The 57,130-nt window shown below is 66.1% G+C and carries 56 protein-coding genes, 1 tRNA gene and 1 other RNA gene (1 of these 58 cut by a window edge); 26 read left to right on the top strand and 32 right to left on the bottom strand.

The window, feature by feature from the left end:
• The 9 genes from EO141_RS02055 to EO141_RS02095 form a co-directional block, all read right to left on the bottom strand.
• Nucleotides 1–250, bottom strand: a 250-nt coding sequence (locus EO141_RS02055) for an AMP-binding protein (RefSeq protein WP_164739022.1), incomplete at its 3' end; no start/stop codon positions are given.
• 32 nt (nt 251–282) lie between these two features.
• Nucleotides 283–501, bottom strand: coding sequence for an MbtH family protein (locus EO141_RS02060; RefSeq protein ID WP_127168422.1), 219 nt, complete (start codon nt 499–501; stop codon nt 283–285).
• Between the two features lie 18 nt (nt 502–519).
• On the bottom strand, nt 520–1,353 hold the full coding sequence (locus EO141_RS02065) for an alpha/beta fold hydrolase (protein ID WP_127168423.1): 834 nt from the start codon (nt 1,351–1,353) through the stop codon (nt 520–522).
• 586 nt (nt 1,354–1,939) lie between these two features.
• On the bottom strand, nt 1,940–2,638 hold the full coding sequence (locus tag EO141_RS02070) for a YIP1 family protein (protein WP_164739023.1): 699 nt from the start codon (nt 2,636–2,638) through the stop codon (nt 1,940–1,942).
• A gap of 34 nt (nt 2,639–2,672) precedes the next feature.
• Nucleotides 2,673–3,890: an ABC transporter permease gene (locus EO141_RS02075; RefSeq protein WP_127168455.1), complete on the bottom strand. Its 1,218-nt coding sequence runs from the start codon at nt 3,888–3,890 to the stop codon at nt 2,673–2,675.
• Nucleotides 3,890–4,642 carry an ABC transporter ATP-binding protein gene (locus EO141_RS02080; RefSeq protein WP_241236612.1) on the bottom strand — a complete coding sequence of 251 codons (753 nt, stop codon included), beginning with the start codon at nt 4,640–4,642 and terminating at the stop codon, nt 3,890–3,892. The genes EO141_RS02075 and EO141_RS02080 overlap by 1 nt, the downstream gene beginning before the upstream one ends.
• Nucleotides 4,629–5,819, bottom strand: coding sequence for an efflux RND transporter periplasmic adaptor subunit (locus EO141_RS02085; protein ID WP_164739024.1), 1,191 nt, complete (start codon nt 5,817–5,819; stop codon nt 4,629–4,631). Before EO141_RS02085 ends, EO141_RS02080 begins: the two co-directional genes overlap by 14 nt.
• Nucleotides 5,820–5,958: 139 nt before the next feature.
• Entirely contained in the window at nt 5,959–6,219 is a 261-nt protein-coding gene (locus EO141_RS02090; protein ID WP_127168426.1) for a 2TM domain-containing protein, read from the bottom strand.
• A 912-nt stretch (nt 6,220–7,131) separates the two neighbouring features.
• Nucleotides 7,132–7,491 carry an iron-sulfur cluster assembly accessory protein gene (locus EO141_RS02095; RefSeq protein ID WP_127168427.1) on the bottom strand — a complete coding sequence of 120 codons (360 nt, stop codon included), beginning with the start codon at nt 7,489–7,491 and terminating at the stop codon, nt 7,132–7,134.
• A gap of 218 nt (nt 7,492–7,709) precedes the next feature.
• Between EO141_RS02095 and asnS the strand changes: the two genes are divergently transcribed.
• From asnS to EO141_RS02160, 12 genes are all read left to right on the top strand, one after another.
• Entirely contained in the window at nt 7,710–9,104 is a 1,395-nt protein-coding gene (gene asnS / locus EO141_RS02100) for an asparagine--tRNA ligase (protein WP_104648443.1), read from the top strand.
• A 259-nt stretch (nt 9,105–9,363) separates the two neighbouring features.
• A complete protein-coding gene (locus EO141_RS02110; protein WP_126946205.1) occupies nt 9,364–9,669 on the top strand; it encodes a hypothetical protein in 306 nt (101 codons plus the stop codon).
• A complete protein-coding gene (locus EO141_RS02115; protein WP_119132238.1) occupies nt 9,666–9,992 on the top strand; it encodes a hypothetical protein in 327 nt (108 codons plus the stop codon). The genes EO141_RS02110 and EO141_RS02115 overlap by 4 nt, the downstream gene beginning before the upstream one ends.
• 1 nt (nt 9,993) lies before the next feature.
• Nucleotides 9,994–10,632 (top strand): FMN-binding negative transcriptional regulator, encoded by a 639-nt coding sequence (locus EO141_RS02120; RefSeq protein ID WP_127168428.1) that lies wholly within the window; start codon nt 9,994–9,996, stop codon nt 10,630–10,632.
• Nucleotides 10,633–10,722: 90 nt separating this feature from the next.
• The gene (can, locus tag EO141_RS02125) at nt 10,723–11,385 is read left to right on the top strand and encodes a carbonate dehydratase (protein ID WP_104648440.1); all 663 of its coding nucleotides are present in this window, start codon (nt 10,723–10,725) and stop codon (nt 11,383–11,385) included.
• Nucleotides 11,386–11,470: 85 nt separating this feature from the next.
• Entirely contained in the window at nt 11,471–12,001 is a 531-nt protein-coding gene (locus tag EO141_RS02130; protein WP_126941784.1) for a 3-hydroxyanthranilate 3,4-dioxygenase, read from the top strand.
• A 201-nt stretch (nt 12,002–12,202) separates the two neighbouring features.
• The gene (locus tag EO141_RS02135; RefSeq protein WP_127168429.1) at nt 12,203–14,344 is read left to right on the top strand and encodes an FUSC family protein; all 2,142 of its coding nucleotides are present in this window, start codon (nt 12,203–12,205) and stop codon (nt 14,342–14,344) included.
• 34 nt (nt 14,345–14,378) lie between these two features.
• Nucleotides 14,379–15,650, top strand: a complete 1,272-nt coding sequence (gene kynU / locus EO141_RS02140) for a kynureninase (RefSeq protein ID WP_127168430.1) — start codon at nt 14,379–14,381, stop codon at nt 15,648–15,650.
• 173 nt (nt 15,651–15,823) lie between these two features.
• Nucleotides 15,824–17,191: an NAD(P)/FAD-dependent oxidoreductase gene (locus tag EO141_RS02145; protein ID WP_127168431.1), complete on the top strand. Its 1,368-nt coding sequence runs from the start codon at nt 15,824–15,826 to the stop codon at nt 17,189–17,191.
• A gap of 106 nt (nt 17,192–17,297) precedes the next feature.
• On the top strand, nt 17,298–18,743 hold the full coding sequence (sbcB, locus tag EO141_RS02150) for an exodeoxyribonuclease I (protein ID WP_127168432.1): 1,446 nt from the start codon (nt 17,298–17,300) through the stop codon (nt 18,741–18,743).
• On the top strand, nt 18,740–19,426 hold the full coding sequence (locus EO141_RS02155; protein ID WP_127168433.1) for a DUF2461 domain-containing protein: 687 nt from the start codon (nt 18,740–18,742) through the stop codon (nt 19,424–19,426). Before sbcB ends, EO141_RS02155 begins: the two co-directional genes overlap by 4 nt.
• Before the next feature lie 124 nt (nt 19,427–19,550).
• Nucleotides 19,551–20,114 (top strand): DUF2939 domain-containing protein, encoded by a 564-nt coding sequence (locus EO141_RS02160; RefSeq protein WP_127168434.1) that lies wholly within the window; start codon nt 19,551–19,553, stop codon nt 20,112–20,114.
• A gap of 75 nt (nt 20,115–20,189) precedes the next feature.
• On the opposite strand, the gene EO141_RS02165 is transcribed toward EO141_RS02160, so the two are convergent.
• From EO141_RS02165 to EO141_RS02200, 9 genes are all read right to left on the bottom strand, one after another.
• On the bottom strand, nt 20,190–20,933 hold the full coding sequence (locus tag EO141_RS02165; RefSeq protein ID WP_127168435.1) for a transferase: 744 nt from the start codon (nt 20,931–20,933) through the stop codon (nt 20,190–20,192).
• 4 nt (nt 20,934–20,937) lie between these two features.
• On the bottom strand, nt 20,938–21,903 hold the full coding sequence (locus EO141_RS02170; protein ID WP_104582793.1) for a 5'-nucleotidase: 966 nt from the start codon (nt 21,901–21,903) through the stop codon (nt 20,938–20,940).
• 198 nt (nt 21,904–22,101) lie between these two features.
• A complete protein-coding gene (locus tag EO141_RS02175; RefSeq protein ID WP_104582792.1) occupies nt 22,102–22,878 on the bottom strand; it encodes an NAD kinase in 777 nt (258 codons plus the stop codon).
• 197 nt (nt 22,879–23,075) lie between these two features.
• Complete coding sequence (gene rlmKL, locus EO141_RS02180) at nt 23,076–25,211, bottom strand: bifunctional 23S rRNA (guanine(2069)-N(7))-methyltransferase RlmK/23S rRNA (guanine(2445)-N(2))-methyltransferase RlmL (RefSeq protein ID WP_104648433.1); 2,136 nt, start codon at nt 25,209–25,211, stop codon at nt 23,076–23,078.
• Nucleotides 25,208–25,399 (bottom strand): hypothetical protein, encoded by a 192-nt coding sequence (locus tag EO141_RS21610; RefSeq protein ID WP_119132245.1) that lies wholly within the window; start codon nt 25,397–25,399, stop codon nt 25,208–25,210. The genes rlmKL and EO141_RS21610 overlap by 4 nt, the downstream gene beginning before the upstream one ends.
• Nucleotides 25,378–26,991, bottom strand: coding sequence for an ABC-F family ATP-binding cassette domain-containing protein (locus EO141_RS02185; protein WP_127168436.1), 1,614 nt, complete (start codon nt 26,989–26,991; stop codon nt 25,378–25,380). The genes EO141_RS21610 and EO141_RS02185 overlap by 22 nt, the downstream gene beginning before the upstream one ends.
• A 352-nt stretch (nt 26,992–27,343) precedes the next feature.
• Nucleotides 27,344–27,850: an N-acetyltransferase gene (locus EO141_RS02190; protein ID WP_126971586.1), complete on the bottom strand. Its 507-nt coding sequence runs from the start codon at nt 27,848–27,850 to the stop codon at nt 27,344–27,346.
• 34 nt (nt 27,851–27,884) lie between these two features.
• Entirely contained in the window at nt 27,885–28,412 is a 528-nt protein-coding gene (locus tag EO141_RS02195; RefSeq protein WP_104648430.1) for a YqiA/YcfP family alpha/beta fold hydrolase, read from the bottom strand.
• On the bottom strand, nt 28,409–28,900 hold the full coding sequence (locus EO141_RS02200) for an MOSC domain-containing protein (RefSeq protein ID WP_127168437.1): 492 nt from the start codon (nt 28,898–28,900) through the stop codon (nt 28,409–28,411). The genes EO141_RS02195 and EO141_RS02200 overlap by 4 nt, the downstream gene beginning before the upstream one ends.
• Nucleotides 28,901–28,923: 23 nt before the next feature.
• On the opposite strand from EO141_RS02200, the gene EO141_RS02205 reads away from it, so the two are divergent.
• Complete coding sequence (locus tag EO141_RS02205) at nt 28,924–29,499, top strand: N-acetylmuramoyl-L-alanine amidase (protein WP_104582786.1); 576 nt, start codon at nt 28,924–28,926, stop codon at nt 29,497–29,499.
• Between the two features lie 54 nt (nt 29,500–29,553).
• Here the strand turns inward: EO141_RS02205 and EO141_RS02210 are convergent, their stop codons facing one another.
• From EO141_RS02210 to EO141_RS02225, 4 genes are all read right to left on the bottom strand, one after another.
• Complete coding sequence (locus tag EO141_RS02210; RefSeq protein ID WP_127168438.1) at nt 29,554–30,507, bottom strand: DUF1684 domain-containing protein; 954 nt, start codon at nt 30,505–30,507, stop codon at nt 29,554–29,556.
• Between the two features lie 88 nt (nt 30,508–30,595).
• Entirely contained in the window at nt 30,596–31,468 is an 873-nt protein-coding gene (locus EO141_RS02215) for a sulfurtransferase (RefSeq protein WP_127168439.1), read from the bottom strand.
• Complete coding sequence (locus EO141_RS02220; protein ID WP_104582783.1) at nt 31,465–32,262, bottom strand: CoA pyrophosphatase; 798 nt, start codon at nt 32,260–32,262, stop codon at nt 31,465–31,467. The genes EO141_RS02215 and EO141_RS02220 overlap by 4 nt, the downstream gene beginning before the upstream one ends.
• A 120-nt stretch (nt 32,263–32,382) precedes the next feature.
• Nucleotides 32,383–33,081 carry an FKBP-type peptidyl-prolyl cis-trans isomerase N-terminal domain-containing protein gene (locus EO141_RS02225; RefSeq protein WP_016902469.1) on the bottom strand — a complete coding sequence of 233 codons (699 nt, stop codon included), beginning with the start codon at nt 33,079–33,081 and terminating at the stop codon, nt 32,383–32,385.
• Nucleotides 33,082–33,244: 163 nt separating this feature from the next.
• On the opposite strand from EO141_RS02225, the gene EO141_RS02230 reads away from it, so the two are divergent.
• Genes EO141_RS02230 through nth form a run of 3 tightly spaced genes read left to right on the top strand, consistent with a single transcriptional unit; the run spans nt 33,245 to nt 35,125 of the window.
• Complete coding sequence (locus EO141_RS02230; RefSeq protein ID WP_127168440.1) at nt 33,245–34,027, top strand: enoyl-CoA hydratase-related protein; 783 nt, start codon at nt 33,245–33,247, stop codon at nt 34,025–34,027.
• Nucleotides 34,028–34,037: 10 nt separating this feature from the next.
• Nucleotides 34,038–34,418 carry a hypothetical protein gene (locus tag EO141_RS02235; protein ID WP_104582781.1) on the top strand — a complete coding sequence of 127 codons (381 nt, stop codon included), beginning with the start codon at nt 34,038–34,040 and terminating at the stop codon, nt 34,416–34,418.
• Complete coding sequence (gene nth, locus EO141_RS02240) at nt 34,415–35,125, top strand: endonuclease III (protein ID WP_127168441.1); 711 nt, start codon at nt 34,415–34,417, stop codon at nt 35,123–35,125. The genes EO141_RS02235 and nth overlap by 4 nt, the downstream gene beginning before the upstream one ends.
• Before the next feature lie 247 nt (nt 35,126–35,372).
• Here nth and EO141_RS02245 read toward each other — a convergent pair whose 3' ends face one another.
• The 3 genes from EO141_RS02245 to EO141_RS02255 form a co-directional block, all read right to left on the bottom strand.
• The gene (locus EO141_RS02245) at nt 35,373–36,941 is read right to left on the bottom strand and encodes a SulP family inorganic anion transporter (RefSeq protein ID WP_104582779.1); all 1,569 of its coding nucleotides are present in this window, start codon (nt 36,939–36,941) and stop codon (nt 35,373–35,375) included.
• 11 nt (nt 36,942–36,952) lie between these two features.
• Nucleotides 36,953–37,633, bottom strand: coding sequence for a carbonic anhydrase (locus EO141_RS02250; protein WP_016902474.1), 681 nt, complete (start codon nt 37,631–37,633; stop codon nt 36,953–36,955).
• 113 nt (nt 37,634–37,746) lie between these two features.
• The gene (locus tag EO141_RS02255; protein WP_181116173.1) at nt 37,747–38,067 is read right to left on the bottom strand and encodes a hypothetical protein; all 321 of its coding nucleotides are present in this window, start codon (nt 38,065–38,067) and stop codon (nt 37,747–37,749) included.
• A gap of 336 nt (nt 38,068–38,403) precedes the next feature.
• On the opposite strand from EO141_RS02255, the gene EO141_RS02260 reads away from it, so the two are divergent.
• The 9 genes from EO141_RS02260 (at nt 38,404) to rnt (ending at nt 47,101) form a co-directional block, all read left to right on the top strand.
• Nucleotides 38,404–39,654: an OprO/OprP family phosphate-selective porin gene (locus tag EO141_RS02260; RefSeq protein ID WP_126941756.1), complete on the top strand. Its 1,251-nt coding sequence runs from the start codon at nt 38,404–38,406 to the stop codon at nt 39,652–39,654.
• 193 nt (nt 39,655–39,847) lie between these two features.
• Complete coding sequence (gene pstS, locus EO141_RS02265) at nt 39,848–40,867, top strand: phosphate ABC transporter substrate-binding protein PstS (protein ID WP_115676666.1); 1,020 nt, start codon at nt 39,848–39,850, stop codon at nt 40,865–40,867.
• 187 nt (nt 40,868–41,054) lie between these two features.
• Nucleotides 41,055–42,146 (top strand): phosphate ABC transporter substrate-binding protein PstS, encoded by a 1,092-nt coding sequence (gene pstS, locus EO141_RS02270; protein WP_104648424.1) that lies wholly within the window; start codon nt 41,055–41,057, stop codon nt 42,144–42,146.
• A gap of 112 nt (nt 42,147–42,258) precedes the next feature.
• Complete coding sequence (gene pstC / locus EO141_RS02275) at nt 42,259–43,233, top strand: phosphate ABC transporter permease subunit PstC (protein WP_006450306.1); 975 nt, start codon at nt 42,259–42,261, stop codon at nt 43,231–43,233.
• A complete protein-coding gene (gene pstA, locus EO141_RS02280; RefSeq protein WP_039511726.1) occupies nt 43,233–44,096 on the top strand; it encodes a phosphate ABC transporter permease PstA in 864 nt (287 codons plus the stop codon). The genes pstC and pstA overlap by 1 nt, the downstream gene beginning before the upstream one ends.
• Nucleotides 44,097–44,118: 22 nt before the next feature.
• Nucleotides 44,119–44,949: a phosphate ABC transporter ATP-binding protein PstB gene (gene pstB / locus EO141_RS02285; RefSeq protein ID WP_016902480.1), complete on the top strand. Its 831-nt coding sequence runs from the start codon at nt 44,119–44,121 to the stop codon at nt 44,947–44,949.
• A gap of 129 nt (nt 44,950–45,078) precedes the next feature.
• Nucleotides 45,079–45,789: a phosphate signaling complex protein PhoU gene (gene phoU, locus EO141_RS02290; RefSeq protein ID WP_005994733.1), complete on the top strand. Its 711-nt coding sequence runs from the start codon at nt 45,079–45,081 to the stop codon at nt 45,787–45,789.
• Between the two features lie 125 nt (nt 45,790–45,914).
• Nucleotides 45,915–46,313, top strand: a complete 399-nt coding sequence (locus tag EO141_RS02295) for an RcnB family protein (protein WP_119132255.1) — start codon at nt 45,915–45,917, stop codon at nt 46,311–46,313.
• Between the two features lie 140 nt (nt 46,314–46,453).
• The gene (gene rnt / locus EO141_RS02300; protein ID WP_104582773.1) at nt 46,454–47,101 is read left to right on the top strand and encodes a ribonuclease T; all 648 of its coding nucleotides are present in this window, start codon (nt 46,454–46,456) and stop codon (nt 47,099–47,101) included.
• A gap of 196 nt (nt 47,102–47,297) precedes the next feature.
• Here the strand turns inward: rnt and EO141_RS02305 are convergent, their stop codons facing one another.
• From EO141_RS02305 to rnr, 5 genes are all read right to left on the bottom strand, one after another.
• Nucleotides 47,298–50,330 (bottom strand): ligand-binding sensor domain-containing diguanylate cyclase, encoded by a 3,033-nt coding sequence (locus tag EO141_RS02305; RefSeq protein WP_127168442.1) that lies wholly within the window; start codon nt 50,328–50,330, stop codon nt 47,298–47,300.
• Nucleotides 50,331–50,590: 260 nt separating this feature from the next.
• Nucleotides 50,591–50,665, bottom strand: a non-coding RNA gene (locus EO141_RS02310) — sX9 sRNA.
• Between the two features lie 67 nt (nt 50,666–50,732).
• Nucleotides 50,733–51,482, bottom strand: coding sequence for a 23S rRNA (guanosine(2251)-2'-O)-methyltransferase RlmB (gene rlmB / locus EO141_RS02315; RefSeq protein WP_104532424.1), 750 nt, complete (start codon nt 51,480–51,482; stop codon nt 50,733–50,735).
• Between the two features lie 174 nt (nt 51,483–51,656).
• Nucleotides 51,657–52,130 (bottom strand): GFA family protein, encoded by a 474-nt coding sequence (locus EO141_RS02320; protein WP_126941751.1) that lies wholly within the window; start codon nt 52,128–52,130, stop codon nt 51,657–51,659.
• Between the two features lie 138 nt (nt 52,131–52,268).
• Complete coding sequence (gene rnr / locus EO141_RS02325) at nt 52,269–54,815, bottom strand: ribonuclease R (protein ID WP_127168443.1); 2,547 nt, start codon at nt 54,813–54,815, stop codon at nt 52,269–52,271.
• A gap of 121 nt (nt 54,816–54,936) precedes the next feature.
• On the opposite strand from rnr, the gene EO141_RS02330 reads away from it, so the two are divergent.
• A tRNA-Leu gene (locus EO141_RS02330) sits at nt 54,937–55,023 on the top strand.
• 232 nt (nt 55,024–55,255) lie between these two features.
• On the opposite strand, the gene EO141_RS02335 is transcribed toward EO141_RS02330, so the two are convergent.
• Both EO141_RS02335 and EO141_RS21820 read right to left on the bottom strand, forming a co-directional pair.
• Nucleotides 55,256–56,779, bottom strand: a complete 1,524-nt coding sequence (locus EO141_RS02335; protein WP_164739026.1) for a platelet-activating factor acetylhydrolase IB subunit — start codon at nt 56,777–56,779, stop codon at nt 55,256–55,258.
• A 334-nt stretch (nt 56,780–57,113) separates the two neighbouring features.
• On the bottom strand, nt 57,114–57,130 hold the 3' portion of the coding sequence (locus tag EO141_RS21820; protein ID WP_126941743.1) for an acyl-CoA dehydrogenase family protein. It continues 97 nt past the right edge of the window; the window shows 17 of its 114 coding nt (coding positions 98–114); its start codon lies off the right edge, out of view — the gene reads right to left on this strand; its stop codon occupies nt 57,114–57,116.

Genomic DNA, 57,130 nt, shown 5'->3' on the forward strand with positions numbered 1-57,130 from the left:
CGCGCACGATGCCCAGCAAGGTGGCCACCAGCCAGCGCGAACGAGCCAGGCTGACGCCTATGCGCATCCCCGGCTGCACCCCGCTGCGCTGCAGGGCCCAGGCAATCGCCGCACTGGCTGCCTCCAGCTGTGCATAGCTCAGCGCTCCATCTGCGTCTTCCACCGCCACTGCGTCAGGCCATTGCATGGCCGAACGAATGAAGGCCTTGGACAGGGACGTAGCGTTCGAGCTCACGTGCTGGTTCAACATCGGAAGACCTCGGCTGCGACGACAGGAAAGTTTCAGAGCGTCGGCGTGGACTCACGCGCGGCGGCAATGGCTTCACGCACGCTCTTGGGCGTGATGTCTTTCCAGACCTGCTCAATGTGGTCCAGGCATTCCTGTTTGGTCCCGGCCTTTCCTTCCTTGTACCAACCCAGTGGAATTTCACGGAAAACTGGCCAGATCGAATACTGCTCTTCGTCGTTGATCACTACGAAATACTCGACTTCAACGTTCATGTTGCCTCCATGGAAGGACTACGAAAAGGAATCGCGCATGGGCAGAGCTACTTCTGCGCAGTGGCTCAGCCTTGCGCGCGATTGCACTTGGTCACTAAACAGGTATTGCTCTATGACACGGCACATCTGTGTGGCATGGCCGTTGATGAAGAAATGATCGCCGTCGATGGCATTCATGCTGAATCCCGTCGTGGTGTGTCGCGCCCATTCACCGACTGCATCAAGGGAGACGGAAGGGTCATGCGTGCCACCGAAGGCGATGATCGGCAACGGCAAAGGCCGCGGTGGACGCGCTTGATGGTCCTCGCACAGACTGAAATCCGCACGCAGGGTCGGCAACAGCAACTCGTACAGTGCAGGGTTGGCCAGCACGGTTTCGGTGGCCGCATTGATGCGCGTCAAGATGCCACTGAAGCGCGCATCGCTCATTCCGCGCACCGACTCCCAGCCTGCGGGATTTGGAACATGCGGGGCCTGACGACCGGAGACGCCTAATAGCAGAGGCAGTGCAAGGCCCTCGGCACGCAAGCGCTGGGTCAGCTCATGGGCGATCAATGCCCCCATGCTATGCCCGAATAAGGCATACGGCTGGTGGATGTGCGGGCGCAGGACTGCGACGAGCGCGTCCAGCATGAAGCTGAGGGTGTCGATCGGTGCATCCAAAATACGCATCTCGCGCCCCGGCAGGCGCAGCGGCACCGCGCTCACGCGACGGGACAGCAGCCTCGGCCATTGACGGTAGATGGACGCGCCACCGCCAGCATATGGCAGACAGAACAGACGCACGACACCCGGCGCTGCAGGTGCGAGCGCGGGCATCCACTTGTTGTCATCGCCGACGGATCGCTCCATGAGTCCTCTCTTACAAACTTTGCTCCTGGCGAGCACACGCTCCCGTCGCCCCTATTAATGAGAGTTCAGGGCGCCCAGCAACGTAGAACAGCCAATCGAGATCGCGAACGACTACTGCTCGCGGTGGATCGCTTGCAAACAGCGCGACGCCCGCACCCCAACGGGACGGTCGCACACAACGGCAATCATGGATCGCGACAAATCGTAGCTGTGGGGAGGTAGCGCAGGTGGAAAATGCTCCACATGACTGCAGGGTGCACCCAGGCGCCAAGTATTTGAACAGCTTTTGCTGGTATCGATCGCAGAAATCATTAGCCTTCCAGGACTGTGAATTTGCTGCACCGGGATAACCATCTGCACCGCAGCATCCTCGCTGCTACATTAATCCCCGGCATGGAAAAATCGAACTACTGCTACTAACTCAAGTTTGCCTTAACAGAATATGAGGCTTGATCATTGAGATTAGCACAGAAGATTCAGCACGCAATCGCACTTGCCCATCTTTGTCCAACAACACATAACAAAGTCATGATTCAACGCGCATCTTCACGGCATCCGCCGCGTGCATGCGCACGCCACGACAAGTTCAACGGGCGATAAAAACCGCCCAGACCCCATAAACAAGCAGATATGGCACAAGCACGATCACCGCCGATCTGATCAACGATGCCCCTACCCACAACCGATACCCCACGATCATCAGCACGACTGACCAGAGCGTGGTGATAGAAATACTGGAAAGCATGACCTTCCACGGCGACTCCGCAGGCAGGCGAAGCAGCAGACCATCCACGGACAGCAGATTGAGCTCTTCAGTGGCCAGACGATCGCCGCTTGCGGCTACGTAGGCAATCATCGCCAGTAGCGCCAGCACTGTCGGCAGCGAAGTCCAGGAAACGAAAGAGAACCACTGACGGAAGCCCTTATTGTCTCCCTGCATGGCACCCACCGCATTGAAGTACAACGCCTGCAGCACGTACGAGCCCGGTACCAGCACCAGCACGGTCCCGATCGCCATCGTCAGCTGGAAGCCACGCCCCAGCATCCCACGCGCGCTCTCGGCCTCTTCTTCGGTCAGATCTTTACCCATCAGGCTTACCTGATGATCGGCCAGCCATGCGATATCCACACGCAAGTAATAGAACACCCATGCGGCCAGGCTGAGGCCCAGCACGGCAAGAAAGGGCATGGCCCAGGAGTAGCCAGGAGGCAAGGTACGGAAGGCCTCCACGGGTGCCGTGAATATGCGCTCGGCAAGCTTGAGGTTGCTGCTGTCTTCCGTCACGTACGCCTCCAGGTGTTGATGATGAACTTGCCAACTACTCGTAACGCAGCGCCTCGATCGGATCCAGGCGTGCAGCTTTGGTGGCAGGAAGAATGCCGAACAGCACACCCACCGCCACAGAGAACCCCACGGAAACACAGACCACCCACGCCGGCATATAGACCGACGGCATGCCAGGAATGATCGCCGCGATCAGGCTGCCGACGCTATAGCCTATCGCTACACCGATGACGCCGCCGATCAAGCAGATCACGATTGCTTCGATCAGGAACTGCAACAGAATGTCTGCGCGCCGCGCACCAAGTGCCTTGAGAATGCCAATCTCCCGGGTGCGCTCGGTTACCGAGACCAACATGATGTTCATGATGCCGATGCCACCCACCAACAGCGAAATGCCAACGATACCCGCCGCAACAAGCGTCACCGACCCCAGGATCGTGTTGAACGACGCACTCAACTGCTCGGAGGTCTGCACGCGGAAGTCATCCGCCTGAGCTGGCTGCAACTTATGTTGCTCGCGCAACACGCGCTTGATACGGTCGGTTACCACATCGGCACGCTCGGGATCCTCCATTTGCAGCTGCACCTGGATGTCGTACTCGCGCGAGCCACCCAACAACCGCTGCATGGTCGAAAATGGCAGCAGGATGTAGTCGTCCTGGGAGAAGCCGAATAGTTCGCCTCGCTTCTCCATCACTCCGACGACCTTGCACCACTCTTCGCCTACCCTGACAAATTCGCCCAGGCTCGGCTTCGGAAGCTCGAGGTTCTCGATCACCTCGGTACCGACAATGCAGACCAGGCGGCGCCGAGCATCGTCGTCGTGACTGAAGAAGCGTCCCCGCTGCGGGTAGATGCGGTTGACATCGATATAGCTGGCACCGACACCAAACACGCGGGTCATCACGTTACGTGAGCGATAGCCGACCCTGCTGGTGCTGTCGCCAGGATCGAACAACACTGGCGTGATGTGCGAGACGCCGTTGACCTTGTGCCGGATCGCCTGTAGGTCGGCCTCGGTCAGCTTGGCACTGCGCCCCAGCATCTGCTCGCGCAATGGTGTGAATGAGCGAATGGTGATCGAATTGGAGCCCAGGCTTTCGAACTGCATGCTGATCGTGTGCGACAACCCCTGCACGATCGACACGATCGAGATGACGGCCGCCACCCCGATGGCGATGCCCAGCGCTGTCAAAAACGAACGGAAAGCATGCGCCCGCAGCGACATGAGCGCGGAGCGGACGCAATCCATCAGCACGTATGCGGCCTCTGCTGTTGATCGTGCTTGACCAGACCATCGTGCAGAGTGATGACGCGATGGCAGCGCCGTGCGATCTCCGGTTCGTGGGTCACCACCACCACGGTCTGCCCGTCCGCCTGCAACTGGTCGAACAGCGTCATGATCTCCCCGGTGGTAGCTGAATCCAGATTACCGGTAGGCTCGTCAGCCAGCAGGATGCTCGGATTGCCGACCAGTGCGCGCGCAACGGCAACACGCTGGCGCTGCCCGCCGGACAACTCGTTGGGAAGGTGACCCATGCGTTGGGTCAGGCCCACCTTGCGTAGCGCCTCGCTGGCCCACTCGCGTCGCTCGACGTAAGGCATCCGACGATACACCAGAGGCTGCATCACATTGTGCAAAGCATCCATGCGCGGCAGCAGGTTGAAACTCTGGAAGATGAAGCCAATCTCTGTATTGCGCACACCGGCCAATTCGTTGTCGCCCATCTCGGCCACTGCATGCCCATTGAGCAGGTACTGGCCGTGCGTCGGCTTGTCCAGGCATCCGATGATATTCATCAGCGTGGATTTTCCGGAGCCGGAGGCACCGATGATGGCGACATAATCGTTGCGTCTGATATCCAGATCAATGCCGCGCAAGGCCTGTACCACTTGTCCACCCATCACGTACTCGCGATGCACTCCGAGCAGCTTGATTACCGCAGCGGGCGCGACACTCGCCTGATGCTCAGCGACCCCAGTCGAACACTCAGCGACGGACACGACTGCTGTCCCGGTCGGCATCGCCAACCGCATCGCCGTCCTTGAGCAGGCGCAACGTACGGAAGGGCCCCACCACCACACGCTCGGAAGGTTTCAGGCCAGCCTTGACCACCACGTGACTGTCCGACGACAAGCCCAGAGTAAGGTCGCGGCGCACTGCGGTTCCAGCTTCGTCGACGAATACATACGCCTTCTCCTTGCCAGCGCGCGCCGCATCTTCGTACAGTACCGCCTGAAGCGGAACCGCCAGTTCCTTGTCGCTGGACTGGATATAAATCTCCGCGCGGCAACTCGTGCCCGGCTTGATCCGGCTGGCCTCGGCGGCATCCAGACGGATATTAACGGCGAAGGAGAGGTTCTGCTGACCGTCGGCCTTTACCGCCGATGCTGCAATCCGCTCCACCACGCCATGCACGACCTGATCCGGATAGGCCGCCGCGTGGATGGCGGCGCGCTGGCCGATGGCGATGCGGGCGATATCGGTTTCGTCGACCTTCAACTCGGCGATCACCGATGAGGTATCTGATACTTCCGCCAGCACGGTACCAGGAATATTGGTGGTACCTGGAATCACCGACTCCCCCGCTTTCACGTCCAGCCGGGTGATCACACCATCCAGCGGTGAACGGATCTGGGTACGCCTGAGTGTATCGAGCCCCTGCGCCAGAATGGCACTTGACTGAGCCAGCGACTCGCGACGCGACTGCACGTTCAGCCGCGCCACCTTCATCTTGTTTTCTTCGGCCTCGAAAGTGCTGCGGTCTACCAGGCGATCCTGCTGTAACGCCCGCAAGCGCGCCACCTGACGCTCCAGGTTCTGCAATTGCGTCTGCTCCTGCGAAATCGCCACTCGCCGCAGGCGCGCATCGGCTTGCTGCTGCTCCAGGACAGCCTGGTACTGCTCGGCCTCCAACGCGATCAGCAGCTGGCCTTTGCGTACGGTATCGCCCTCGCGCACTTGCACGCTTAGCACCTTGCCACTGAGTTCGGAGCTGAGCCTCACCTGTTCACGAAAGCCCACCGTGCCTGAGGCGAGCACCGAGCTGCGTACCACTTGTTCGGCGACCGGCAACGTATCGACCGAGACCCCCTGCTTTCCTCGCATAATGCCGGCAAGCACTGGGAGGCCGATCGTCAACCCGGCAAGGGTGACAAAGATGGCGGTAGTCTTCTTCACACCCTGCCCTCCATGACCTGCATGCATCCAAAAAACGCTCATCACCGGCGGTGCAATCTTGATCGCGGGTTATGCAGAGACAGACTGCCCAATCATGGGTGCAGCCCTGGACGCGCGGCCAGGCACATCTGGCAACGACTCAAGACTTTTTGTTGAGCCGCTTTTCGATCATCTTTCGCTCCCAGTCGGGACCGAAGAAGCTAAATCCGCGATAGGCGAATATCCCATGCAGGGCGACGCCAACCCCCCATCCCAGGAGTAACCACAGAATTCCAGGACGATCCGGCACCGCGTATATCCCCAATGCGATCACGAAGATCATGTACATGAAAACGTGCGACCAGAATTCTTTCAGCCGTTTTACATAGCGAACTGCATCGACTTCTTCTTCCAGAGACATGTGCTACTCCTTGCGTGTATGCACAATCAGTCGCAGTGACCCAGCGTTAGGCCTACATTCACTTCTCACCCAACGTAGCATGGATATTTTTCGAAGTACATCCCATCAGGCGCGTAAGCGAGGCAGCTTCAACGCGATACGCTGGGAGTGCAGGCGTACGACGCAGAAGGGGGCAACGCGAAAACGGACAAGCGGTCTACTTCGACATGGTCGTGACGGATGGCTTTCGTCTCAAAAGGCACCGAGTGCGCGAACTTGCGATACCTGTGGAGCTGAGGATGCGATGCGGAGTAATGACCGCAGGTTTTTCGCAAGGATCCCTTGATCGCCCCGGCACCAGAGGCCTTCGGTCGCCTCCACGCCGGGATCGCCCCGGCGGGTGTCTGCCTCCGGTCATCCCGCTTCAGCGCGCTTCGTTACACCGAATACGGCCCGCGACTTCGTGAATCCACTGCGTCTTCGTCATATCGACCACGGCAGCCCGAACAATCACAACCTCCCATGCAGACGCGGAGGGCTGATAGACACAAGCAAGCTGCAATGTAGTGGTCTTGAAAAACCCAACTTCCCAGATACTGGGTGACAGTCTTCGCGATCATGCCAAAAGCGGCTCAAGCACAACAGCCAACCTTCGTTTCAGACCACTCCCATCTTCATCGAGCGCTCCATCCGCCCCTTCGGTACTCGCTCATCTGCGCTTTGTTCATTTCGAGATGCCAGTAGCATCCGCTGCTTCCTAAATGCCTGCTGACGGCCGCCCGCATCCAAAACGCTGACAACATGTTCGCAGCATGGAAATCCTTCGCATCCGCACGGATGCGAGCGGCCCGACCCCGTCATGCGCTCTCAGCTAGTTGCCCGGATTGAAGATACCTGTAATCATCCACTATAAAAATCTTAAAATTCAACAAATTACAAAATCCTGACCGCTGTGGAACGGTGCAAGTCGTCCACGGTGAAGCTTTCACCGCATCCGCACTCGGCGGTCGCGTTGGGGTTGCTGAAGGTGAAGGTCTCGCTGAGGCCGTGCTTGCCGAAATCGATGCAGGTGCCATCGACCAGCGGCAGGCTGACCGGGTCGACGAAGATGCGCACCCCCTGCTGCTCGAACACCGCATCGTCGTCGCGCTTCTCGCGCGCCAGGTCGGTGACATGGCCCCAGCCCGAGCAACCGGTCTTGGTCACGCCAAAGCGCAGACCCAGCGTCCCCGGGGTCTGCTGCACGAAACGCTGCACGCGCTCCAGCGCGGCGGGGGTGAGGCTGATGGCCATGGGAGATGCTCCGGAAACGATGGTGAAACACTGGTGGCAAGTATAGCGAGGCTGCAATGACCGGGGCGGCACCCGCTGATACGACGTGTTCCCCAGATGGGGCCATGCCCCGCCGTCGACAAGCGCGACCACCGGCAAGCCGTTCAGATGCTCGCGCCAGCGCGCCCGCAGCCAGTAAACTCGCAGACCATTCAAAGTCGCTACGGCGAGGACAAGTCATGACGGTGGTCAGCGTTGAACATGCGCTTGCGGGAAAACTCCCGGAAGGCGGCGAAGTCACGGTACGGGGGTGGGTGCGCACGCTGCGCGGATCTGCCGGACTGGCCTTCATCAACGTGACCGATGGCTCGTGCTTTGCCCCGATCCAGGTGGTGGCCAACGACACCCTGCCCAACTTCGACGAGATCAAGCGCCTGACCAGCGGCTGCTCGCTGATCGCCAAGGGCGTGCTGGTGAAGTCGCAGGGCAAGGGCCAGTCGTTCGAGATCCAGGCCAGCGGCGTGGAGATCGTCGGCTGGGTCGAGGACCCGCTGACCTACCCGATCCAGCCCAAGCCGATGTCGCCGGAGTTCCTGCGCGAAGTGGCGCACCTGCGCCCGCGCACCAACCTGTTCGGCGCGGTCACCCGCATCCGCAACTGCCTGGCGCAGGCGGTGCACCGCTTCTTCCACCAGAACGGCTTCAACTGGATCAGCACCCCGATCATCACCACCTCCGACGCCGAAGGCGCCGGGCAGATGTTCCGCGTCTCCACGCTGGACATGGTGAACCTGCCGCGCGATGCCAGCGGTGCGGTGGATTTCAGCCGCGACTTCTTCGGCAAGGAAACCTTCCTGACCGTGTCCGGCCAGCTCAACGTGGAGGCGTACTGCCTGGCGCTGAGCAAGGTCTACACCTTCGGCCCGACCTTCCGCGCCGAGAACAGCCATACCACGCGCCATCTGGCCGAGTTCTGGATGATCGAGCCGGAAATCGCCTTCGCCGACCTGGCCGAAGACGCGCGCCTGGCCGAACAGTTCCTCAAGTACCTGTTTCGCGCGGTCCTGGACGAACGTGGCGACGATCTGGCCTTCCTGGCCGAGCGCGTGGACAAGAACGCCATCAGCAAGCTGGAAGCCTTCATCAATGCCCCGTTCGAGCAGATCGACTACACCGAGGCGGTGAGGCTGCTGCAGAACTCGGGCAAGAAGTTCGACTTCCCGGTCGAATGGGGCCTGGACCTGCAGACCGAGCACGAGCGCTGGCTGACCGAAGAACATATCGGCCGCCCGGTGGTGGTGACCAACTACCCCGAGCACATCAAGGCCTTCTACATGCGCCTGAACGACGACGGCAAGACCGTCGCGGCGATGGATGTGCTGGCGCCGGGCATCGGCGAGATCATCGGCGGCAGCCAGCGCGAAGAGCGCCTGGACGTGCTGGATGCGCGCATGGCGCAGTTCGGCCTGGATCAGGAGCACTACGGCTGGTACCGCGATTTCCGTCGCTACGGCTCGGTGCCGCATGCCGGCTTCGGCTTGGGCTTCGAGCGCCTGGTGGTCTACGTGTGCGGGCTGAGCAATATCCGCGACGCCATCCCCTACCCGCGCGCACCGGGCAGCGCCGAGTTCTGACCGTGCGCCTGCTGGCTGCCGCCGCCCCGCACCCGCAATCGCCGGCCTTGGCGCCGGCCTTGCCAAGCCTCGGCATGGCCGGCGTGTGCTGCGTCCGGCCAGCCGAGCCGGCAGCCACGCCTCCGGTTCCAGGTGCGTGGCGGCAGGGTGACACGGCACGCCAGGCCGTCCTCCGGGCCAGGCGTCCGCTGGGGTGGACCATCGCTGCGCCGGTGGCTGGCGCAGCACTTCTGCAACGCGTACTGAGGCCGGCGGGCACATGACCCTGTTCTTCGCACTGTGTTTTGTCGGCGTCGCCGTCGCCGGGCTCACCGCCTTGCTGATCTTCTGGCCACTGACGCTGGTGCACCTGCGCGACCGTCATCCCGAGGCGCTGGCCAGCTTCGGTGATCCGGCCTTCATCAGCCCTGCGGCACTGCGCTGGTTGCTGACACGGCGCTACCGCCGCCACCGCGACAATGCGCTGTCCGGTCTGGCCACACCCGCCTGGCTGTCGCTGCTGACCATCTTCTTCGGCCTGGGCATGGCGGCCCTGCTCGGCCTGCTCTCCAAGGTAATGCCATGAATACACCGCAAGACACCGCACAGGACGACCACGATTCGTGGTGGCTGGCCACGATCGGCCGCACGCTGATCTGGGCGCGCCTGCGCGTCAAGCAGGCCGGCACGGCCGAAGTCCTGGACAGCGACGGCAAGATCCTGCCCTACGACAGCGAAGACAGCGCCCGTGCGGCCTTGTTCGATGCCGAATTCGTCGCGCTCGACGGGCTGGACGAGGAAGACGCGCTGATGCGTGGCTTCTCGCTCGACGAGGTGTCGCCGCCGCGCGGCGACGACGATGCCGACCTGCGCGAACGCATGGTGCTGACCCTGGGCGGCCGCGCCTGACATGTACGCCCCGCGCGCGTTCGCGCAGACCGATCTGGCACTGCTGGACTGGCTGATCGCGCGCGACCCGTTCGTCACCCTGATCAGCGGTGGCGAGGACGGGCAGCCGGCGATCTCGCATCTGCCGGTGCTGTACCGACGCCAGGCGCAGGCAGTGGTCATCGAAGGCCACTGGGCGCGCCCCAATCCGCAGGCGCGCAGCCCCGGCGATGCGGTAATCGTGGTGCAGGGCCCGCATGCCTATGTGTCGCCCAGCTGGTATCCGGACAAGGAAACGGCCGCACGCGTGCCGACCTGGAACTACGCCGTGGCGCATCTGCATGGACGCTGCGAGCAGGTGAGCGATGAGGCGGCGCTGGGCGACCTGATCGGCCGCATGAGCGCGCACTTCGAACAGCGCATCGGCAGCGACTGGCTGTTCGAGATGGAGCGCGACAGTCACCGCCGCCAGTTGCGCGGCCTGGTCGGCTTCCGCTTCGTTCCCAGCCGCATCGAGCTGACCTTCAAGCTCAGCCAGAATCATCCGGCCGGTAATGTCGCTGCCGTGAGCGAGGCACTCCAGCAACAGGCGTCCGCCGACTCCCGCGAGCTGGCATCGCTGATGCGCGATGCCCTGCAGGTACGCGATGGCGCAGCATGAGCGGTGCCGTACAGCATCGATTTGCGCATCACTTCCTTTCGCTCATCTGTCGATCACACACTGCCCTTCGTCCTCTGGAATACTGCCCCCATGAACGAGCTCAACCATTTGCTTGAAAACAACCGTGCCTGGTCCGAGCGCATCCGTCGCGAGGACCCGGAATTCTTCTCCAAGCTGTCCACCCAGCAGACGCCCGAGTATCTGTGGATCGGCTGCTCGGACTCGCGCGTGCCGGCCAACCAGATCATCGACATGGCGCCGGGCGAGGTGTTCGTCCATCGCAACATCGCCAACGTGGTCGTGCACACCGATCTGAACTGCCTGTCGGTGATCCAGTTCGCCGTCGACGTGCTCAAGGTCAAGCACATCCTGGTGGTCGGCCATTACGGCTGCGGCGGCGTGTTTGCCAGCCTGACCCAGAAGCGCATGGGCCTGGTCGACAACTGGATCCGCCACGTCACCGATGTGGCCGACAAGCACGAGGCCTGCCTGCACGATGCGGGCGACCTGCCGGTCCAGCACGCGCGCCTGTGCGAGCTCAACGTGCTCGAACAGGTGGTCAATGTCTGCCGCACCACCATCGTGCGCGATGCCTGGGAGCGCGGCCAGGCACTACAGGTGCATGGCTGGGTCTACAGCCTGCGCGACGGACGTGCGCACGACCTGGGCATGTCGATCGACCGCCCCGAACTGCTGCAGGAACGCTACGACGCGGCGCTGGCACAGATCCAGGCCGATCACGCCGAACGCTGAGCCGCACCCGCACACCATCCCGCCGCGGCGCCCATCGGCGCCGTCGGTTGGCTATGCTGGACGTCTTCTTTGCCGAGGAACGTCGATGCTGGTCCCGCCGATCAACCTGCAAGCCTGGATCGAGCAACACCGCCACCTGCTCAAGCCGCCGGTGGGCAATAAATGCATCCAGCAGGACGGCTTCATCATCATGATCGTCGGCGGGCCGAATGCGCGCACCGACTATCACTACGACGAAGGCCCGGAGTGGTTCTTCCAGCTCGAAGGCGAGATGGTGCTGAAGGTGCAGGACGACGGCGTGGCACGCGACATCCCGATCCGCGCCGGCGAGATCTTCCTGCTGCCGCCCAAGGTGCCGCATTCGCCGCAGCGCGCTGCCGGCTCGATCGGCCTGGTGATCGAACGCGAGCGCCTGCCCGACGAGCAGGACGGCCTGCAGTGGTATTGCCCGCAGTGCAATCACAAGCTGTACGAGGCGATGTTTCCGCTGCAGGACATCGAAACCGATTTTCCGCCGGTGTTCGATCATTTCTACCGCTCGCTCGCGCTGCGCACCTGCACCCGCTGCGGACACCTGCATCCTGCGCCGGAGCGCTATGCCACTGTCCAGGCATGAGCGGGCGATGACGTATGGCACGGCTGGGCACGTCTTGCGCAGGTCTCCAGCGCGCGTTCGCTCGATGGCCGCGCGTGTGCGTCACGTCGGCAGCGTAATGCCGCGCAATTGCAACGACGGCGCAACTGCCCGCAACGTGCTGCGTTTCAACCGCGTGCACGCGCGGCGGCCACGCTGCGTGCCCGCGCTGAGCCGCATGCCATGCTGCGCACGCTGATCGACCTCAAACCGCGCGACGTGCCGCTGCGCGTCGCGCTGCGCAACACCGCCGCGGTGGTGCTGCCGCTGGCGGTCGGCGTGGCCACCGGGCATGTCGCCGCCGGCCTGGCGGTGTGTACCGGCGCGCTCAACACCATGTTCACCGACCAGCCCGGCCCGTATCGCGCGCGCCTGCAACGCATGCTGATGGCCGCGCTGGCTGCCGGTCTGGCCGCGTTGCTCGGCATCTGGGTCGGCCACAACACGCCGGCCCTGGTGATCGCCGGGCTGCTGCTCGGCCTTGGCGGCGGCTTGCTGGTGGCGCTCGGCCCGGTGGCGGCGCGTGTAGGGCTGACCAGCATGATCCTGCTGGTGGTCAGCGCCGACATGCGCTTGCCGGTGCAGCAGGCAGCGGGTGTGGCGGCGTTGATCTTTGCCGGCGGCCTGCTCCAGGTGGTGCTGGCGTTGGCCGCCTGGCCGCTGCAACGCTATCGCCCGGAGCGCTTCGCGCTGGCCGACCTGATGCGTCAACTGGCCGGCATCGCACGCCAGCGTCCAGAAGCCAGCGCCCCGCCGCCGGCCACCCAGGAAGTGCTCGATGCGATGGTGATGCTGCATGGCGAGCACCGCTCGCGCGCGATCGCCGTGCAGAGCTTCCGCATCATTGCCGAGCTGTGCGAGCGCGTGCGGCTGGAGCTGCTGTCATTGGCCGATGCCGACACCCGCCTGACCGAGTCGCAGGCGCGCCCGGCGATCGAGCGCGTGCTCGAACGCAGCGCCATCGTGCTGGAACAGCTCGCGCATGCGATGACGGTGGGCGAAGACCCGCTCGCCGCCAATGCCTCGATGACCGGCTTCGACGATCTGGTCGCCGCGCTGGCGCAGTTCCAGCACGACAACGCCGACACCCGCGAGCGCCGGCTGGTGCGGGTGGCGGTGGCGCGCGCGCAAGGCCTGGGCGGCCAGCTGCGCGCGCTGATCCGCAACGCGCATTGGGCCAGCAGCCGTGGCGAAATCCAGGCGCAGCTGGCCGAAGCGCGCCTGCCGGCGGCACTCAGGCCCGCCGCGACCTGGGCCACGCTGCGCGCGAACCTGGATCTGTCGTCGGTGGCCTTCCGGCATGCCTTGCGCTGCGGCGTGTGCCTGGCACTGGCGATCGCCTTCCAGCGCTGGCAGCAGATCCCGCACGGCTTCTGGATTCCGATGACCACCGCCATCGTGCTCAAGCCGGATTTCGGCGGCACCTTCAGCTTCGGCGCCCTGCGCGTGGCCGGCACCTTCGTCGGCCTGCTGGTGGCGACCTTGCTGGCGCATCTGGCGATGGATGGCGCGAGCGTCCGCCTGGCGTTGCTGGCAATGTTCTGCCTGGGCTTCCGCCTGCTGACGCAGGTGAACTACGGCATCGGCGTGGCGTTCCTGACCGGCATGCTGGTGCTGCTGCTGTCCTTCGAGGGCGTGGCACCGGGCGAGGCCATCGGTGCGCGCCTGCAGGCGACGGTGGCCGGCAGCGCCTGGGCGCTGATCGCCTATGCGCTCTGGCCCACGCGCGAACGCCGGCACATCCGCGCCTCGCTGGCGCAGCTGCTCAGCGCGTATCGCGATCATCTGCGCAATCTGTTGCTCGGCAGGATGGAGGATCTGGGCGACACCCGCGCTGCCGCACGCGTGGCGCGCACCAATGCGCAGGCCTCGATCGAACGCCTGCGCGGCGAGCCGCGCAGCCGGCGCAATCTGCACGAGCTCAAACTCGCCGAGTCGCTGCTGGCCAACGGCAACCGGCTGATCCGCGCCACCTTGTCGCTGGAGGCGGTGCTGCGCGACGGCCATCCCCTGCCTGCGCTGGACGCGCTGCCGGCATTTGCGCAACAGGCCGACCAGGCGCTGTCCGAGCTGATCGCCTGCCTGCTCGACGGCGGCATTCCCGCCGCGGCCACCTTGCGCAGCGCCGAGCGCCAGCTGTCCGATGCATTGGCGGCCCTGCCCGACGGCTCGCCGGCCACCGCCGCACTGGCCGACACCATCGACCGCATCACCGACAGCATCGGCACGTTGACGCATCTGCTGCGCCCTGCCCGGCCAGCCGCGACCACCGCCGCACCCGACACACCGGCCGCGCATGACGGCGCACAGGGTGCCGGCGGGTAAACTGCGCCACTGACCTGCGTTGCGAGCCGTGATCATGACCGACCTGCTGTCCCGCGCCCATGCCGTTGCACTGGACGCCGCCGACCCGCTGCGCCAGCTGCGCGATGACTTCATCTTCCCGCAGCATGCCGGCCAGGATCAGACCTATTTCGTCGGCAACTCGCTGGGCCTGCAGCCACGCGCCGCACGCGCGATGGTGGCCGAGGTGCTCGACCAGTGGGGTGCGCTCGCGGTGGAGGGCCACTTCACCGGTCCCACCCAGTGGCTGACCTATCACCAGCTGGTGCGCGATGGTCTGGCCCGGGTGGTCGGCGCACTGCCCGGCGAAGTGGTGGCGATGAATACGCTCAGCGTCAACCTGCACCTGATGATGGCCAGCTTCTACCGCCCCACGCCCGAGCGCGGCGCGATCCTGATCGAAGCCGGCGCGTTTCCGTCCGACCGCCATGCGGTGGAATCGCAACTGCGCCTGCATGGGCTGGATCCGGCCACGCAGCTGATCGAAGTGCAAGCCGACCAACCCAACGGCACGCTGTCGATGGCGGCGATTGCCGATGCCATCGCCCGGCATGGTCCGCGCTTGGCGCTGGTGCTGTGGCCCGGCATCCAGTACCGCACCGGCCAGGCCTTCGACCTGGGCGAAATCGTGCGGCTGGCACGCGCACAGGGCGCGGCGGTGGGTTTCGATCTGGCGCATGCGGTCGGCAATATCGCGCTGACGCTGCACGACGACGGCGTGGATTTCGCGGTCTGGTGCCACTACAAATATCTCAATGCCGGCCCCGGCGCGGTGGGTGGCTGTTTCGTGCACGAACGCCATGCCAACAGCGACCTGCCGCGCATGGCCGGCTGGTGGGGACACGAGCAACAGACCCGGTTCCGCATGGATCCGCAGTTCGTGCCCTCGCCTGGGGCCGAAGGCTGGCAGCTGAGCAATCCGCCGGTGCTGGCGCTGGCGCCGCTGCGTGCCTCGCTGGAATTGTTCGACCAGGCCGGCATGGCGGCGCTGCGCGCCAAGTCCGAACAACTCACCGGGCATCTGGAACAGCTGATCCACGCCCGTGTGCCGCAGGTGCTGCAGATCGTCACCCCGGCCGCGCCGGCGCAGCGTGGCTGCCAGCTGTCGTTGCGGGTGGCCGGCGGCCGCGCGCAGGGGCGCTCGCTGTTCGAGTCTCTGCAGTCGGTGGGCGTGCTCGGCGACTGGCGCGAACCGGACGTGATCCGCATCGCACCGGTGCCGCTGTACAACCGCTTCTGCGACCTGCACCAGTTGGTCGAGCACGTGGAAACCTGGGCCGCCGCCTGAGCACGTACGGCACAGACTGTGCCAGCGAGCAGGGCTGCGCGTGAGCCGGAATCGGCACCCGCGCACGTACACTCCGAACCCGCACCTGGCCGACCGCAGCAGGTGCCGCTGCCAGCCACTCTCCCTCCTCCCTCTTGGCCGGCACTCGCGTCCGGCCGCTGCCGGATACCGCATTGAGCGCAGTCTCTCCCCGTTCCCTGACCCTGATCGGCGCTGGCCTGGCCGGTTGCCTGCTGGCCATCCTGTTGTCGCGTCGCGGCTGGCAGGTCACCGTCTACGAGCGCCGCGGCGACCCGCGCATCAAGGGCTACGAGTCCGGCCGCTCGATCAACCTGGCGCTGGCCGAACGCGGCCGCCATGCACTGCGCCAGGCCGGCGCCGACGACGCGGTGATGGCCAAGGCGGTGATGATGCGCGGGCGCATGGTGCACCCGCTGCACGCGCAGCCGCAGCTGCAGCGCTACGGCCGCGACGACAGCGAAGTGATCTGGTCGATCCACCGCGCCGCGTTGAATGTCGCGCTGCTGGATCTGGCCGAACAGGCCGGCGCACGCGTGCACTTCTACCGCCGCCTGCATACGGTGGACTTCGACGCCGGCTATGCGCGCTTCATCGACGACCGCGACGACCAGCCGCACGAAATCCATTTCCAGAGCCTGATCGGCAGCGATGGCGCCGGCTCGGCATTGCGCGCAGCGATGCAGCGCAAATCGCCGCTGGGCGAGCGCACCGAATTCCTCGATCACTCCTACAAGGAGCTGGAAATTCCGCCGCTGCCCGGCGGCGGGTTCCGCATCGAAGGCAACGCGCTGCACATCTGGCCGCGCGGGCGCTACATGTGCATCGCGCTGCCCAACGACGGCGGCACCTTCACCGTCACGCTGTTTCTGCCCAACGCCGGCGAGCCCAGCTTTGCCACCACGCGTACCGGCGACGAAGCGCTGGCCCTGTTCGCGCGTGATTTCCCTGATGCGCTGCCGCTGATCCCGCAGCTCAAGGAACATTGGGAAGAACATCCGCCCGGCCTGCTCGGCACCCTGACGCTGGACCGCTGGCATCTGGGCGGCCGCGCCCTGCTGATCGGCGACGCCGCGCACGCAATGGTGCCGTTCCACGGCCAGGGCATGAATTGCGCGTTCGAAGATTGCGTGGCGCTGGCAGAGCAGCTGGACGCGCACCACGATCTGGAAACTGCGTTTGCCGCGTTCCAGGCTGCACGCCGTGAGGATGCCGCGGCGATCCAGCAGATGGCGCTGGAAAACTATCTGGAGATGCGCGACCGCGTCGACGATCCCGACTTCCTGCTGCAGCGCGCGCTCGAACAGCAACTGCAGGCACGCTGGCCCACCCGTTTCGTGCCGCATTACACGATGGTGACCTTCCTGCGCACGCGCTACTCCATCGCCCTGGCGCGCAGCGAGATCCAGCGCGAGATCCTGGTCGAGGCCACGCGCGGGCACAGCGACCTGTCGCGCATCGACTGGGCGGCACTGGAAGCGGTCGTGCATGCGCGCCTGCAACCGCTGGAAGGCGCGCACTGATCAAGCTGCACAGGCCGGCGTCAGCGGGCCGGCGCGCGGATAAGAGATACTAGGCAGCACTGGCGGCGCCCTCCGCAGCGCGCCGCGGATCTGGATTTGATACGGCATGCCTGACAGCTTTCTCTTCTACGACCTGGAAACCTTCGGCCAGGATCCGCGCCGCACGCGCATCGCGCAGTTCGCCGCGGTGCGCACCGATGCGCAGCTGCGCGTGATCGAGGAACCGATCAGTTTCTACGTGCAGCCGGCCGACGACCTGCTGCCCTCCCCGTACGCGACCATGGTCACCGGCATCACCCCGCAGCACGCACTGCGCGAAGGCGTGAGCGAGGCCGAAGCGTTCGCGCGCATCTCCGAGCAGATGAGCCGGCCGCAGACCTGCACACTGGGCTACAACTCGATCCGCTTCGACGACGAATTCGTGCGCTGCGGGCTGTTCCGCAATTTCTACGACCCGTACGAGCGCGAGTGGCGCGGCGGTAATTCGCGCTGGGATCTGCTGGACGTGCTGCGGCTGGTGCATGCGCTGCGCCCGGACGGCATCGTCTGGCCGCAACGCGAAGACGGCGCCACCTCGTTCAAGCTCGAACACCTGGCCGATGCCAACGCGGTGCGCGAAGGCGATGCGCATGAAGCGCTGTCGGACGTGTACGCCACCATCGGCATGGCACGCAGGTTCCAGCAGCACCAGCCCAAGTTGTGGGACTACGCGTTGCGCCTGCGCGACAAGCGCTTTGCGGCGACGCTGCTGGACGTCATCGCGATGCAGCCGGTGCTGCATGTCTCGCCGCGCTATTCCGCCTCGCGCATGTGCGCTGCCGCGGTGCTGCCATTGACGCGCCATCCGCGTATCGACAGCCGCGTGATCGTGTTCGATCTGGAAGGCGACCCTGAAGTGCTGTTGCGCCTGAGCCCGGACGAGATCGCCGACCGGCTGTATATCCGCGCCGCCGACCTGCCCGAAGGCGAGCAGCGCATTGCGCTCAAGGAAGTGCACGTGAACAAGTCGCCGGCGCTGGTGGCCTGGCAGCATCTGCGTGCGGCGGATTTCCAGCGCCTGGGCATCGACCCGGACGCGGTGCTGGCCAAGGCTGCACGCCTGCGCGCGCTCGGCCCCGAACTGGCCGAAAAGGTGCGCCAGGTGTACGGCAACGAGCGCGCTGTGGCGCCGGCGGTCAACGATGCCGATGCCTCGCTGTATGACGGCTTCCTGGCCGAAGGCGACAAGCGCCTGCTGGCGCAGGTGCGCGCCAGTGCACCGGCCGAGCTGGGCGCGCTGGAATCGCGCTTTCGCGATCCGCGCCTGGTCGAGTTGCTGTTTCGCTACCGCGCGCGCAACTGGCCGCAGACCTTGTCGTTCGACGAGCAGGAACGCTGGAACGTCTACCGCCGCCAACGCCTGCTCGAGGACCGTGGCCTGGGCGAGGTCACGCTCGACCAGTTCCATGCGCAGATCGCGGATTTACGGCTTGCTCACCCCGACGATGCTACCAAGCAGTCCCTGCTCGACCAGCTCGCCGCCTGGGGTTTGGACCTCCAACGCACGCTATGACCACCTATTTTTCCGACGCCAGTTTCAAGTTCCTGCGCGCCCTGGCGCGCCACAACGACAAGACGTGGTTCAACGACCACCGGCATCAGTACGAGGCGCACGTGCGCCAGCCGTTCCTGCAGCTCATCACCGACCTGCAGCCCGCGCTGGCACAGGTCAGCGAGCACTATCGCGCCGACCCCAAGACCCAGGGCGGCTCGCTGTTTCGCATCTACCGCGATGCGCGTTTTTCCAACGACAAATCACCGTACAAGAACTGGCAAGGCGCGCGCCTGTTCCATGAGCGCCGCCGCCAGGTGCCGGCGCCGTCGTTCTACATCCATCTGCAGCCGGGCGAGAGCTTCGTGGGTGCGGGGCTGTGGCATCCGGAGCCGGACACCCAGCGCAAGCTGCGCCAGTTCATCTTCGACAATCCCGCCAACTGGAAAGCGGCCGCCTACGAGCCAAAACTACGCCGCAAGTTCACGTTGGACGACAGCGAGAAACTGGTGCGTGCGCCGCGCGGCTTTCCCAACGATTTCGAGTTCATCGACGACCTGAAGCATCGCAACTGGGCGTACCTGCGTCCCCTCGACGATGCCATCATGACCGGCCCGCGCCTGCGCCAGACCATCGAGGCGGACCTGGTGGTGCTGGCGCCGTTCGTCGATTACCTGTGCGCCGCGCTGGATCTGGAATTCTGATGCATCGCACGGCGCCGACAGCAATCGACGCTGCGCAGGCAACCGGCGGAGCGCGGCGATTTCTCGCTGCGCGGCGCCATGCCTCGATGCGCCTGGTGCAGACAACAGCAATGGACTGCATGCCATGAAGAAGCGCTGGTTGCTGCTGCCTGTGCTGGCCGCGTTGCTGCTGGCCAGCTATGTGGTTGCGGGCCCGTATCTGGCCATTCGCGGCATCAGCGAGGCAGTCGCCAGTCGCGACGCCGCACAGCTGGAACGTCATGTGGACTTCCCCAGCCTGCGGGTCAACCTCAAGGCGCAGCTGGACGATTACCTGATCCGCCAGGCCGGCAGCCGCATGCAATCCAGCCTGCTGGGCGGATTCGCCCTGCAGCTTGCCAGCGGCATCAGCGGCGCCGGCGTGGACACGCTGGTGACGCCGCTGGGCATCGGCGCGTTGCTGCAAGGCCACAGCGTGTGGAATCGCGTCACCGGCACCACCGTCAGCCCGGACACCTATGCGGCGCCAGCGCCGGCGCGTCCGCTGCAAGGCGCGCAGCAGCGCTTCGAGTCCACCCGCCGCTTCACCGCGACCACCCGCACCGCAGCCGGAGCGCCAGTGGTGTTCGTGCTGACCCGGCAAGGCCTGCGCTGGCGGTTGACCGATATCCGCTTGCCGCTGGCAGAGGCGGAAGCGGACATCCGCTGACCCCATAAGCGCGCGCCTGCGAGCGATGTTGGGCGTGTCGCATTTGCAGACTGACGACGGGCGCCGGACAGCGGCTCAGGAAAACCGCCAGGCCCGCTCCATCCACGCCGCCTGCAGCCGCAACATCGACGGCCGCAGCTGCCGACGTGCCGACCACGGCAGCGCCGCCAACGCCTGCTCCGCAGTGCCCAGCGTGCGCTTGCCGTTCCAGGCGTACAGCAGCTGGTTGCGTGGGTCCGGCTCGGGCAACAGCAGCACCCGCCCCTCGAACACCTCGCGCAGCGCGGCCAGATGCCCGGCCAGCGGCACCTGGAACAGGTTCAGGGCCAGCACACCGCTCGGCGTCAGCGCAGCGCGACAATCGGCGTAGAACCCGGGCGTGCACAACGCCGGCGGAATGCCATCGGCATCGTAGGCATCCAGCAGCAGCAGGTCGTAGCGCCCGGCACGCGTGCCGATCCACTGCGCACCATCGCCGTGCGTGACCTCCAGCCGCGCATCGTCGCGTGGCACGCCGAACGCATCGCGCAGGGCCAGCACCTGCGCATCGGCGTCCACCGCTTCGATGCGCGTGCTGCGCAGATAGCGGTGACAGAACTTGGCCTGCGCGCCGCCGCCGAAGCCGATCAGACCCACGCGCTCGGGGCGCGGCTGCAACCACAGCGCCGCCAGCATGCCGCGCGTGTACGGCAGCATCAGCCGGTACGGCGCCCAACGCGACATGCGCGTCTGGACGGTGTCGTCGGCAAAATACAGCTCCAGTTGCCGCCAGCTGGAGCGCAGCGCGGCGCGTCCAGACGGCCTCGGTGCCTTGCTCACTCGCTCACCTGCCCGGCGGATCGTTGGCCACGCCATGCGGTACGTGACCGGCCGCCACATGCTGGTGTTGGCGCGCACTGTCGATGTTGTGCTGCGAATCGTCGAAAAAGATATCCGCGCCGAACGCCTCCAGGAACGGCCCCTTGTGGCGTCCGCCGAGGAACAGCGCCTCGTCCAGGCGCACGCCCCATTCGCGCAGGGTGCGGATCACTCGCTCGTGCGCCGGCGCCGAACGCGCGGTGACCAGCGCGGTGCGGATCGGCGAGGCCTCGCCGGGCGGAAATGCCGCCTGCAGCGCATGCAGCGCGGACAGGAAATTGCGGAACGGCCCGACCGACAACGGCTCGCGCGCACGTTCGCGCTCGTGGCGCCCAAACGCTTCCACGCCCTGCTCGCGCGAGATGCGTTCGCTCTCGTCGCCGAAGATCACCGCATCGCCGTCGAAGGCGATACGCAATTGGGTGGACAGGCGGCTTTCGTCGTTGTGCACGATCGCCGCGGCGGCCTCGGCGCGTTCGCCCGGCGCACGCGGCATGATGGTCGCCGCCGCGATGCCATGGGTGAGTGCGCGGCGTACCGATTCCGGATTGGCCGACAGGAACAGATCGGTGCCGAACGGCTTCACGTACGGCCAGGTCGGCTGGCCCGAGGTGAAGGTCGCCCGCACGATGCCCAGGTTGTAGTGCTGGATCGAATTGAAGATGCGCAGCCCGGTATCGGCGGAATTGCGCGACAGCAGGATCACCTCGACGCGCGGGGTTTCCTCGGGCACATCGTGGTTGAGCGCCAGCAGCTTGCGCACCACCGGAAAGGCGACGCCCGGCTCCAGGATGTCGTCCTCGTGCTCGCGCTGGAACGCCGAATACGCCTCCACGCCATCGGCCTCGAACAGCGCATGGCCTTCTTCGAGATCGAACAGCGCGCGCGAGGTCACCGCGACGGTCAGGAGCCTTGGGGAATTATCAGCCATTGGGGTGCCGGGAATGGGGAATCGGGATTGGGGAATGGGTTGGAGCAACAACGAAGTTTCTGGGATTTGCGATGGTTAGTTTCTGGGGTTTGCGATGGTTACTTGCACTGCATCGTACCTTGGCCACGCGCAGGCTCGGCTGCACGCCACGCTGCTGCCGGTGCCAATCCCGAATCCCCAATGCCCAATCCCCGCCCCTCAGACCGCAAACTGTTCGCTGAAGATGCGCTCTTCCAGGTTGTGTTCGGGATCGAACAGCAGCGTGACCTGGCGTTGGGTGGATTCGCGGATGGTCACTTCGACCACATCGCGGATCTCGTGCGAGTCGGCGGTGACGCTGACCGGGCGCTTGTACGGGTCCAGCACACGGAAACGCACTTCGGTATCGGCCTTGAGGATGGCGCCGCGCCAGCGGCGCGGCCGATACGGGGCGATCGGCGTCAACGCCAGCGTGTGCGAGCCCAGCGGCAGGATCGGCCCGTGCGCGGAATAGTTGTAGGCGGTGCTGCCGGCCGGCGTGGCGACCATGACCCCGTCGCCGATCAACTCGGCGATGCGGGTCTGGCCATTGAGATCCACGCTCAGGTGCGCGGCCTGGCGGGTCTGCCGCAGCAGCGAGACCTCGTTGTAGGCCAGCGACACCGTGCTGGCACCGGACTCGGTCTGCACCTGCATTTCCAGCGGGCGCAGATGCGCCGGTTCGGCCCGTTGCAGACGTGCGAGCAGGTCGTCCTCGTCGTCGCGGTACTGGTTCATCAAGAACCCGACCGAGCCCAGCTTCATGCCGAACACCGGCTTGCTGGCAGCCCCATGCCGGTGCAGGGTCTGCAGCATGAAGCCGTCCCCGCCCAGGGCGCAGACGATGTCGGCGGTGTCCAGCGCATGATCGCCATAGCGCTGCACAAGACGCGCGCGCGCGGTCACCGCCGGCTCGGCGTGACTGGCAACAAAGGCAATCCGTGGTGGTGCGGTCATCGTTGACTCCAAAGCATGCGAATCAGCATACCGCAGCGCTGTGGTCGGCTTGTTGGCTGCCCGCCCCGCCCTGGCCTGCACGGCTGCAGCTGCGCCACCACGCGCCGCTGGCATGGCGCACCGCAGCCAGCCGGGCGCCGGCGACAGCGGGCGCGCAATGCCTGCACTGGCCGGTCAGACGCGACCGGGCCGCGGCATCAGGCGGTCAATCGCCAGGCACGGTGGATGCGCGCATGCCGCTCGAAATCCGGGTCGATGGTGCGCGGGCTGATTTCCTCGCACTGCGCAAACTCGGCCACCAGTTCCTCGTCCAGCTTGAAGCGACGGAAGTTGTTGGAGAAGTACAGCACCCCACCCGGCGCCAGCCGCGCCATCGCCGCACGCAGCAGCCGCACGTGCTCGCGCTGGATGTCGAAGTCCTCGGCGCGTGCGGAGTTGGAGAAGGTCGGCGGGTCGCAGAAGATCACGTCGAAATGCGCGCGCTCGGCTTCCAGCCAGGCCAGCGCGTCGGCCTGCACCAGCGTGTGCTTGCTGCCGGCCTGGCCGTTCAGGGCCAGGTTGTCGGCGCACCACTGCAGATAGGTGCCGGACAGATCCACGCTGGTGGTCGCGCTTGCCCCGGCCACCGCCGCTTCCACGCTGGCCACGCCGGTGTAGCAGAACAGGTTGAGGAAACGCCGCCCCTTCGATTGCATGGCCATGGTGCCACGCAACGGGCGATGGTCCAGGAACAGGCCGGTATCGAGGTAATCGAACAGATTCACCCGCAGCAAGGCGCCATGCTCGCGCACGTTGATGAATTCGTTGCGCTGCTCGAAGCGGCCGTACTTGCTGCCACCCTTGCCACGCTCGCGCGATTTGAGCGCCACGCGTTCGCCCGGCACCTCGAACACCTCGCGTGCGGCGGCCAGCAGCTCGCCCAGACGGCGGCGCACGTCGGCTTCGGGAATCGTCGCCGGCGCGGCGTATTCCTGCACGTGCAGAAACACGCGGCGATCGCCATCGGCCTGCTGGTACACGTCGATGGCGGCGGAATATTCCGGCAGATCGGCGTCGTAGGCGCGGAAGCATTCGATGCCTTCGCGTGCGCGCCACTTCTTGAACTTCTGCAGATTCTTGCGCAGGCGGTTGGCGACCATCTGCGCGCCTTCGCTGAGCGCGGTCGGCGCCGCCAGCGGGGTGCGCCGCGGCACCGCGATCGGGTCGCAGACGATCAACGCGCATTCGATCGCGCCATTGAACAGCTGGTATTTCTTGCCCGCGCGCAGGCCGGTGGCATACGCCAGCTCGGCGTTGCCGCACAGCAGGCTGGCCCGCCATTGCGGCACGGCGCGCTGCAAGGTGTCGCCCAGGCGGCGATACAGCGCCGCATCGGCAGCCAGGCGTTCGTCGTAAGGCGGATTGCACACCACCACGCCGGTGGCCTGCGGCGGGGTCTGCAGATCACCCACCTCGCGCACGCCGAACCAGATCGCCTCGGCCACACCGGCCACCTGCGCATTCTCCTTCGCGGCGCGGATCGCATGCGGGTCCATGTCGCTGCCGTGGATCACCTGCCTGAGTGCGGCGCGGCCGCGACTGTCGCGCTCGCGCGCTTCGCCCACCAGCTGCTGCCAGCCCTCACGGTCGAAGCCGCGCCAGCGGCTGGGGATAGCGCTGCCATAGCGCTGCAGGCCGGGCGCCACGTCGGCGGCCATCAGCGCGCCTTCGATCAGCAAGGTGCCGCTGCCGCACATCGGATCCAGCAGGCCGCCGCCATCGGCGTAGGCGCGCGGCCAACCGGCGCGCAGCAACACCGCCGCGGCCAGATTCTCCTTGAGCGGCGCATCGTTCTGCGCCATGCGCCAACCGCGCCGATGCAGCGGGCCGCCGCCCAGATCCACCGAAATGGTGGCGCGGCCCTTGCGCAGCGACAGGTTCAAACGCAGATCCGGGCTGTCCACATCCACCGACGGGCGCTCCAGGCCCTGCCGGCGCATGGTGTCGACCACCGCGTCCTTGATGCGCTGCGCCGCGTAACGGGCGTGCGTGATCGCGGTACCGGAGACATGCGCGTCCACCGACAGCGTGTGGCCGACGGACAGGTGCTCGTCCCACGGCAATTCGGCCACCCCGGCATACAGTGCGTCCTCGTCCGGGCAATCGAACTCGCTCAGCGGCCACAGCACCCGGCTGGCCAGCCGCGACCACAGCACGGCGCGCTGCGCATCGCGCAGCTCGCCCTCGACGTTGACGCCGGAGATGGTGGCGGTGGCCTTGCTGGCACCGAGCGACAGCAGCTCGTCGGCAAGCAGGTATTCCAGGCCCTTGGCACAGGATGCAAAGAATTTCACGTAGGCAGGTATCGATGGAGACGCTGGCCGTGGGGGCGAGCGCGGGAGCAGGACGCTGGGCCGGCGCCCTGGAGGGCAGAGCCGTGGCCGCCGCGGGCGGGGCGCAAATGGTCGGCCATCGGGCCCGGCTTTACCAGCCCGCCGGCCGGATCGCCCGTCGTGCGGTTCACCACGGCGCCAGCCGCCACTGCGCCTGCGCGGTATCCAGGCGCTGCCGCAGGCCCAGCCGCTGCAGGAAGGCGGCATCGTGCGAGGCGACGATCAGCGCACCTGGGTAGCTGTGCAGCAGCGCCTCGATCGCCTCCACCGCGGCCAGATCCAGGTGGTTGGTCGGCTCGTCCAGCAACAGCAGTTGCGCCGGCTGCGCCCGGTACAGCGCGCAGGCCAGCGCCGCCTTGAGCCGCTGGCCGCCGCTGAGCTGGCCGGTGGGCAGGTCGGCATGCCTCTGGTCCAGCCCCAGCAGCGCCAGGCGCAGCCGCTGCGCATGCGCCGGCGCGCCCGGGTCTGCATCGTGCAGCTGCGCAGCCGCCGAGCGCGCCGGGTCCAGCAGCCCCAGGTCCTGATCCAGATACGCCACCGGCACATGCACCTGGCACTGCCCCGCGCTGGGCTGCAGGCGCCCGGCCAGCAGCTGCAGCAACGACGACTTGCCGCTGCCGTTGGGGCCGACCAGGCCGATCCGCGGCTGCCCATGCAACAGCAGATCCACCCGCCGCCCGCCCAGCCGCCCGTGCGCCAGTTCCACCTGTTGCAGCGTGGCCAAGCGCTGCGATGCGCCGGCGGGCGATGTCGGCGCCAGTAGCGCGATCGTGGGGTCGTCTTGCACCAGCGCCACGGCCTGCACCACCGCCTCGCTCAGCCGCGCCTGGTCGGCCTGGCGTTGCTGTTGCAGCCGCCCCGCGCTGACCTCGCTGCGCTGCTTCTGCGCGCCAAGCAGGATCGCGGCCTGGTTGGCCTGCCCCGCAGCACGCGCGCCGCGTGCCTGGCGTTGCTGGTGACGTTGCTGCTGCTCGCGCAGCGCCTGTTCGCCGCGTGCGCGTGCCTGTTTGCGCTGGGCCAGCAACGCGCTGGCGGCCTGCTGTTCGATGGCGCGCTGCTGCGCATAGAACGCGTAATTGCCGCCATAGCTGCGCAGCCCCTGCGCGGACAATTCAACGATGCGCTGCATCGCATCGAGCAGGCTGCGGTCGTGGCTGATCACCAGCACGCCGCCGTTCCATGCCAGCAACTGATCCATCAGCCGCTGCCGCTGCGGGCCATCCAGGTGATTGCTGGGTTCGTCCAGAATCAACAGGTCCGGCTGGCTCAGGAACGCACCGGCGAGTGCCACGCGCATCGCTTCGCCGCCACTGAGCTGCGCGGCCGGTGCACACGGATCGCGCCCACCCAGGCCTTGCCGTTCGAGTTCTGCGGCAAATTGCGCATGGGCGGCCCAGCGCTCGCCGACCAGCTCGAAATCGGCGGGCGCAACGCTGCCAGCAGCGATACGGTCCAGCGCCTCCAGCAGCGGCGCGACGCCGGCCAGGTCGGCAATGCTCTGCCCCGGCGCAACGCGCACGCGCTGCGGCAGGTAGTGCACGCTGCCGTTGCGCACACAGCGCCCGGCGCTGGGCAGCAACGTGCCGGCCAGCAGGCGCGCAAGCACGCTCTTGCCCACGCCATTGCGCCCCACCAGGCCGGTGGCGCGCTGGTCGATGTGGATTGTCAGATCGGAAAACAACGGGCTGCCATCGGGCAGCACATACGCAACGCCTTCCAGCGTCAGCGACGGACAGGTCATACGGATCTCCATTGCATGCCAGCACACGCACCGATCCAGCCGGACCGGCAGCGGGTAAGGCCGTCATCACGACGGCGGCATCAATGGCGCATTGGACCAATCCTCAGACAATGGGCAGCGCGGCAAAGTGTAGGTCAGCCTGCAACGCAAGCCAAATCCCGGGCACTGCGGCAGACTGGCCCTGTTCAAGCGCAGCAGCATCGGCAGGCGGCACCGTGCAGACATGCCCACGCTCCTGCAGGCCGGATCATTGCCGGCTAACAGGGACCATCGAAGACAGCCATCGCGGGGATCGCTGCCGTGGCAAAATCACCGGCAACGCGGGCCATCAGGTGTCCCGACGATGCAACGCTCACCCCAGCCCGAACGCCGGGTGATAGGCCACATCGGCCAGCGGCAGCAGGCGGTCGCCAAACGCCAGCGCCTGCAGCTCGGATGCCGGGACGCCGGGCAAGGTCAGCCCCGGCTCCACCGCAAAGCCCAGGCGCCTGAAAAACGCCGGCTCGCCCAATGCCAGGCAGCCGGCCGCGCCACGCTCGCGCAAGCTGGCCAATGCCGCCTGCACCAAGCGCGTGCCCAGCCCCTGGCGCTGATGTCCCGGGCCGATCGCCAGCGGCCCCAACGCGTACCAGCCGGGCGAGTCGTCCGACAGCCACACCGGCGATACCGCCAGATGCCCGACCACATACCCGTCGTGGTCGGCCACCAGCGACAACGCCAGCGCGCCGTCGTTGCGCAACCCGGCGATCACGTGCTGCTCGTCATGGCGGCTATGTTCGTCGCGCATGAACGCGACCATCGTCAGCAGTTCGATTGCCGCCGCATCGCCGTCGCTCGCTTCGCGAATCAGTACGTTCATCGGACGCCCCAAAACCCGCACACCCTCGTCCGCATCACAGGCTCTGCAACAGTTCGGCGAAGGCCCGCGCCGATGCATCCACATGCGACGCCAGCCGGTGTTCGTCGTCGACCAGCAGCAAGCGCGCATGGCGCGCCTGCGCCCAGGCGATCACCTCGCCGGCCGGAATCAGTTCATCGCGCCAGGCATGCACGATCGAAATCGGCACGCGCGCCGCATCCAGTGCCGGCAACGGCCCCATCCGGGTCGGCGGCACCATCAGGAACAGCCCGCGCGTGGGCACCTGCAACGACACCTGCGCGGCGATGTACGAGCCCAGGCTGGAACCGACCAGCACCAGCGGGCCCTTGTCGGCCGCCGCACGCGCGATCTCCAGCAGGCGCTGCAGCCGGCCTTGCACATCGCCCAGCGAACTCACCTCGCGGCGTGCGTCCAGATCGGTGTAGTCCGGGCGCTCGTGGGTCCAGCCCAACTGCGCGGCGACATCGGCCAGGGCGGTGACCTTCAGCGCATCCGGGCCGCTCTCGAAGCCGTGCGACAGGATGCAATGACCGCGGCTCATAGCGTCTGCACCGTATCGCCGAGGCGCAGCACGCCGCCACGCAGGACGCGCGCACACAGGCCGCCATGACCGCGCATGGCGTTGTAGCCGCCCGCACCCAGCGCGTCCTCCATGCGCGAGCACGGATCGCAGGGATCGGTGCCTTCCAGCTCGACATCACCGATGCGGAAACGCCGCCCTTTCAAGGCGATCAGCGGAATGCCGGACACCACCAGGTTGCGGCGCAAGGTGGCGGGCGCGATCGCGGTGTGGCCGGCCAGTGCCGCGATCACCGGCAGATGTTCGGCCTGGATCAAGGTCACGCCGCGCTTGCCGCTGCCGCCCTTGTAGCGGTCGCCGACCAGGCCGACGCCGGTGGTGGCCTGTGCCGCGTCCACCGCGATCATCTCCACGTCGCGCGCGGGACGCACGCCGATCCAGGTCACCTGGCCGGCCTGCGGCAGGGTCGCCATCAATTTGCCCAAGGGGCTGTCGGGATTCAAAGCCATCGGGCAATGCTAGCATCCGCCTCATGTCCGATGCCGTCCTGCCGTCGCCACCGATCACCTACGCGCCGTTGTCCTACGAATCGCGGCTGGCGCGACGCGCGCTCACGCAGATCGACATGGTGGTCATCCATTGCACCGAGTTGCCCGACATGGCGATGGCACGCGAATACGGCGAACGCGTGCTCTACGACAGCGGCACCGGCAACAGCGGGCATTACTACATCGACCGCAATGGCAGCATCCAGCAATACGTCGCGCTGGAGCGCGTGGCCCATCACGTGCGCGGCCACAACCCGCATACGCTGGGCATCGAACTGGTCAACAGCGGCCGTTATCCGCACTGGCTGGACTCGCGCCATCAGTGCATGAGCGAGCCATATCCGCAGGCGCAGATCACTGCGCTGATCACGCTGCTGCAGTGGCTGCAACAGCAGCTGCCATCGGTCCGCCGCATCGCCGGCCACCAGGCACTGGACACCACCCAGGAAGCGGCCAGCGACGATCCGTCGCGCAAGATCCAACGCAAGCTCGACCCCGGCCCGCTGTTTCCGTGGCCGCAGATCGAAGCGGCGGTCAGCTGGGCGCACACACCGCGCTAGCAGCGGCGCACACAGGGCCATCGACACGGCTGGCCGCCTTCGCGAGTTCGGTGCTCAGCGCTCGGTCGCGCGGTAGGTCTTCTCGCCGGCATTCACTGCCAGGTCCAGGCGATTTTCCGGCGACGCGATCGGGCAGACCACGTGCGGCGTCAACGCACAGGGCGGATTCTCGGCCAGATTGAAGTCGAGCATGAGCCGGCCGTCGTGTGGTGCCGCGGTGTAGAGATAGCGCGCGCCGCCATACGTTTCCTTGCCGCTGGTGCGATCGGCGAACAGGAAGAACAGGCCTCGCCCGTCGTCGCTGACGATCGGCTGCAACCGGTAGTCCCGGCCATTGCGCGAAAACACCGCCTCGCCCGGCACCTGGACGGTGAGCGGGGTGCCGATCGAGGTCAGCAGCGTGGTCGTGCGCGGCGTGGGATACGCCTGCCAGCGCGCCTGGATGCGCCACTGCGGGTCGGTCGGAAAATACTCCAGCCCGGCGAAGTGGGTCAGCAACGGCGCTGCCGGGTCGCGGAAACGCCAGCCGAACAAGCTGCCGGTCTGCACCAGATAGAACTGCCGGCCCTCCACATCCAGGCGATCGCCACGCTGCCCTGCACGCTCCGGCCTCAGGCGCACGCGATCGATGCGCTGGCCGTTCAAGTGCACCGGTGCGGAGGCAGCGGCGTCGAAGTGCACGCGGCCGTCGGCATCCAGCGTCAGCTGCCCCAGTTGCGCAGGCCCGGCCGGCAACACCAGGTCGCTGCGTGGATCGCTGCCCACCTGGTACCGGCCGGCACGCACGCGCCCTGAGCCGGTGTAGCTCAGCCAGCCATCGGGCGCACGCAAGCGCTGCACGCGCTCGGCGCGTGCACGTTCGAGTTCGACCTGATACATCGCGTGGCGATCGCTCTGCCCACGACCGGCGATGCGCGCACCGTTGGCGTCGGCGGTCGACCCCGCCGAACAGGCAGCCAACGACACCATCGCGACGCACAACGCGCCGACCTGCAACTGCAACCGCATGAGTCACCCAGCACTGCGAGAAACTGCGCTCCGCGCAGCGAACCTGCGTCCCCACAGGTCACCGTTCCTGCCGCCATTGTGCCTGCAATCAGGGGCTGGTCGCGACCGGACGTGTGGAATCCTGCAACCACCCACTCCAGGAGCCGGCGTAAACGCGCGCGCCCGACAATCCGGCCACTTCCAGTGCCAGCAGCAGATGGCATGCGGTCACCCCGGAGCCGCACATCACCACCGCCTGCTCGGGACGATACGCGCCCAGCAGCGCCGACAACTCGGCGCGCAGTTCCTCTGCCGGCTTGAACCGCCCGTCGCGCAGGCTTACGCCCAAGGGGCGACTCACCGCACCGGGCACATGCCCGGCCACCGGATCGACCGGCTCCACCTCGCCGCGAAAACGCTCGCCTGCACGTGCATCCAGCAACCAGCCCGGCGCCTGATCCAGCCGCGCCAGGATCTGCCCGGCCTCGACCACCGCATCGCTGTCGAAGCTGCCTGGGTATGCCGCGCCATCGCGCTCTGCAGGCGGCTCGGTGCTTTCCGGCAAGCCGGCAGCGCGCCAGGCGGCCAACCCGCCATCGAGCACCGCCACGCGGCGATGTCCCATCAGCCGCAGCATCCACCATGCCCGCGCCGCGGCCATGCTGCCGTCGGCGGCATCGTAGATCACCACCTGGCTGTCCGGGTCGATCCCCCACGCGCCCAGCCGCCTGGCGAATGACGCACTGTGCGGCAGCGGGTGCCGCCCCTGCGCAGGCAGCGACAGATCGGCCAGATCCTTCTCGAGATCGACGTAGTACGCGCCTGGCAGATGCCCTTGCGCATAGGCCTTGCGCGCGGCATCCGGGTCCGGCGCAGTCGGTGGCGCAGCGCGCGCGTCCAGCAATCGCAACTGCGGATGCGGCAATGCCGCTGCCAACGTGGCGCTGTCGACCAGCGTGGTCCAGTGGGGTTCCGCACTCATGCAACCTGCTCCAGACGACGACGAAGATTGAGGAGGATGGCCGCGGTGGCACCCCAGATGCGGTGGCCCGGCCAGTCGTATTCCAGCACGCGGCGCGGCCGGCCGCGATATTCCAGCTCCACGCTGCGCAGGTTGTCCGGATCCATCAGGTAGGCCAGCGGCACCTCGAACACCTCGGCCACTTCGTCCGGCTGCGGCACCGCCACGAACGCCGGGTCGATCACCGCCACCACCGGCGTGACGCGAAAACCGCTCACGGTCAGGAACGGATCCAGATAGCCCAGCGCATGCACCTGGCCGGCGCCGAGCGCGATTTCCTCGCAACTCTCGCGCAGCGCCGCAGCGGCCGCATCCGCATCCGACGGCTCGATGCGTCCACCGGGAAAACTGACCTGCCCGGCATGGTGACGCAGGCTGTCGGTGCGCCGGGTCAGCAGCACCATGGTGCCCTGTGCGCGCGGCACCAGTCCGCACAGCACCGCGGCCTCGGCCGAGGCGCCGCCCTCGGTCAGGTCGATCAACTCGGCATGATTCCAGCCCGGCCCGTCGGGCGCGGTGTCCAGCGCATACAGCGCGCGCCGCAACTGCGCACATTCGGGCAGCCGCGCGGCCAACGCGCGCGCCGGCAGAACCGTATGCAGATACTGCTGACGTTCGGTGTCGCTCATGCTCATCCAGCGTGCAATTTCATCCAGGCTGCGCAGGCAGCCGACACAGTGCGCCTGCGCGTCCAGCGAACATACACCGATACACGGGCTGGGCAGACCATTGCGGGTCGAATCCGTGTCGCTCATCGCTGGCTCCCGCCGCACCGCATCGTCACGCCGTTCGTCCATCCTCTCGCGCTTGGCCGCTGGATCCAAACGACAACGCCGGCCTGGTGGCCGGCGTTGTCACAGCAACATCCAATGCAATTACTTGACGCTGACCAGCTTGATCTCGAACTGCACAGCCACGTTCGGCGGGAACGGGGTGCGCGGATCGGCACCGTAGGCTTTCTCCGGCGGCAGGGTCACTTCCCACTTGGAGCCGGCCGGCATCTGCAGCAGCGTGTCGCGCATGGCCTGCATTTCGACTTCGCTGACCTTGATGGCCGGAATCTGCTGCGCCGGACGTGCCTTCTCGCGGTCGCCGAACGGGAACGGACCGGCCACTTCCAGCTGCACGGTGCTGGCCTGGGTCGGCTTGGCGCCCTTGCCTGCTTCGATCACGCGGTACTGCACGCCGCTGGGCAGCGTCTGCACGCCCGCGGTGCCCTTGTTCTTGGCCAGGAACTGGTCGCTCTTGGTCTTGTTGGCCGCAGCGGCCTTGTCGTACTCGGCCTTGGCCTGCTGGGCACGGCCCTGCTCACGCTTCTGGAACGCTTCGACGGCCGGCTTCAGCTGGTCGGCAGTGATCGCCGGCTGTTTCTTGGCATAGGCGTCCTGCAGACCCTTTACCACCGAGTTGATGTCGAGCTGCTCGCCGCGACCGGTGAGCTCGGCAAGGTTGTTGCCGTAGTCATAGCCGAAGTAGTAGCTCAACTTGCCCTTCTCGGACGTCGTGTCCTGGGCCAGTGCATTGCCCGTCAGGGCCAGGGCCGCCACAGCGACCGCGATAGAACGCAACTTCATCAAACAATTCTCCAGGGTGGTGGCACAGGACGGGTCTGCCGCCTGAGATGACGCGCTAGGATAGCGGCCGCGATACCGAACCGCTACTTATCACGAAAGCTAGGACCAGCAAGGCTTTCGGAAGTTCCGTATTTACTAATTTTTTACGTTCGCAAGGATTTCCATGTCCAATCACGTCATTCTGATCGCCGACCACGCCAGTGTACGGACGATCACGGTCAATCGACCGGACAAACTGAACGCCTTGAACCAGGAAACGCTGCGGGCACTGGATCATGCCTTTGCCGAGGCAGCCAGCGCGGACCACATCCGCGTGGTGATCCTGACCGGCGCAGGCCCCAAGGCATTTGTCGCCGGCGCGGACATCGCCGAAATGCGCGAGCTGTCGGCGATGCAGGGCCGCGAGTTCTCGCTGCTGGGCCAGCAGGTGATGCGCCGGATCGAGCGCATGCCCAAGCCGGTGATCGCCATGGTCAACGGCTTTGCGCTGGGCGGCGGGCTGGAGCTGGCAATGGCCTGCCATCTGCGTATCGCCGCATCCACCGCACGCCTGGGGCAGCCGGAGATCAACCTCGGCCTGATCCCCGGTTTCGGCGGCACGCAACGGCTATTGCGTCTGACCGGGCGAGCGGCGGCGCTGGAGCTGTGCCTGCTCGGCCTGCCGATCGATGCGCCGCGCGCGCTGCAGCTGGGCCTGGTCAATCGCGTGGTCGAGCCGGAAGCCCTGCAGGAAGACACCCTGGCCCTGGCACGGCGTCTGGCCGTCGCCGCACCGCTCGCGCTGCGCGGCATTCTGGATGCGGTGGTGTTCGGTGGCGAATGCGCCATCGAAGAAGGCCTGCAGCTGGAAACCGCGCAATTTGCGCTGCTGTTTTCCAGCGACGACATGCGCGAAGGCACCGGCGCGTTTCTCGAAAAACGCCCCGCGCACTTTCTCAATCGCTGATCGGCTTGCCATGACGTTCGACCCCAACCCGGCAGCACGTCCCCTGCCCCTCCAGCTGTTCGACTGCGTACACGCCGACGATCTCGATCGTGCGTTGGCACTGGGTTTGATGGAGTATCGGCCCGATCCGGGCGACGACCTGCTGGATCCGGCCTGCCCGCAGCTGCGCGCGGTGTTGCTTGCCGCACAACAGCGGCTGCGCGATGCCTGGGCCGCCCGCGACCGCTACCGCGCACGCGCCGCGCGCCTGCAACGTCGTGCTGCCGAACGCGATGCACGCCGAACGCCGGCACCGGCGCCCAGCCAACCCGCCGCAGCCGCATTACCGCCGCTGGCCGCAGCCATCCTGGCGCGCGCAAAGGCCAAGGCCGCTGGCGGCGCACCGCCATGAACGCGATCCGTCAGACCCCGCCGACAAGGCGCGGCAACCTCATGCGCAAGCCTGAAATACAGGAGATGTTCGCGCGGTTGCGCGAGCTCAATCCGCACCCGACCACCGAGCTGGAATACACCACGCCATTCGAGTTGCTGATCGCGGTACTGCTGTCGGCACAGGCCACCGATGTCGGCGTCAACAAGGCCACCCGCAAGCTGTATCCGGTGGCCAATACCCCGCGTGACATTCTCGATCTCGGCGAAGAAGGCCTGAAGCGCTACATCGCCACCATCGGCCTGTTCAATGCCAAGGCCAAGAACGTCATCGCCACCTGCAGGATCCTGCTGGAGCAATACGGCGGCGAAGTACCGCACGATCGCGCCGCGCTGGAAGCCTTACCCGGTGTCGGCCGCAAGACCGCAAACGTCGTGCTCAACACCGCGTTCGGCGAGCCCACCATGGCGGTGGACACGCATATCTTCCGCGTCGCCAACCGCACCGGTCTTGCGCCGGGCAAGGACGTGCGCGCGGTCGAGGACACACTGGTCAAGGTCATTCCTGCCGAGTTCCTGCACGACGCACATCACTGGCTCATCCTGCATGGCCGCTACGTCTGCAAGGCACGCAAGCCCGACTGCCCAGGCTGCGTGATCCACGACCTGTGCCGCTACCGCGACAAGACCCCCGCACCCGCCGAACGGCCAAAAACTCCCAAAAGCTGACGCAATCCGAATCAACATGGCTGACACGACCTAACAAAACCATCGCAACTGCAAGCGCTCAGTCGGGCACCAGGCTTGCCATATCAGCACCTCAGCACCGCCAATCCCGGCTTTTCCGATTCCCCAATCCCGAATCCCGATTCCCGGCCATAAAAAAATCGCGACCAGATGATGCGTCTTGCGGCGCCATGCATCACCCGGTCACGATAGAGTTCACCCGGCGCGAGCGCCGGGCGTTGCAGCAGGTTTACGCCGCCTTGGCTTGTTCGACGCGCTGTTCGACCAGCACGCTTTCCACCGCCGGCTGGCCTTCCACGCGTCGATCCAGCTCCTTCCAGTCCACCACCAGCTCGCAGCCGCGCGAGGCCGCATTCCGGCTCCAGTCGCGCAACAACTCGATGCAGGCATGGTCGACGTGATGCAGCTTGGCCACATCCAGATGCAGGGCGGTGTTCGGCGGCACGCTCTCCAGCGTGCGCGCCATCGCCGGCACCTTCAGGAACGTTGCCGAGCCCTGCAGGGTCAGATGCATCTCGTCCTTCTTGTGCTCGTGCTCACGCACGTCCACCTTCAGGCGCGATGAATGCAGGGCCAGACGGAACAACGACAGGCCGAAGCCGATCAGCACACCGGTCAGCAGGTCGGTCGCCACGATCGCGAAGGTGGTCGCCAGATAGATCGCCGCGGTGCCACGACCATAGGTCGCCAGCTCCTTGACCTGACCGATCTTGATCATCTTCACTCCCGTGTAGACCAGGATGCCGGCCAGACATGCCACCGGCGTCATCCGCAACAGCCACGGCAGCAGCATTGCGAAGACCAGCAACCAGCCGCCATGCAGCACCGTGGACATGCGCGTGGCCGCTCCGGCCTGCACATTGGCCGCGCTACGCACGATCACGCCGGTCATCGGCAATGCGCCCAGGAAGCCGCACAGCATATTGCCCACACCCTGCGCCGCCAGCTCACGGTCGTACTGCGTGCGCGCGCCCTGATGCATGCGGTCCACCGCCGCCGCCGACAGCAAGGTCTCTGCGCTGGCGATGAAGGCAAAGGTCACTGCAGACACCAGCAACGTCGCATTGAACACGCCGAAGATGTCCGCCACGCTGGGGATGCTGATCGCCGAGAACAGATTGGTCGGCACGTCCACCTTGTTGACGTTCAGGCCCTGCAACTGCACCGTCGCCGTGACCACCACTACGGCGATCAACGCACCTGGCAAAAAGCGCAGACGCTGCGGACGCAGCTTGTCCCAGGCCAGGATGATGCCGATGGTGGCCAGGCCCACGAACAACGCGGTACGGCCGGTGCCTTCGGTGATTGCCTGCCACACCACGGCCGGCAATGCAGCGAAGTTTTCCAGACCGCGCGCCTTGGGAGCGGCGTCCATCAGAACATGCGCCTGCGAGGCCACGATCAGGATGCCGATGCCCGACAGCATGCCGGCCACCACGGCCGGCGATGTCATCCGGAACCACACGCCTGCGCGGCACAGACCAGCGATCAGCTGGATCGCGCCCGCCACCAGGATCACCGGACCCAGTGCGGCAATGCCGTGCTCGCGGACCAGTTCGAACACCAACACAGCCAGGCCGGCGGCCGGTCCGCTCACCTGCAGAGGAGAGCCCGCCAGGAAGCCGACGACCAGTCCACCGATGATGCCGGTGATCAGGCCTGCGGCCGGCGGCATGCCGGAAGCGATCGCAATGCCCATGCACAACGGGAGTGCGACGAGGAAGACCACGACAGACGACAACAAATCACGCCCGAACAGTCCCTGGCGGAAATATCCGCCGATACCTGATGTGTTCATGATGTGCTCCGTCAGGCGAGTTCGGCGCGCACGACTTGCTGCAGTCGCGGACGCGGGGTGGCTTCGGGGGTGTTGTCCGCCAACAACGGACGGAAGCCACCCTTCTCGGCATCGAAGGCGCGGATCTCGCCGTGGGCGATGTCATAGATCCAGCCGTGGATGCGCAAGGTACCGGCCGCCAGACGCGCGGCGACCACCGGCTGCGTGCGCAGATGGTCCAGCTGCGAGACCACGTTCTCCTCGGTCATGCAGCTCAGCGCTTCCTGGCTGTGCGGGTCGTGTCCGTGATGGGCCGTGACGTGACGCGCCGCATCGGTGTGCTTGAGCCAGGCCGCCACGGATGGCACGTCCTCCAGCGATTCCGGCTTGAGCACGGCCTTCATCGCGCCGCAGTCGGTATGGCCGCAGATCACGATATGCCGCACGCCCAGTACGGCGATGGCGTACTCGATCGCCGCAACCACGCCGCTGACGTGCTGGGAGTAAGGCGGCACCACATTGCCGATATTGCGATAGACGAACAATTCGCCCGGTTGTGCGGAGAAGATCAGCTCCGGCATGACGCGCGAGTCGGCGCAGGTAATGAACAACGTGTGCGGACTCTGGCCGCCGGCCAGTTCCTGAAAGCGCGCACTCTGGCGCGGATACACTTCCTTACGGAAATGACGAAAACCTTCTAGCAAACTTTCCATGGGAGATACCTCTAGGCAACGAATGGCCATCCGCGGCGCAGGCCGCGAATTGCAAAGACGAACAAATCAAAGGAAGCCGGTGCGCTGCACCGGTTGACGCGACTAACGAAGGATCAGGCGCGCGCTGCGTTGGGAGGACGCAGTTGCGGGATCAGGTCGCGTTTTTGAGTTGCCGGCGCGTAATGCGCGTACCAGGAGGGGAAATAACGTGCGACCACCGGCCATGCCTGGGAGAGCAAGGGGATGTCGTCTGCAGAGTGCGTATCGACCTGGGTCTGTGCGTCCCCATCATCCTGCAGATCATCGGCTGCGTCGCGTTCTTCACCAGCATCCGCCATCACCGCCACGCCATCGCCCACAAGCGCATCGTGGATGCGGTCGTGCGCATCGGCCGCCGACCACGCAGTGAGCGCGAGCAGGCAGGCCAACAGCAATTGGAGGAATCGGGGAAACATGGCCTCGAAACTAACAATTTAGAACGCGCCTGTGCAAGTGGTGCGACGCACAAAGCGCCTGATACGCCGCCGTTCCACCTGGTTGGTTCAGGTCGCAATAAGCTTGAGCTCGCTGAAACGGTGAACCACGCCACTGTCACATCTGTCATACGAGGCAGCCCGTTCAGACTCATGACACACACTGACAAAAGACAAACACGCGTAAATCTTTGTCTTTGTTGACAAAAATCAGATTGCAACGCGATCCGAAGTTGTCACATTAACGCAACTTTCACGCCATAGCCTGCGCTCACTTTCTCAGGTCGCAAGGCACATATGAAACTTTCTCCCACCCTGCTGGGCGCTGCCCTGTTGCTGGCGCTGGCCGCACCCGCCGCGCATGCCGAAATCGCCATCGACGTGATCGGCGGCTCGGAGATGTCGCTGGAAGGCCTGGTCCAGGCTGATGGCAACTGGTTCCACAACGATGTGCAGGATCTCAATGGCCCGATCGGAGCCAATGGCGACAATTCCGAATTCAGCATCCGCCGTGCCGAGCTGGTGCTCAAGGGCAAGGGCCCGGGCAATTTCGAATGGGTGGCCGGTTACGACCCGAGCGTGCTGAAGGAGGTCACCATCCGCGGCACCACCATCCGCAGCACCGGGCGTTTCCTCGACAACAACATCAAGTACAAGTTCGCCGGCAACGCCAACAACTATCTGCAGATCGGCCAGTTCAAGCAGCCCAACAGCCTGGAAGAGCTGTCCAGCACCAAGAACAACGACTTCGTCTCCAAGGCCGCAGTGACCAACACCTACGGCATCTCGCGCCGGCTCGGCGTGGCCTACGGAATGGGCGACAACGACTGGAGCATCACCGCCAGCGCGTTCGGCCGCGAACTGACCCGCAACCAGGCACATGGCAGCGGCTACGGCGCACGCGGCACCTGGGCGCCGATCAACGAGAGCGGCAATGTGCTGCACGTTGGCCTGAGCTACCTGGGGTACGACACCGACGACGACACCCTGCGCCTGCGCGCGCGCCCGGACGCCGACCTGACCACGGTGCGCCTGATCGACAGCGGCGCCATCACCAACGTGGACAGCGTGGGTGTGGCCGGAGCCGAGGCGATGTGGATCACCGGCCCGTTCAAGCTGCAGGGCGAGTTCTTCCAGGAAAACGCCAAGCGCATCGGCAACAACGCCAACGACTACAAGAGTGATGGCTGGTACGTCAGCGGTGTCTGGAACATCACCGGCGAGACCTGGGGCTACAAGGCCGGCGTGCCGACCACCCCGCTGCCGAACGCGCCGGCCTCGGGGATGTGGCAGCTGGCGGTGCGCTACGACACCCTGGACCTCAACGACGGCCACCTGGTCTCCAACGGCACCACCCCGTTCGTGGACGGCGTGCTGGGCGGCAAGATGGACGTGTGGACGGTCGGCGCCAACTGGTACTGGCGCTCCAACTTCAAGTTCGCACTCGACTACGCGAAGGTGGAAAGCACCCGCTACAACAGCGCCACGCGTGGCCTGGTCGACGACAACCCGTCGATCATCGAGGCACGTGCGCAGTTCTATTGGTAAGTGCGCGATCGATCCGGCCGCCCTGCCGCGCTGCCGTGAGCGCGCCATGGCGGCGACCCGCCTGGCCCGGCAATGCGCCCGGCCGCAACGCCGTCATCTGCATGTCATCTCCCGGACACCGCGCGGTCATGCCCCTGCCCTGCAATGGCGCGACTGCGGGACGTCCTCATCCCTTCGCTACAGGAGCTGTTCCGTGATCCACTCTCTGAAGACCCGTCTGGCCGTCGGCGTGCTCACCGCCTCGCTGGCCTTGTGCGCCCAGGCCGCCGATGTCACCGGCGCCGGTGCCTCGTTCATCTACCCGGTGATGTCCAAGTGGTCGGCCGACTACAACGCGGCCACCAAGAAGCAGGTCAACTATCAATCGATCGGTTCGGGCGGCGGCATTGCCCAGATCAAGGCGGCCAGCGTGGACTTCGGCTCGTCCGATGCCCCGCTCAAGCCGGAAGAACTGGCCGCTGCCGGCCTGGCGCAGTTCCCGTCGGTGATCGGCGGCGTGGTGCCGGTGGTCAACGTGCCCGGCGTGGCCGCAGGCGCCCTGAAACTGGACGGCAAGACCCTGGGCGACATCTTCCTGGGCAAGGTCAGCACCTGGAACGATCCGGCGATCGCCGCGCTCAACCCGGGCGTGAAGCTGCCCGAGGGCAAGATCACCGTGGTGCATCGCTCCGACGGTTCGGGCACCAGCTTCAACTTCACCAACTACCTGTCCAAGGTCAACCCGGACTGGAAGAGCAAGGTCGGCGAAGGCACCGCGGTGCAGTGGCCGACCGGCATCGGTGGCAAGGGCAACGAGGGCGTGGCCGCGTACGTGAAGCAGATCAAGGGCGGCATCGGCTACGTCGAGCTGTCGTATGCGCTGCAGAACAAGATGGCCTACACCGCGATGAAGAACGCCGCCGGCAAGTTCGTGCAGCCGTCCGACGAGACCTTTGCCGCCGCTGCCAACAGCGCCGACTGGGGCAACAGCAAGGACTTCTACCTGGTGATGACCAACGCCTCCGGCGACAACGCCTGGCCGATCACCGCGACCAACTTCATCCTGGTGCAGAAGAAGCCCAAAAACCCGGCCGGCCTCAAGAACACGCTGGAGTTCTTCCGCTGGGTCTACAGCAAGGGCGATGCGCAGGCCAAGCAGCTGGACTACGTGCCGCTGCCGGACAGCCTGGTGACCCAGATCGAAGGCTACTGGGCCAAGAACCTGCCCAAGTAACGCCACGCACAGCAACAGGAACGACGCCGTCTCTCTCCCCGGCGTCGGCACCGGGACGCGGCCCCATGGGGGTCGCGTCTTTTTTGTGATGCCTTCTCCAAAAGGCACTGTCATGCACGTGTAACAAAAACATCATTTCATAGCGTGGTCTGCCGGGCCCCCCGGCCAATCCAGCCTCGGAGCTTCCATGAAACTGCAGTCGGCCAGCCTGACCGCCCTGTCCCTCACCATCGCCCTCGCCCTGGCCGCCTGCTCGCCCGGCAAGGATGCGCAGTCCGGCGATACCGCCAAGGGCGCGCCCAGCGCGGGCGCCACCGCCAGTGACAGCAAGAGCGCCGAAATCTCCGGCGCCGGTGCATCCTTCATCTATCCGCTGGTCTCCAAGTGGTCGGCCGACTACAACGCCGCCACCGGCAACAAGGTGAACTATCAGTCGATCGGCTCCGGCGGCGGCATCGCGCAGATCAAGGCCGGCACGGTGGACTTCGGTTCAACCGACAAGCCGCTGGATAGCGCCGAACTGCAGCAGGCCGGCCTGGGCCAGTTCCCGTCGGCGATCGGCGGCGTGGTGCCGGTGGTGAACCTGGAAGGCATCGCACCGGGCAAGCTGCGCCTGACCGGCGCGCTGCTGGGCGACATCTTCCTGGGCAAGGTCACGATGTGGAACGATGCGGCGATCGTGGCGGCCAATCCGGGCGTGACCCTGCCGGCCACCAAGATCAACCTGGTGCATCGCTCCGATGGCTCGGGCACCACCTTCAACTTCTCCAACTACCTGTCCAAGGTCAGCCCGGAGTGGAAGAGCAAGGTCGGCGAAGGCACCTCGGTGCAGTGGCCCGGCGGCGTCGGCGGCAAGGGCAATGAAGGCGTCGCCTCGTACGTGCAGCAGATCAAGGGCTCGATCGGCTATGTCGAGCTGGCCTACGCCCTGCAGAACAAGATGCCGTACGCCTCGCTGCAGAACGCCGCCGGCCAGTGGGTGGAGCCGAACGCGGAAAGCTTCGCCGCCGCTGCCGCCAGCGCCGACTGGGCCAACGCCAAGGATTTCAACCTGGTGATCACCAACGCACCGGGCGAGAAGGCCTGGCCGATCACCGCGACCAACTTCATGCTGATGCACAAGCAGCCCAAGGATGCGGCGCGCAGCAAGGCGACGCTGGACTTCTTCAAGTGGGCGCTGGACAACGGCCAGGCCCAGGCCAGCGAACTGCATTACGTGCCGCTGCCGCCGGAGCTGGTGCAGCAGATCCAGGCCTACTGGGCCAGCGAGTTCAAGTGATGCCCTGCACCCGCTGTCGTGGCGGGATGCGCTGCGGTGAGGTGCCTGCGGGCGCCTCGCCGTTCCTGCTGTCTCACGCTCCCGCGGTTGCGCGGGTGACGAGTCCAATCGAATGAATGCCACCGCCATTCCCGAAGCGATGACCGCCCCGCGCGGCCGCGACCTGCGCGATGCGCGTGCCGATCGCCTGTTCAAGCTTGCGCTGGCCGCCACGGTCGTTTTCGTCCTGTTGGCGCTCGGCAGCGCCGCGCTGTCGATGCTGTGGGGCGGACGCCATGCCTTGCAGATGCAGGGCCTGAGTTTTTTCTATTCCGCCGACTGGAATCCGGTGGAAAACAAATACGGTGCGCTGGCGCCGATCTACGGCACCCTGGTCACCGCCCTGATTGCGATGGTGATTGCGGTGCCGGTGAGTTTCGGCATCGCGTTCTTCCTTACCGAGGTGGCGCCGCGCTGGTTGCGTGGCCCGGTCGGCACCGCGATCGAACTGCTGGCCGGCATCCCGTCGATCATCTACGGCATGTGGGGCCTGTTCGTGCTGGTGCCGGTGATGACCGAGCACGTGACGCCCTGGCTCAACGATCACCTGGGCACGCTGCCGTTGATCGGCCCGTTGTTCCAGGGCCCGCCGCTAGGCATCGGTCTGCTGACCGCAGGCTTCGTGCTGGCGATCATGGTGATTCCGTTCATCTCCTCGGTGATGCGCGAAGTGTTCCTGACCGTGCCGACGCGCCTGAAGGAATCGGCGTACGCGCTGGGGTCGACCAAGTGGGAAGTCAGCTGGGACATCGTGCTGCCCTACACCCGCTCCGCGGTGATCGGCGGTGTGTTCCTGGGCCTGGGCCGTGCGCTGGGAGAGACCATGGCGGTGGCGTTCGTGGTCGGCAACACGGTGCGGCTGTCGCCGTCGCTGCTGGAGCCCGGCACCACCATCGCCGCGTTGATCGCCAATGATTTCGGCGAGGCCACCGAAACCTATCGTTCGGCATTGCTGCTGCTGGGGTTTGTGCTGTTTATCGTGACCTTCATCGTGCTGGCGATCGCGCGTTTCATGCTGATGCAGCTGTCGCGTCGGGAGGGCAACTGATGTCCTCGGTCTCGCAATCACTGTACAACCGCCGCCGCGTGACCAACGCGATCGCCCTGTTGCTGTCGTGCGTCACCGCGGTGTTCGGCCTGTTCTTCCTGGCCTGGATCCTGTGGACCCTGTTGTCCAAGGGTGTGCCGGGCATCGACGTCAACCTGTTCACCAAGATGACACCGCCGCCGATGCAGGAAGGCGGCCTGCTCAACGCCTTCTTCGGCAGTGCGGTGATGTGCGGCCTGGCACTGGCGATCGGCACGCCGCTGGGCATTGCCGCCGGCACCTGGCTGGCCGAGTACGGCAATGCACGCAAGGCCGGGCTGGTGGTGCGTTTCGTCAACGACATCCTGTTGTCGGCACCGTCGATCGTGCTGGGCCTGTTCGTCTACACGCTGTACGTGATGCAGACCGGCGGGCGCTTCTCCGCGTTTGCCGGCGCGCTGTCGCTGGCCTTCATCGTGCTGCCGGTGGTGGTGCGCACCACCGACGAAATGCTGCGCCTGGTGCCGGCGCAGATGCGCGAAGCGGCGCTGTCGCTGGGCATTCCGCAGTGGAAGGTGACCGTGCAGGTGCTGTATCGCGCCGCCTCGGCCGGCATCCTCACCGGCATCCTGCTGGCCCTGGCCCGCATCAGCGGCGAGACCGCGCCGTTGCTGTTCACCGCCTTCGGCAACCAGTACTGGAACAGCAATGTGTTCCAGCCGATGGCCAGCGTGCCGGTGATCATGAATCAGTTCGCCGGCAGCCCCTACGAGACCTGGCAGACCCTGGCCTGGTCCGGCGCGCTGGTGCTGACCGTGTTCGTGCTGCTGGTGAGCCTGGGCGCGCGTGCCCTGCTATTGCGCAACAAGATCTCCAATGACTGACCTCTCCCTCCGGACACCCCACATGAACGATCTCCAAAACGCCATGCCGATGCATCGCATCGCCGTTCCGGCCGCCAAGGGAGCACCGGCCGCGCAGGCGCCGGTGAAGGTGGCCGCACGCAACCTGGATTTCTATTACGACAAGTACCACGCGCTCAAGGGCATCAATATCGAGATCCCAGAAAAGCGCGTCACCGCGCTGATCGGGCCCTCCGGTTGCGGCAAGTCGACCCTGCTGCGCATCTTCAACCGCATCTATGCGCTGTATCCGAAGATGGAGGCGCGCGGCGAAGTGTTGCTGGACAACGAAAACATCCTCTCGCCGAAGTACCCGATGAACCGGCTGCGCAGCAAGGTCGGTATGGTGTTCCAGAAGCCGGTGCCGTTTCCGATGACGATCTTCGAAAACGTCGCCTACGGCATCCGTCACCACGAAAAACTGTCCAAGGCCGACATGCAGAACCGTGTCGAGCAGGCGCTGCGCCAGGGCGCGCTCTGGGACGAGGTCAAGGACAAGCTGGGGCAAAGCGCGCTGGGACTGTCCGGCGGCCAGCAGCAGCGGCTGTGCATTGCACGCGCCGTGGCGCTACGGCCGGATGTGTTGCTGCTGGACGAACCGACCTCGGCGCTGGATCCGATTTCCACCAGCCGCATCGAGCAACTGGTGGAAGAGCTCAAGCGCGAATACACCATCGTGATCGTGACCCACAACATGCAGCAGGCCGCACGCGTGTCCGACTACACCGCCTTTATGTATCTGGGCGACCTGATCGAACACGACCGCACCGAAACGATTTTCTCCCAGCCGTCCAAGCAGCAGACCGAAGACTACATCACCGGTCGTTTCGGTTGATGTAAGGCGGGCGCCGCATCCCGCATCGACGCCGCTTCGCCGCACCCTTGCCCGGCACGACATCCCCCTCACCTGCGATGTCGCCAAGGTGAAGGCGGACACCCACCACCGCCACGAATCGAGACCACGATGAACCAGCACCTCAACGACCATATCGTCAAAAGCTACGACGAGGAGCAGCACCGTCTTGTCGCCGAGATCGTGCGCATGGGCGACACGGCGGTGGCGCAGCTGGAAGCCGCACTGGATGTGGTGGAGCGTCGCGACGACAACGCCGCACATCGCATCGTGGTCAACGACGAGGCGATCGATGCGCTGGAGCATGCGATCAGCCACGACGTGATGCGGCTGGCGTTGCGTGGCCCGATGGCGCGCGACCTGCGCGAGATCCTGGCCGGCCTGCGCATTCCGGCCGATATCGAACGCATCGGCGATTACGCGGCCAATGTCGCCAAGCGCTCGATCGCGCTCAATTCGGCACCGCCGCTGCCGCAGACGGTGGGCCTGCGTGCACTTGGCCAGATGGCGGCCGACGCCGTGCGCGAGGCGGTGCAGGCATACCGCAACAAGGATGCCGATGCGGCCATCCGCGTACGCGATGAAGATGCACGCCTGGATGCGCAATACACCGCGCTGTTTCGCGAGTTGCTGACCTACATGATGGAAGACCCGCGCAACATCACCCCGTGCACGCACCTGCTGTTCATGGCCAAGAACCTGGAGCGCATCGGCGACCACGCCACCAATATCGCCGAGAACGTGTGGTTCCTGGTCCATGGCGAGCAGCCGCTGCCGCCGCGCCTGAAGCGCGACGACACCAGCACCACCGGCGTCATCTGACCCCCCGCCTGCGACCCCCGCTGGCACGCCGCGAACAAGCGCAGAGGCCCTGATCATTACGTATTCAGCAAATTGCGCCTTGGGTGCAATCACACAGGCTGTTCCTGTGACGCAGGAGTACGCAGATGAAACGCATCATCGGATCCCTCATGGTTGTGTCGCTGCTGACGTCCGGTGCAGCGTTCGCTGCGCCGCAACAGCATGACGACCGCGATCAGCGCGCGCAGCACCACGACGCGCGTGGTCCGGACCGTGGCGATGAGCATCGCGACGACAGGCACGATGACAGGCGTGACCACCGCCCTGGCGCGCACAACGACGACCACCGCAACGATCGTCGTGGCCCGCCCTATCGGCGCGGCGAACGTCTGGCACCGGACCATCGCGGCACACGCGTGGCCGACTACCGCAAGCATCATTTGCATGCGCCGCAGCGCGGGCACGAGTGGCGCCGCGTGGACAACAACTACGTTCTGATTGCAGTGGCCACCGGCCTGATCGCAAGTGTGGTCGCCGCCCGCTGAGGCCAGCGCTTGCGATGCGAGGTTATCGGGCCCGATCCGTGGCAACACGGGTCGGGCTTTTGTTTGCCCGATCGCCGGTCCGGACGTGCGGGCAAGCTGCCGACTGCCACGATCGGGCCGGTCGTGCGACCTGCTAGGCTATGCCGATGAACGCACCGGTCGACCTGCCACCTGCCCCCTCCTTCCTGCCCATGTCGCGGCGCTTTCGCGGCTACCTGCCCGTGGTGGTGGACGTGGAAACGGGAGGATTCGACTGGAACAGGCACGCCTTGCTGGAAATCGCCTGCGTGCCGATCGAGATGGATGCCGACGGGCGGTTCTTCCCCGGCGAGACCGCCAGCGCACATCTGGTGCCGGCGCCGGGGCTGGAGATCGACCCGAAGTCGCTGGAGATCACCGGCATCGTGCTCGACCATCCGTTCCGTTTCGCCAAGCAGGAAAAGGACGCGCTGGACCACGTGTTCGCACCGGTGCGCGCGGCAGTGAAGAAGTACGGCTGCCAGCGCGCGATCCTGGTCGGGCACAACGCGCACTTCGATCTGAACTTCCTCAACGCCGCGGTTGCGCGTGTCGGCCACAAACGCAATCCATTCCATCCGTTCAGCGTGTTCGACACCGTGACCCTGGCCGGCGTGGCGTACGGGCAGACCGTGCTGGCGCGCGCGGCACAGGCCGCGGGCCTGGACTGGAACGCCGCCGACGCGCATAGCGCGGTCTACGACACCGAACAGACCGCGCGGCTGTTCTGCACGATCGCCAATGCGTGGCCGGGGCCTAGCGCGGGCTGATCGAGCCGGGAATCGGGAATCGGGATTGGGGAATCGCAAGAGCAGCGAGGCTTCCTGCTCGAGAAATCAGCAGTTAGTGGCGCCGCCGTGTGGCCGTGCCCTCATCCGCCCTTCGGGCACCTTCTCCCGCAGGAGAAGGAAAGCGCCAGGCACCTTGCTCTGCGATTCCCGATTCCCCATTCCCCAATCCCAGCACCTAACCCACGCAGATCCGGTCGCGCCCCGCGCTCTTGGCCTGGTACAGCGCGTGATCGGCGCGCTGCATCAGCGATGAGCCGGTGTCGTCATCGCGCAACTCGGCCACGCCGGCACTGAAGGTCACCTGCAGGCCGTCCACGCCGCCCCAGTCGTGGCGCGCATGGAACAGCTCGCGGATGCGCTGGCATAGCGCCTGCGCATCGTCCAGCGTCGTATCGGCCAGCAGCAGCGCGAACTCTTCGCCGCCCAGGCGTGCCGGCAGGTCCGATGCGCGCGCGGCGGCCGTCAGCAGCACGCCGACGTCGTGCAGTACCGCATCGCCGCTGGCGTGCGAGTAGTGGTCGTTGATGCGCTTGAAGTGGTCGATGTCCAGAATCGCCAGCACCAACGGGCGCGTGCTGCGGCGTGCGCGGCTGATGTCGCGCGCCAGCGCCTCGTCGAAATGCCGGCGGTTGGGCAGTCCGGTCAGGGCGTCCTCGTGCGCCTGGCGCTCGAACACGTCGGACTTGATGCGCAGCCGCGTCAGCAGCTCGCTCTTTTCCTGGTTGGCCTGCAGCAGGCGCTGTGCCTGCAATTGCAGATCTTCGGTGCGTATGCGCACCAGTTCGGCCAGGCGCGCGTTATGGGTCTTGTAGCGGCGCAGCAGGAAGCGATACACCAACGCGAGTGCAAACATCGCGCCCAGCACCGCGGCAAAGCGCACGTCCTGGCGCTGCCACCACAGCGGCAGCACCTCGAACGCCCACATCGCCTCGTGCGTGCTCCATGCACCGCCGGGATGACGGGCCGCCACATGCAGACGGTAGCGTCCCGGCGGCAGGCCGATGAACTCCACGCTGCGTTGCCGGCCACGCTCGATCCAGTCGTTGTCCAGCCCTTCCAGGCGCGTGCGGTACTCGATGCGCTCCGGCAGCAGGAAGCTCATGCCGACGTAGGACACGTTCAGGCGATGCCCACCCGGTAGCCGTGCCCGCTGCCGCCATGTCAGCGGACGTGCGTCCTGTTGCACGCTCTCGATCACTGCAGGCGGTGCGGGCCGCTCGCGAAAGCGCTGCAGGCGCGCCGGGTCGACCGTGCTCACGCCGCCGGCGGTGACAACCCAGATCGAGCCATCGGCACGCTTGATCATGCTCGGCCCGGAGCTGCCGTTGGCCTGCGCGTTGCCCATGCCGTCGATCTCGCCATAGCGTTCGATGACCAGCCGGCCGCGCCCATCGGCAACCGAGTCGAGCAGCATCAGTGGCGTGCGCAGCACGCCGCGATTGCTGCTGATCCAGGCGTTGCCGAATCGGTCGTCGACCAGCTGGAACACCGTATCGACCGGCATGCCCTGCTCCAGGCCCACGCGTGCGAGCCTGCCGTTGCGCATGCGGTACAGGCCGCGATCGGTGGAGATCCAGACAACGTCACCGATGCGCTGAAAACCGAACACACTCCGCGCGCCGCCATGGGCTTCCAGATCCAGCTGCTGCAGCTTTCCGTTGCGCAGCACCGCCGCGCCGTCGACCGAGCCAATCCACAGCGCGCCATCGATGCTGGCCAGTGCGGTCACGACCCCGTCCGGCAGGCCTTCGACGGCCAGGGACTGGCGCCTGCCGTCGACCAGCTTCACCACCCCGCGCTGCGTGGCCAGCCACACCACGCCGGGGTCTTCGGTCACGATGGCGCGGATATGCCCGCTGGGAATGCCCTCGGCATCGCCGTAATGCCGCAGCAGGCGTCCGTTGCGCAAGACGAAGACGCCATCGGCATAGGTGCCCACCCACAGATCGCCGCGCCGATCCAGCGCCAGGCTGAGCACCGAGAGCTTGCGCCCGGATGGTGTGGCCACCGCCACCGGCACGATGCGTCCGTCCGGCAGCATGCGATCCAGGCCGGCGGTGCCGGCGATCCACAGACTGCCGTCGTGGTCTTCCAGCACGGCACGGGCGTAGTCGCCGCTCAGGCCATCGCGCTGGCTGTAGCTGCTGAACAGGGTTTCGCGCAGGCGAAACAGCCCGCCGTTGGCACCGACCCAGATGCTGCCTTCGGCATCCTCGCGCAGGCTGACGATGCGCCCGGTCGGCAGGCTGCGACCGGCCGGCAAGTGCTCCACGCCATGACTGCCGATGCGCAGCAGCCCCTGATTTTCGCTGCCCAGCCACAGGTCGCCGTGGCGATCCTGCAGCATCGCAGTGAAGTGGCCTTGCCCGGGCACACGATGCACCACTTCGGCGGACTCACCCTGCAGCCGGTACAGCTGCTCGCCGGCGACGACCCACAGCGTACCGTCCGCTGCGCGGTACGGCCATGCCAGCCCTGGCGGCATGCCGAATGCGGCCGGGGCACGATGCATGCGTCCGTCCGGTTCGCGGTAGATCAGGCCGTCCAGCGTGCCGATCAGCAGCCGGCCGCGGTCATCGAACGCCATGCGCGGAAAGCTGCTCTGCAGCGGCACGCCATCACGCGGCGGAAAGTACTCAAAGCGCCCATCCGGCCACAGGCAGCCCAGCCCGTGTCCCTCGAACAGCAGCCACATGCGCCCACGCGCATCCATGGTCATCGCATGGATCAGCGCCTGCGGCCACTGCCCTTGCCGCTGCCAGTGCCGCCACTGCCCATCGCTGCCATGACGCACCAGATTGCCGCGCGCATCGCTGAGCCACAGCGCACCATCGCGGTCGACGTACAAGGCACCGACGCCGTTGTCGGGCAAGCCCGGACGCGTGCTGCGGTCGATGATGCTGAATTCCAGGCCGTTGTAACGCACCAGCCCTTCCCAGGTGGCGAACCACAGGTAGCCGTCGCGGGTCTGGGCGATATCGCGCAGCGAGTTGTGCGGCAGGCCGTTACGCGAGCTCCAGCTGTCGATTGCGTAATCGCGCAGTGGCGCCGTGCCGGCCGGTGCAGCCAGTGCCGCGAGCGAGCACAGCGCCAGCAGCATGCAGACAACGGCACCGAGCCAGCGCTGCGGCCGCTTGCCTCCCCGTGCCGACGCCTTGGCATCGCATCCGTTCTCGCCCGTCGACCAGGCCCCCGCCCCATCTCTCATCAGACATAACACGCCGTTCGCTGGCGATATGGTAGGCAAAAACGGGCACGCGCGCCGGTGGATCTCCACATGCCTGGACGAAAATCATCTGCAGCGCGCTACCTGCGCGCCCGGCACTGCAGCGGCAAGTGCACCGGCGCCATGGTTTGCGCAGATCGGCTGCTGCGTGAGTGCGCGGATCGCGCCGCGCCGCACGCGCGATCTCGCCATGCCGATCGACCTGCGCGGTTCGCCATTGGCACGCACGTGCAATTCAAAGTGGTTTGCAACACAGGGCGAACAGTCGCCAGCCGGATGCGGACGACGCGCAGCAAGCGCAGTGCACGTTGGCGCATGCCGAGTCAGGGCATCGGCCGCTTCCGCGCCCACCTAGCGGTGAGCGCAGTCGTTTCGGTCGCCGCTTCAGGCGCCCAGGCGCTGGCGCACGGCTTCGAACAAGGTCACGCCGGCCGCCACCGACACGTTGAGGCTTTCGATATCGCCCGGCATCGGAATCTTGACCAGGCCGTCGCAGTGCTCGCGGGTGAGGCGCCGCAGGCCATCGGCCTCGCCACCGAGCACCAGCCCGACATTGCCGCGCAGGTCCACGCTGTACAGCGAGGCCTCGGCTTCGCCGGCCAGGCCGTACAGCCACACGCCCTGCTTTTGCAGGTCGCGCAGGCAACGCGCCAGATTGGTCACCGCCACCACCGGAATGCGGTCGGCCGCACCGGCCGAGGTCTTGCGCACGGTTGCGTTGACCGTGGCCGACTTGTCCTTGGGAATGACCACCGCCGTGACGCCGGCGGCGGCAGCGCTGCGCAGGCATGCACCAAGATTGTGCGGGTCCTGCACGCCGTCGAGGATCAGCAGCAGCGCACGTCCCTCGGCGGCGGTCACCAGCGCCTCGAGCTCGTTCTCGGCCCACAGGCGCGCTGCCGCATAACGCGCGACCACGCCCTGGTGGCGCACCTGGCCGCCGACGCCATCGAGTGCCTGGGTGTTGACACGGCGCACGTCGATACCCTTGCGGCGGGCCTGCTCCTCGATCTCGATCAGGCGCGGATTCTTGCTGCCGGCCTCGATCAATACCTCGCGCACGTTGTCGGCGTCGTTCTCGACGGACGAGGCGACGGCGTTGACGCCGACGATCCACTGATTCTGCTTGCTCATTGCGCGGGAATACGAAGCGATAAAGGGAGAATGGTAGGGCCTGCGGCCTGCCACGTCACGGCCGGACCCTCGCTACGAGCACCACGTGCCAACCGCGGGCGCAACGGAAGTGGCCGTCGCCGCGACGCGCAGTTCAACGCGCCAGCTCGACAAACGCCGATGCGGCTGCCAGGGTCACGCAGGCCAGCGGTCGGTATCGTGATCCGGATGCTGGCGCGACACCAGTGCAGCCAGAAACGCAGGCGCCTGCGGGTCGTCCTCGGTGCGATGGGCCGGCAACGCGCCCAATGTGTCGACAAACGGCAGTTTGCCCTCGACCCCGTACTGGATCACCGGCGGCAGCAACGCGGGCGTATCGAAGCTGCCGGCGGCAATGGCCAGGCCGTCGGGCGCCTCGTAGGTCAGCGGCGTTCCGCAGTCGGCACAGAATCCACGCTGCACCAGCGACGAAGACGCAAAGCGCCTGGGCTCGCCGCGTGTCCAGGCGAACTCGGCGCCACGCACCGACACCAGCGGCGCGTAATACGCACCGAAGGCCTTCTGGCACATGCGGCAGTGGCAGATCGAGGCGTCCGACAACCGGCCGCGCACGTGGAAACGCACCGCACCGCATTGGCAACCACCGCTGTACCCGATTGCTGTGTCCATCGTTGCCTCTGCGCCGTTGAAGACGGGTGACCCGTGCGTTTTGCGCGCTTGTTACACGCAACACCCTGCACGCGTGGCCAGCGATCGCTACGCATCGCGAGCGGCCGCCAGGCGACGGCTCGCGATGGTGTCACCGTGCTAGTGCTGCTTCTTCCTGCGCTTGGCCGGCTGATCGCGCGGCGGCAGCGGCGGTTCGGGCGAATCGCCACGGTCCTCGGCCAGGCGGAAGTCGATCTTGCGTTCTTCCATGCTGGCCTTGAGCACCAACACCCGCACCGGGTCGCCCAGGCGGAATGCGCGGCCGCGGCGCTCGCCACTGAGCGTCTTGCGGATCGGATCGAACTGGTAATAGTCCTGCGGCAACTGGGTGACATGCACCAGGCCGTTGACCTTGGATTCGTTCAATTCCACGAACAGGCCGAATCCGGTCACGCCACTGATCACGCCGTCGAACTGGCCGCCGACATGCTTTTCCATCCACGCGGCGCGATAACGCTCGTCGACTTCGCGTTCGGCTTCGTCGGCACGCCGGCCACGCTCGGAACACTGCAGCGACAACGCTGCCATCTGACGCGGGGTGTAGATGTACTTTTCCGGGCTGGCGCCGGTCAACGCGTGCTTGATCGCGCGGTGCACCAACAGGTCCGGATACCGGCGGATCGGCGAAGTGAAGTGCGCATACGCCTCCAGCGCCAGACCGAAATGACCGTTGTTGTCGGGCGAATACACCGCCAGGCTCTGGCTGCGCAGCAGCACCGACTCCAGCAGCGCCGCATCGGGGCGCGCACGCACCTTCTTCAGCAACTTGGTGTAGTCGCCGGGACGCACCTTGCTCCATGCCGGCAGGCTCAGCTGGAATTCCTTGAGGAACTCCAGCAGATCTTCGTACTTGCTCTCCGGCGGCCGCTCATGCACGCGGTACGGCGCCGGCACATGCATGCTCAGCAGGTAACGCGCGGCTTCGACGTTGGCGGCGATCATGCATTCTTCGATCAGCTTGTGCGCGTCGTTGCGCACCAGCATGCCGGCCTGGGTGACCTCGCCGGTATTGTCGAGCACAAAGCGCACTTCGGAAGTTTCGAACTCGATCGCGCCGCGCTGCGTGCGCGCCTTCGACAGCACGTTGTACAGCTGATGCAGGCGCTGCACCTGCGGCAGCAACGGGCCGATGAAGGCCTTGGTATCGGCATCGTCTTCACCGACCGCCTTCCAGACCTGGTTATAGGTCAGGCGCGCATGCGAGTTCATCACCGCTTCGTAGAAACGCGAGCCGGTGACTTCGCCGTCGCGACCGACCTGCATGTCGCAGACGAAGCACATGCGGTCGACCTTGGGCATCAGCGAGCAGATGCCGTTGGACAGCGTCTCCGGCAGCATCGGCACCACGAAACCCGGGAAGTACACCGAGGTGGCGCGCTTTTGCGCCTCATCGTCCAGTGGCGTGCCGGGACGCACATAGTTGGACACGTCGGCGATCGCCACCACCAGACGGAAGCCGTCGGCATTGGGCTCGCAATACACCGCGTCGTCGAAATCCTTGGCGTCCTCGCCATCGATGGTGACCAGCGGCATCTGCCGCAGATCCACACGCCCGCCGATCATCTGCGGCTCGACCACCAACGGCACCGCCGCGGCTTCGTCCAGCACTTCCTGCGGGAATTCGTGCGGCAGCTCATGGCCATGGATGGCCATCTCCACCACCAGCGACGGCGTCAGCTTGTCGCCGAGCACGGCGATGATCTTGCCGATCGCCGGGCGCCGGGCGTCCGGCGGCGCGATCAGTTCGCACACCACCAGTTGCCCCTCGCGCGCCTCGCCGATGCCGTCCGGTGCGATCTGCACGTTGCGTTGCACGCGCTTGTCGTCCGGGTCGACATAGGCCACGCCATGCTCGTAGAAAAAGCGCCCGAGCATGCGTGACATGCGGCGTTCGAGCACGCGGGCAATCGCACCTTCGCGACGGCCGCGGCGGTCGATGCCGGTGACATTGGCCAGCGCACGATCGCCGTGCATGACCTTGCGCATTTCGTACGGCGGCAGGAACAGGTCGTCCCCACCTTCGTCCGGCTTGAGGAAGCCGAAGCCTTCCGGGTTGGCGATCACCACACCTGCAATCAGGCTGGTCTGCTGCACCGGCGCGTAGCCGCCGCGGCGGTTCTGCACCAGCTGCGCTTCGCGCACCATCGCCGCCAGGCGCTTGCCCAGCGCGTCGATGCGGTCGCTGAGGTTGAGTTGTTCGGCGATTTCCTCGGCGGTCTGCGGGCCGTCGCAGGCATCGAGCAGCTGCAGGATGGCCTCGCGGCTGGCGATCGGCTCGGCGTAGCGCAGTGCTTCGCGATCGGCATGCGGGTCCTTGAACCCGGCCGCTGGTGCGGGCGCTTCGGTCGGCGCCTGTTGGAAGCGTTCCGGCGGCGGCGCCGGCGGACCGCTCTTGCGCGGATGCGGTGCGCGTGGTGCCGGCGGCATGGGCAGCGCGGGCGCTACCGGCAGCTCGGGCGAGGCGTTGGCGGCCTTGTCGGCAGCGCGTTTGTTCGCGGACTTGGTCGACGCGCCGGCGGCGGCGCGGACCAGGAAGTCCGGCATCCAGCCCGGCAACTTCTGTTTTTCGGCGGTGGTGGCATCGCCCGGGCTGGTGGACTTGCGGCGACTGGGCCGATCGGAATCTGGGGTGTTTTTCTTTGTCATTGCTTACATGGTACCCCTTGCGGCCGCGACATGGGCAGCACGCCTTGCCCGGTCGGTCGCAATTGCTGCGTGCCAGGCATTGACAAGCCTGCCGGGAGTCTGCAAAATTCGCGGCTCACCTGCCCAGGTGGCGGAATTGGTAGACGCACTAGCTTCAGGTGCTAGCGGGGGCAACTTCGTGGAGGTTCGAGTCCTCTTCTGGGCACCAGTTTAAAAAGACCTCCGAGCAATCGGGGGTCTTCTGGTTTCTGGGGTCTGGAAAGTTGTGGTCGGGGCCCTGCGCCCGCGTTACCCGCCGGCGGGAACACGCTGTCGATCGGCGACCGAAGCTTGATTCGCTCACGCCGTAGCGCGGGAACGGCGCAACCGGCAAGCCTTCCGCGCGACAGCAGCGCCCTTTAGACGCCACTGCCCCGCCCTTCCTCTGCAGCGGAGGGCCGTTATGGCGCCGCCGTAATACCCGCCTCGCGCAGCGCCGTCGCCCAGATCGCGTACCCGGTCTCACTGGGATGGGTGCCGTCGGGCATCAGCGCCTCGGGCAAGGTTCCGTCCGGCTGCAGCATCCGAGGGCCGATATCGAGCAGACGCACCGACGGATCCTTGCCGTAACGCGCGGCCAGCAGCCGGTTGGTCTCGGCGATGGGTGCGCGCTGCGCATCCCCGGCATGGCGACCGCGCGGCATGATCGCCATCAGGATCAGCTGGCTCCTGGGCAAACGACGACGCACCTCGCTCACCACCGCCTCCACGCCCTGTGCGGTCTCGGCCGGCGTGGCCGCGCGCGCCTGCGCGGTGCCGGTGAGGTTGTTGGTACCGATATGCAGCACCACCCAGCGCGGGTCCAGGCCGTCGAGCTCGCCCTGGCGGATCCGCCACAGCACGTTCTGGGTGCGATCCCAACCGAAGCCCAGATTCAGCACCGGGCGCCGGCCGTACAACCAGCGCCAGGACTCGGGCCCGCTGACACGCGTGGCCAGCGGCGGGCCCGCCCAGAAATGCGTGATCGAATCGCCGATCATCACCACCTCGGGCGTAAGCGCGCGCGCTTCAGCCAGCGCCGCATGGTGACGCGCATACCAGTCGTAGGAATCCTGCTCCAGCCGGTCGACCGGAATCAGCGAGGTCGCAAAGTCGCGGCCCAGCTGCGCAACCGGCTTGACCGGCGGCTCGCCGAGCAGGCGCGCCAGGGTCGGTTCGATCGCCTCGGCCAGCATGCGTTGACCTTGCGTGTCCGGATGCAGGGCACCGGCCGGCGGACGGAAGCGGGTGTCGTAGAACAGCTCGCTGCGCAGCTTGCCATCGCGCCGGAAGATCGACCCCACATCCAGATAGGTCACGCGCGGATTGTCGCCGTAGCGCACCGCCAGGCCCTGGTTGATCTGCGCATCGCGGCGCGACTTCTCGCCGGAGATGTCGCTGGGCAGCACGCCCACCAACAGGATCTGCGTGCGCGGCAATTTCTGCTCGATCGCCGCGACCACCGCATCGATGCCGAGCTGGGCCTGCTCTGCGGTCTGGCCGAGATGGCCGGTGTTGTTGGTACCGATCAACACCAGCGCGACCTTGGGTTGCAGACCGTCGACCTCGCCATTGGCCAGCCGCCACAGCACGTTCTCGGTGCCGTCACCGCTGAAGCCCAGGTTGAGCGCGCCACGGCTGCCGTAGAAGGTCTGCCAGGTCGGCTGGAAATCTTCGTCAGGCGCCTTGGCCTTTTCGTAGTTCTGGGTGATCGAATCGCCGATCAACAGCAGCGGGGTGTCAGGGTGCTTGCGCACCTGCTCCAGCACCTGCGCATGCCGCTGCGCCCACCACGCCTCCTGCAGGCGGTCGGTGGGCACGATCGAAGGTGGCGGCGTCTGTGCGCTTGCCGCGGCGCAGACTAGCAACAGGCCACAACACACCAGCACCGGCGCGATGGCAGACAGCGAAAGACGAGGAAATACAGCGTGCAAAGACCGGAGCATGCGCGCACCAGAGGCTGGAGAAGCCACGATTGTGATCCGCGCGCGCCGCGCACCACAAGCGTGGACGCAGCCACCCGCCATGTCAGGCTGCGACGTGCTTGTGGTGTGTCGGCGCCAGGCCACTGATACGGCGCATCTGTGATGCCGGATCGCTCATGCTTGCGTAGGAGCGCGCTTGCGCGCGATGTGGCGTCATCGATAACGCTTCATCGCGCGCAAGCGCGCTCCTACCTGGCAGTGGGAAGCAATCGCCTCCATCAAGGCACCGGATCGAGCGCTGCGCACCTCGGGCCAATGGAATCGGCACCCGGCGGCGCGCTGCCGAACTAGTTACTCAGCGCAGGCCGGTCT

The organism is Xanthomonas sp. BRIP62415, from assembly GCF_003993515.1.
GTDB classification, from domain to species: domain Bacteria; phylum Pseudomonadota; class Gammaproteobacteria; order Xanthomonadales; family Xanthomonadaceae; genus Xanthomonas; species Xanthomonas euroxanthea.

Coding starts and splice junctions, on each gene's coding strand:
- EO141_RS02060 (WP_127168422.1), bottom strand. CDS start 501: ATGAACGTTGAAGTCGAGTATTTCGTAGTGATCAACGACGAAGAGCAG.
- EO141_RS02065 (WP_127168423.1), bottom strand. CDS start 1,353: ATGGAGCGATCCGTCGGCGATGACAACAAGTGGATGCCCGCGCTCGCA.
- EO141_RS02075 (WP_127168455.1), bottom strand. CDS start 3,890: ATGGATTGCGTCCGCTCCGCGCTCATGTCGCTGCGGGCGCATGCTTTC.
- EO141_RS02090 (WP_127168426.1), bottom strand. CDS start 6,219: ATGTCTCTGGAAGAAGAAGTCGATGCAGTTCGCTATGTAAAACGGCTG.
- EO141_RS02095 (WP_127168427.1), bottom strand. CDS start 7,491: ATGGCCATCAGCCTCACCCCCGCCGCGCTGGAGCGCGTGCAGCGTTTC.
- asnS (WP_104648443.1), top strand. CDS start 7,710: ATGACGGTGGTCAGCGTTGAACATGCGCTTGCGGGAAAACTCCCGGAA.
- EO141_RS02110 (WP_126946205.1), top strand. CDS start 9,364: ATGACCCTGTTCTTCGCACTGTGTTTTGTCGGCGTCGCCGTCGCCGGG.
- EO141_RS02115 (WP_119132238.1), top strand. CDS start 9,666: ATGAATACACCGCAAGACACCGCACAGGACGACCACGATTCGTGGTGG.
- EO141_RS02120 (WP_127168428.1), top strand. CDS start 9,994: ATGTACGCCCCGCGCGCGTTCGCGCAGACCGATCTGGCACTGCTGGAC.
- can (WP_104648440.1), top strand. CDS start 10,723: ATGAACGAGCTCAACCATTTGCTTGAAAACAACCGTGCCTGGTCCGAG.
- EO141_RS02130 (WP_126941784.1), top strand. CDS start 11,471: ATGCTGGTCCCGCCGATCAACCTGCAAGCCTGGATCGAGCAACACCGC.
- EO141_RS02135 (WP_127168429.1), top strand. CDS start 12,203: ATGCTGCGCACGCTGATCGACCTCAAACCGCGCGACGTGCCGCTGCGC.
- kynU (WP_127168430.1), top strand. CDS start 14,379: ATGACCGACCTGCTGTCCCGCGCCCATGCCGTTGCACTGGACGCCGCC.
- sbcB (WP_127168432.1), top strand. CDS start 17,298: ATGCCTGACAGCTTTCTCTTCTACGACCTGGAAACCTTCGGCCAGGAT.
- EO141_RS02155 (WP_127168433.1), top strand. CDS start 18,740: ATGACCACCTATTTTTCCGACGCCAGTTTCAAGTTCCTGCGCGCCCTG.
- EO141_RS02160 (WP_127168434.1), top strand. CDS start 19,551: ATGAAGAAGCGCTGGTTGCTGCTGCCTGTGCTGGCCGCGTTGCTGCTG.
- EO141_RS02170 (WP_104582793.1), bottom strand. CDS start 21,903: ATGGCTGATAATTCCCCAAGGCTCCTGACCGTCGCGGTGACCTCGCGC.
- EO141_RS02175 (WP_104582792.1), bottom strand. CDS start 22,878: ATGACCGCACCACCACGGATTGCCTTTGTTGCCAGTCACGCCGAGCCG.
- EO141_RS02185 (WP_127168436.1), bottom strand. CDS start 26,991: ATGACCTGTCCGTCGCTGACGCTGGAAGGCGTTGCGTATGTGCTGCCC.
- EO141_RS02190 (WP_126971586.1), bottom strand. CDS start 27,850: ATGAACGTACTGATTCGCGAAGCGAGCGACGGCGATGCGGCGGCAATC.
- EO141_RS02195 (WP_104648430.1), bottom strand. CDS start 28,412: ATGAGCCGCGGTCATTGCATCCTGTCGCACGGCTTCGAGAGCGGCCCG.
- EO141_RS02200 (WP_127168437.1), bottom strand. CDS start 28,900: ATGGCTTTGAATCCCGACAGCCCCTTGGGCAAATTGATGGCGACCCTG.
- EO141_RS02205 (WP_104582786.1), top strand. CDS start 28,924: ATGTCCGATGCCGTCCTGCCGTCGCCACCGATCACCTACGCGCCGTTG.
- EO141_RS02210 (WP_127168438.1), bottom strand. CDS start 30,507: ATGCGGTTGCAGTTGCAGGTCGGCGCGTTGTGCGTCGCGATGGTGTCG.
- EO141_RS02215 (WP_127168439.1), bottom strand. CDS start 31,468: ATGAGTGCGGAACCCCACTGGACCACGCTGGTCGACAGCGCCACGTTG.
- EO141_RS02220 (WP_104582783.1), bottom strand. CDS start 32,262: ATGAGCGACACGGATTCGACCCGCAATGGTCTGCCCAGCCCGTGTATC.
- EO141_RS02225 (WP_016902469.1), bottom strand. CDS start 33,081: ATGAAGTTGCGTTCTATCGCGGTCGCTGTGGCGGCCCTGGCCCTGACG.
- EO141_RS02230 (WP_127168440.1), top strand. CDS start 33,245: ATGTCCAATCACGTCATTCTGATCGCCGACCACGCCAGTGTACGGACG.
- EO141_RS02235 (WP_104582781.1), top strand. CDS start 34,038: ATGACGTTCGACCCCAACCCGGCAGCACGTCCCCTGCCCCTCCAGCTG.
- nth (WP_127168441.1), top strand. CDS start 34,415: ATGAACGCGATCCGTCAGACCCCGCCGACAAGGCGCGGCAACCTCATG.
- EO141_RS02245 (WP_104582779.1), bottom strand. CDS start 36,941: ATGAACACATCAGGTATCGGCGGATATTTCCGCCAGGGACTGTTCGGG.
- EO141_RS02250 (WP_016902474.1), bottom strand. CDS start 37,633: ATGGAAAGTTTGCTAGAAGGTTTTCGTCATTTCCGTAAGGAAGTGTAT.
- EO141_RS02260 (WP_126941756.1), top strand. CDS start 38,404: ATGAAACTTTCTCCCACCCTGCTGGGCGCTGCCCTGTTGCTGGCGCTG.
- pstS (WP_104648424.1), top strand. CDS start 41,055: ATGAAACTGCAGTCGGCCAGCCTGACCGCCCTGTCCCTCACCATCGCC.
- pstC (WP_006450306.1), top strand. CDS start 42,259: ATGAATGCCACCGCCATTCCCGAAGCGATGACCGCCCCGCGCGGCCGC.
- pstA (WP_039511726.1), top strand. CDS start 43,233: ATGTCCTCGGTCTCGCAATCACTGTACAACCGCCGCCGCGTGACCAAC.
- pstB (WP_016902480.1), top strand. CDS start 44,119: ATGAACGATCTCCAAAACGCCATGCCGATGCATCGCATCGCCGTTCCG.
- phoU (WP_005994733.1), top strand. CDS start 45,079: ATGAACCAGCACCTCAACGACCATATCGTCAAAAGCTACGACGAGGAG.
- EO141_RS02295 (WP_119132255.1), top strand. CDS start 45,915: ATGAAACGCATCATCGGATCCCTCATGGTTGTGTCGCTGCTGACGTCC.
- rnt (WP_104582773.1), top strand. CDS start 46,454: ATGCCGATGAACGCACCGGTCGACCTGCCACCTGCCCCCTCCTTCCTG.
- EO141_RS02305 (WP_127168442.1), bottom strand. CDS start 50,330: ATGAGAGATGGGGCGGGGGCCTGGTCGACGGGCGAGAACGGATGCGAT.
- rlmB (WP_104532424.1), bottom strand. CDS start 51,482: ATGAGCAAGCAGAATCAGTGGATCGTCGGCGTCAACGCCGTCGCCTCG.
- EO141_RS02320 (WP_126941751.1), bottom strand. CDS start 52,130: ATGGACACAGCAATCGGGTACAGCGGTGGTTGCCAATGCGGTGCGGTG.
- rnr (WP_127168443.1), bottom strand. CDS start 54,815: ATGACAAAGAAAAACACCCCAGATTCCGATCGGCCCAGTCGCCGCAAG.
- EO141_RS02335 (WP_164739026.1), bottom strand. CDS start 56,779: ATGCTCCGGTCTTTGCACGCTGTATTTCCTCGTCTTTCGCTGTCTGCC.